The following is a 50,479-nucleotide window of genomic DNA, read 5'->3' as shown; positions in this document are numbered from 1 at the left end:
CTCCCCACCCTCCCCATAAGGGGGAGGGCTTAACCCGACCGCAGCGTCGAAACCCAAATCGGGCAAGACGGTTACGGCAAAGTTTCTCCCTCTTGTGGGGGAGATGGCCAGCAGGCCAGAGGGGGACTTGGTTTACGCAATCAAACGAGTCGTCTCGATCAGAAAATCTTCGAGAACTCGTCGATGTTCGATGCGTCGTAGACGAAGGGCAGAGCCATGGCGGCTTCGCCATTGTCGCCGACCTTGATCTTGCCCATGCGGCCGGCTTCGATTTCCGAGCCGGGAGCGCCATCGGTATCGCCCTTGACCAGGTGATAGGCGATCTGTGTGGCCGAGTAACCGAGGTCGATCGGGTTCCAGATCGCGAATTCCTTGGTGGCGCCCGACTTGATGGCACCGGCCATTTCAGACGGCAGACCGAGGCCCGTCACGAAGACGTCGCCGATCTTGCCCGCATCCTTGACGGCCTGCGAGGCTGCCAGAACGCCGACGGTCGTCGGGGCGACGATGACCTTGACATTAGCCTGCGAGGTTAGGAGACCATTGGCTTCGCGATAGCTCTTGTCGGCCAGGTCATCGCCGTAAACGGTGGTCACCAGGTTGAGGCCGGGGAAATCCTTCAGCTGCTTCTTCATTTCCTCGATCCAGATATTCTGGTTGGTCGAAGTCGTGGTGGCCGACAGGATGGCGAAATCGCCCTTGCCTTCCGGCAGATGGCTTGCGGCCAACTGCAGGCACATCTTGCCGATCAACTCGTTGGACGACGGGTTGAGATGCATGATGCGGCCTTCGGCGGCAACGCCGCTGTCCCAGGAGATGACCTTGATGCCGCGCTGTGCGGCCTTCTTCAATGCCGGCACGACGGCATCCGGATCATTGGCGGAAATGGCGATGGCATCGACGCCCTGGGCGATCAGCGAGTTGATCACTTCGATCTGGCCTTCGGCCGTGGTCGTCGTCGGACCGGTATAGATGATCTCGACGCCGCCGAGTTCCTTGGCAGCTTCCTCGGCGCCTTTGTTGGCGGCCTCGAAGAAGCCGTTGCCCAGCGACTTGACGACCAATGCGATCTTCATGTCGGCGGCTTCGGCTGCCGTCGTCATTGCGACAACGGCAAAGGCCACGCCCATGAGCAGTTTCTTGGATAGTTTCATTTCATCTTCCTCCCAAAGTTGATTGACAGTCTAACTCCCCCCGACAGTCGTCACTCTCTATGCGACCGAAGTGGTATCCTCCTTCTCGGCCGAAGCGATCGGCTTGACCGTTATGAGCTTAATACCGGCATCAGCGACCATGGCCGCTGCCTCCTCCGGAATCTTGTCGTCCGTGATGATCGTCGAGACATTGTCGAGCGGGCACAGGATCATGCTGGAGCGCTTCGAAAACTTGCTCGAGTCGACCATGATGATCAGCTCGTCGGCCTGGCGCATCAGCTTCTGCTCGCTCTGGATGACCAGGGCATCCGATTCCATGATCCCATGCGAACTGACGCCCTGCGCGCCGATGAAGATCCGTCGCGCATAGAAATTGCGGATGGCGTCGTTGTCGAAGGGCGACAGGATCAGGCTCTGGTCGCGATAGATCGCGCCGCCGGGAATACTGACCGTGCACTTGGAATGCTTGACGAGATGTTCGGCGATTGCAAAGGAATTGGTCATCACCTGCAGGCGCCGCGCCGACATGAAATGCACCATCTGGAACGTCGTCGTGCCGCCATTGATGATGATCGAATCGCCCTCTTCGCAGAGGTCGACCGCGCCGCGGGCAATTGCGCGCTTTTTATCGATATTGACGGATTCGGATACCCGAAACGGCCGGGCCGCCAGATTGCCGAGCTGCGGCGGATGCACCGCCTCCGCGCCGCCACGCACGCGTCGAAGCTTGCCCTGTACATGAAGGGACGCGATATCACGCCGGATCGTGGCTTCCGATGCCTCGGTCAGTTCAGCGATATCCTGCACCGTGATCACGGGCTTTTCCTGGATCGCGCTTAATATGATGCGATGGCGTTCACGTTCGTGCATGGGCTCCTCCTGATCGGGATTTAGGCGGATAACGATTATCCTGTCAATCAAAAACGATCAAAATAGTTTATGTTGCGCCGCAACATGCAAATTTATGATCGATTTTGATTGACAATAACGCTGCGCTTGCGCGATACCGTCCGCAGAAGGAGATGGGCCGCCACGTGGCTGTTCATGAATCGACACACCTGGGAGGAAAGCAATGACGGGCCAAACCCGCCTTCTCGAAAACCGTTGGGACGACGCTTACGCGGCCAAGCTCGATGAGCCGGCCAAGCTGTTGTACCGGTCCAATCTCTTGGGTGCCGACAAGCGCATCACCAATTACGGCGGCGGCAACACCTCGGCCAAGGTCATGGAAACCGATCCGCTGACCGGCGAAAAGGCCCGCGTCATGTGGGTCAAGGGCTCCGGAGGTGATGTCGGCACGATCAAGCTCGACGGTTTCGCCACCCTCTACATGGACAAGCTGGAAGCGCTGAAGGGCATCTACAAGGGCGTGGAAGACGAAGACCGCATGGTCGGCTTCCTGCCCCATTGCACCTTCAACCTCAACCCGCGCGCAGCCTCCATCGACACGCCGCTGCACGGCTTCGTGCCGTTCACCCATGTCGACCACATGCACCCCGACGCGATCATCGCGATCGCCGCCTCCAAGAACTCAAAAGAGCTGACCCAGCAGATCTTCGGCGACGATATCGGCTGGCTGCCCTGGCGCCGTCCGGGCTTCCAGCTCGGGCTCGATCTCGGCGCCTATGTCGCCGCCAACCCGAATTCCAAGGGCGTCGTGCTCGAAAGCCATGGCCTGTTCACCTGGGCCGACGATGCCAAGGATTGTTACCTGCTGACGCTCGACATCATCAACAAGGCGATCGAATGGTTTGCACAGCAGACCGAGGGCAAGACGATCTTCGGCGGCGCGGTTGCCAAGAGCCTGCCATCCGAAGAGCGTCGCGCCATCGCAGCCAGGCTGATGCCCGAAATCCGCGGCCGCATCGGCAAGGCGGAACGCAAGCTCGGCGATTTCGACGACCAGGATGCCGTGCTGGAATTCGTCAACTCGAAGGATCTGCACGCGCTCGGCGCGCTGGGCACCTCCTGCCCCGACCATTTCCTGCGCACCAAGATCCGGCCGCTGATCGTCGAGTTCGACCCGGCCAAGCCAGATGCCGATGCCGTCATTGCCGGCCTCGACAAGGCGCTGGAAGCCTACCGCGCCGATTACAAGCGTTACTACGACAGCTGCAAGCATGACAATTCCCCTGCCATGCGCGATCCCAATCCGGTCATCTTCCTGGTTCCGGGCGTCGGCATGCTGTCCTTTGCCAAGGACAAGGCGACCGCCCGCATTGCCGGCGAATTCTACGTCAACGCCATCAATGTCATGAAGGGCGCCTCGACGGTTTCGGAATATCAGGGCCTGCCCGAACAGGAAGCCTTCGATATCGAATACTGGTTGCTGGAAGAAGCCAAGTTGCAGCGCATGCCCAAGCCCAAGAGCCTGGCGGGCCGTGTCGCCTTCGTCACCGGCGGTGCCGGCGGCATCGGTCGCGCCACGGCGGAGCGCCTCGTCGCCGAAGGCGCCTGCGTGGTGCTGGCCGATATCGATGCGGAGACGCTGGGCGCGACCGTCGCCGATTTCGCCAAGCGCCACGGCGCCGATGCCGTTCGCGGCGTCACGCTGGACGTGACCAAGGAAGACGCTGTCATCTCGACCTTTGCCGAGGCCTGCATCGAGTTCGGCGGCGTCGACATTCTGGTCTCCAATGCCGGCATCGCCTCCTCCGCTCCGGTGGAAGACACGACGCTTGCCATGTGGAACAAGAATATCGATATCCTGGCCACCGGCTACTTCCTGGTGTCCCGCGAAGCCTTCCGGCTGTTCCGCCGCCAAGCGATCGGCGGCAACGTGGTCTTCGTGGCCTCGAAAAACGGCCTCGCCTCCTCGCCGAACGCGTCGGCCTATTGTACGGCGAAGGCCGCCGAAATCCATCTCGCCCGCTGCCTGGCGCTGGAAGGCGCTGAGGCCGGTATCCGCGTCAATACGGTCAATCCGGATGCGGTGCTGCGCGGCTCGAAAATCTGGAACGGCGAATGGCGCGAGCAGCGGGCAGCTTCTTCGAAGATCGAGGTGGACGACCTTGAGGAACATTACCGCAAGCGGTCGATGCTGAAACTCAATGTCCTGCCCGAGGACATTGCCGAAGCCATCTACTTCCTGGCGTCCGATGCGTCCGCCAAGTCGACCGGCAACATCATCAATGTCGATGCCGGCAACGCCCAGAGCTTCACGCGCTGACCAGAGCTCCCAAGCCCGCCACGGCGCAAATGCCGTGGCGGTGACCGCTACTTTCTCAGAATGACCCAGATGGCATGGATGATGCCGGGCAGATAGCCGCACAGCGTCAGCAGAATATTCAGCCAGAAATGCAGGCCTATGCCCACCTGAAGAAAGACGCCGACCGGCGGCAGGATGATGGCGAGCAAGATTCGTACGACGTCCATGAATACCTCTGACTAGAATGATCGAATTGAATGACAACGCGGAGCGGCCAAAATCGTTCGCGGACGGGAGGAAAAAACAATGACCGACAGCCAGATTTCGCCGGAACTCATCGGCACTGAAAACGACAAGCGCGCATCCGCCCTCAAATCCGATTACGCCGCCCTCGGTGAGAAACTCGCCCGCAGCCAGATCGATATCGAGGCGATCACGTCAAAGGTTGCTGACTTCTTCGTCGCCGTGCCCTCCTGGGGCGTCGGCACCGGCGGCACGCGCTTTGCCCGCTTTCCCGGTCTTGGCGAGCCGCGCAACATCTTCGACAAGCTCGATGATTGCTCCGTCATCAACGAACTGACGCGCGCGACGCCGACCGTTTCGCTGCATATCCCGTGGGACAAGGCTGATCCGAAGGATCTGAAGGCCAAGGGCGATGCCCTGGGCCTCGGCTTCGACGCGATGAATTCCAACACGTTTTCCGATGCCGCCGATCAGGCCCATTCCTATAAGTATGGCTCGCTGAGCCACGTGGATGCGGCAACCCGCGCCCAGGCGGTCGAGCACAATATCGAATGCATCGAACTCGGCGCGGCCCTTGGCTCCAAGGCCTTGACGGTCTGGGTCGGCGATGGCTCGAACTTCCCCGGCCAGAGTAATTTCACCAGGAGCTTTGAACGGTATCTCTCCGCCATGGGCGAGATCTACAAAAAGCTTCCCGAGGACTGGCGGATTTTCTCCGAGCACAAGATGTACGAGCCGGCCTTCTATTCGACGGTCGTGCAGGACTGGGGCACCAACTACCTGATTGCCCAGACCCTCGGACCCAAGGCATTCTGCCTCGTCGATCTCGGCCACCACGCACCGAACACCAATATCGAGATGATCGTGGCCCGCCTCATCCAGTTCGGCAAGCTCGGCGGCTTCCATTTCAACGATTCGAAATATGGCGACGACGACCTAGATGCCGGCGCGATCGAGCCCTACCGCCTGTTCCTGGTGTTCAACGAACTGGTCGATGCCGAATATCGCGGCGTCAAGGGCTTCCACCCCGCCCATATGATCGACCAGTCGCATAATGTGACCGATCCGATCGAGAGCCTGATTTCCAGCGCCAACGAAATCCGCCGCGCCTATGCCCAGGCACTGCTGGTCGATCGCACCGCCCTCGACGGCTTCCAGCAGGACAACGATGCGCTGATGGCATCCGAAACCCTGAAGCGTGCCTATCGCACCGATGTCGAGGCGATTCTTGCCGAAGCCCGACGCCGCACCGGCGGCGCTATCGACCCGGTCGCCACCTACCGGACCAGCGGCTATCGCACCAAGGTCGCCAGCCAACGCCCTGCTGTCAAAGGCGGCAGCGGCGGCATCGTGTGATCGCGCACAGTCCCACCACAGAGGCTGCGTCCGTTTTTAAAGTGCGGTTGCAGCCTGACACCGAAGCAGCATGCCGAACAGATCGCGGGGCTCGTCCGGATCGGCCAACAGGTCGAGTTCGGCGAAAAGGCCGGTTTCGGCAAGCTTGGTGCGCACATAACGCAGTGCCGAGAAATCCTCTGTCGCAAAGCCCACCGAATCAAACAGGGTGATCTGGCCTTGGTTCCGGCGGCCCGGAACCTGGCCCAGAATGACCTGCCACAGCTCGGTCACCGGATGATCCTGCGGCAGCTGCTGGATCTCCCCTTCGATGCGGGTCTGCGGCGGGTACTCGACGAAAATGTCGGAGCGCAGCAGGATATCCCGGTGCAGCTCCGTCTTGCCGGGGCAATCGCCTCCAACAGCGTTGATATGCACGCCGGGGCCGGCCATGTTGTCGGTCAGGATCGTCGCGCATTGCTTGTCGGCAGTTACGGTGGTGATGATATCCGCTCCCTCGACCGCCTCTTCCGCCGAGTTACAGGCGGTGATCGTGAAGCCGAGGCCTTCGAGATTGCGCCGGCATTTCTCGGTCGCGGCGGGGTCAAGATCGTAAAGCCGCAGGGTGTCGATGCCGAGCAGCGCCTTGAAGGCCAGCGCCTGGAATTCGCTCTGCGCGCCATTGCCGATGATCGCCATGGTCCGCGCATCCTTGCGCGCCAGATATTTGGCAGCAACCGCAGACGTCGCGGCGGTGCGCAATGCTGTCAGGATGGTCATTTCGCTGAGCAGCATCGGATAGCCGTTGCCGACATCGGCCAGCACGCCGAAAGCCGTCACCGTCTGGCGGCCTTCGCGCATGTTCTTCGGATGACCGTTGACATATTTGAAGCCGTAGAGCGTGCCGTCGCTGGTCGGCATCAACTCGATGACGCCTTCGGCCGAATGCGAGGCGATGCGCGGCGTCTTGTCGAAACTCTCCCAGCGGCGGAAATCCTCTTCGATCACCGCGGCAAGCTCGGTGAGGAAGGTGGTGACACCGACCTTCAACACCAGTTTCATCATGTGATCGACGCTGACGAAAGGCACGATATTGAGATTCTGTGTCGCTCCGGTCATTTGACGCTCCCTGAGAAATCGCGGGTCGGGCGATCCATGACCTGCCGACCCATCAGGCTGGCCGTCAGATCCGCCATCAAGGTGGCGGTGCGGCCGCGCTCGTCGAGAAATGGATTGAGCTCAACCAGATCAAGGCTGGAGACCAGGCCGCTGTCGTGCAGCATTTCCATCACCAGATGCGCTTCGCGGAATGTCGCGCCGCCCGGAACAGTGGTGCCGACCGCCGGCGCGATCGACGGATCGAGAAAGTCGACGTCGAAGCTGACATGCAGCAGGCCATTGGCTGCCTCGACCCGCGCCAGGAAATCCCGCAGCAGGACGGCAACGCCATGTTCGTCGATCATCCGCATATCATGCACGGTGATCCCGGTCGTCTTCAGCAATGTCCGCTCAGCGGGATCGACGCTGCGAATGCCGATCATGCAGATGTTACGTCCATCGACAGGATGGGAGAGCGGCGGATAATACCCTTGAAAATCCTCATGACCGGAGAAATAGGCGACCGGCGTGCCGTGCAGATTGCCGCTTTCGGTCGTTGCCAGCGTATGGAAATCGGTATGCGCATCGAGCCACAGGACGAACAGCGGTCGGCCCTCTTCCGCCGCGCGACGCGACAGGCCGGCAACCGTGCCGGCCGACAGCGCATGATCGCCGCCGAGGAAGATCGGCATGGCGTCGGCGCTCTCGCGATAGGCAACCTCACTTAAGCTCTCGATCCAGCCGATCGTCTCGGCCAGATGATGCACGGCCGCGTTGGGATGGCTCATATCCCGCAAAGGCGTGTGCGTGACATTGCCGATATCGGTCACCCGATGACCGAGCTCTTCCAGCGCCGTGCCGAGGCCGGCAATCCGCAGCGCACTTGGTCCCATCTCGCATCCGAGACGGCTCGCGCCAACCTGCAGAGGCACACCGATCAATTTGCAATGCATGGCCCGACATCTCCTGTTCAATCTAGGCTCGATTGGACCATGTCCGACTGGCGGAATGAACAGGACAGATTGGCAATTATCTTGAAATGACCTATCATTTCGGCAGATCAATTGCTCAAATTGGACAGTGAGGGATAATGACCGTGGACACGCTGGACGAAAAGCTGATCACCCTGCTCCGCCACAACGGTCGGCGCAGCATCTCCGATCTGGCAATTGAAACAGGCGCTTCGCGGGCAACGGTCCGCGCCCGGCTGGAACGTCTGGAAGCAAGCGGCACCATACTCGGCTATACCGTGATCCTGCGCGCCGACACGGTGGACCTGCCGGTGCGCGGCATCATGATGATCGAGATCGAGGGACACGTCACCGATCGGGTCATCCGCCTGCTGGGCGGATTCCCCGAGATCGCAGCGATCCATTCGACCAATGGCCGATGGGATCTGATCGTCGAACTGGGCACGGCGACGCTGACCGATTTCGATGCGGTCCTGCGCCGGGTCCGCTTGGTCCCAGGCATCACCGGCAGCGAGACGAGCCTGATCCTCTCGACACCACGCAGCACCCGCGCCCGTCTGGCGTGATGCGCTAAAGCGCGCCGGCCTTGGCGACCGTCTGCTCGATCGCCCCGAAGATGCTGTGACCGGCAGGATCCTTCATGGAAATGCGGATCACATCACCCACCGCGATGGATTGGCCTTCGCCGCTTGAGGCCAGTTCGACGATCGTCCCGGCGCTGAGCGGACGGGTGCGGGCTGCCTCAACAATGACATCCGCAAAACCGGTCGCAACGGCTGCGGCATTGGCCGCCACGACTGCCTTGCCGTTGATGCTCAGATTGAACGGCAGTTGCAGCGTGCCGTCCTTCCAGCTCTCGCCAAGTTCGTCGAGAGATACGGCAACTGGCGAATAGGACGGCGACAGCGCGGCCCCGTCGGCACTCAGATGATTGGCCAGCAGAACCAGCTGGATCGAAGCCAGCGCCTCGGCTTTCGTGGCCCCCATCGGCACATCGCCGAGAATGACGGCGACTTCCACGCCGGATGTCACCGTCGCTATATCGGCCGGGATCTCGATCGGGCTGCGCGGCGGCACCATGCTGTCGGAGGCAAGCTGCACCACCGCACCGGCAGAACGCTCCAGCCGCTGGAAGGCCCGCGGCAGCGGCGACGCCGCATCGTGTTCATGAAAGCGCAGGGTTGGCTGCGAACCGGTCTCGATGCCGATGGCAACCCGCGCCAGCCGCGGCCCGACATGGGCCCAATCGTCAAGTGCTGCCTGCAGCGAGCGGGCGATATGCCCGACCTCCGAGCAGCGGGTGAGATCCTTGGAAACCACGACGAGTTTGCCGTCGCGGGTGGAATCTTTCAGTGTGGCGAGCTTCATTGTCTTGGTGTTTCCCCGTTTCAGTCAGCAATGCACGGGGCCGTCTGACGCGACCCTTGCCCAGCATCCTACAAGGTTATGGCGGGCTGTCACTTGATTCCGCGCAAAGACGTTTACGGATAGATGACACCCTTGCGCAGGATGACATTGGCATAAAGCCGCGGCTCGCCGGTCTGTACGACCGTGTGGGCGGCGCGCACCCGCGGATAGAAATCAGGACCGAGCAACGGTATCACCGTGCGCTCCGGTTCGTGCCCGGCACAGCAGGCGATGATCTCGGAATGCACCGGCTCCAACCGGTCGCGCTCCGCTTTGAAGGTCGACCGGAAGATGGCATCCGGCACGAAATCGTCGATCGGCAGAACGGACAGGATGGCATTCAACACCGGGATCAATGGCACGCCATCCAGCCTGACAAGCCGCCTTGCATGCTCGAGCCCCGGATAATTGCCATCGACAATGGCGATTTCGTCCCCGTGGCCCATGGCCCGCAACGTGGCGAGCAATTCGGGGTTCAGGATGGGATCGATCCCTTTCAGCATTACGCAAGCTCCTTGAAAAGCACATTCTGGTCGAGAAGATAACGGGAAAACAGCGGCAGGCTGGCACCGCCAACCGATCGGGCCTGGCTGCCGACGGCACCTTCGACAATCTCCGGCATGACGACGCCCTGAAGGTCGAGTTGCTTGACGGCCGCCCGCGTGGCGACAACCACCCGCTCGCGCACCCAGGCCGGAAAGCCGCCATCGATGACGGCCGCCGAGAAATCGATCACCGAGGCGGAAGCGACGATCGCCTGGGCAAGGGCCGCCGCCGTATCCTGGATCCAGATTTCCAGCGGTTCGCCGAAATCGATCCAGTCCTCGGCGGAATACCACAGCGTTTCCGGATTGATGCCGTGCTCGCGCAGCAGGTTTTCCAGCACGAAGATCGAGGCGATTTTCAAAAGCTGCACGGTCTTGCCGTCGCGGCGCTGAACGGGAAGCGAGCCGACGGCGCCGGCCGTTCCCGTGCGGCCGGAAAACAGCGCGGAATTCAGGACGACGCCACCGCCGATGAACGAGCCGATGAAGAAATAGATGAAATCCGGATATTGCGGCCCGACGCCGAACACCAGTTCCGCCGCGCAGGCGCTGGTGGCGTCGTTCTGCAGAAACACCGGATAAGAGACCCGCGCTTCGATCTCCGCCTGTAGATCGACGCCCCGCCATTCGTTCATGTCCGATGGCGGCGCGCCGACTTCTTCGGCCCAGCTCCACAGCTCGAAAGGCGCGGCAATGCCGATGCCGGCGATCCTGGCGCGGTCTTGCGGTGTCAGCCGCCCCTCCAACTCGGCTATGCCTTCGGCAATGAAGGCCAGCAGAGGAGCCGGCATGGGATAGGGATAGGTGCGATGCACCTGCAGGCGGATGCGGCCGACAAAATCCATCAGCACCAGGTCGGCGCTACGCCGGCCGATCTTCACGCCGAAGGAATAGACGGCATCGGGATTGAGACGCATGGGTACCGAAGGCTGGCCGACCTTGCCGCGCACCGGCGTGCCGCGAATCAGCAGCCCCTCACTCTCCAGCGCGCGCATGATGACGGTCACCGTCTGGGCCGAAAGACCGCTGCGCCGTGCAATGTCAGCCTTCGACAGGCCGCTGTGCCGACGCACCAGCGACATAACAAGCCGTTCGTTATAAGCCCGCACACGGACCTGATTGGCGCCGCCGCTGGTCTCCAGAACAGCGCCCGGCGCTGCCTGTGCCGCTCCGGCTCTCTCCGACATTTCGGTCTCCTCCCAGATCATTGACTGCCGCCGCCTCGCCCGGCAGCACTCAACGACACGTTCCGTGGCACCTGTCCCAACAGGCACTCACGTATACGACTTCATTCAAGAGCCACATCTCCTGTAACCGAAGCATGCCACATTTAATTAATAATTCAATTCGATTTATTTATTGACAGGCATTTCATTTGGTGTTTCTTTCATAAGCGGAAGCAGCATTTGCCAGCGCAGGAGACGCTGTCGCGATCTGTAACCGGATGGTCCGAGGAGGGCGCATCCATTTTTTGTCCTTGGGAGGATTACATGAAGACCAATCTGATCACCGCCGCTCTCGGCGCGCTTGCGCTTGGCGTCGTTTTCACGTCGCCCGCTTCGGCCGCCGACGTATCCGCCTGCCTGATCACCAAAACCGACACCAATCCCTTCTTCGTCAAGATGAAGGAAGGCGCCACCGCCAAGGCCAAGGAACTCGGCGTGACGCTGAAGTCCTATGCCGGCAAGGTTGACGGCGACAGCGAAAGCCAGGTTGCCGCGATCGAGACCTGCATTGCCGATGGCGCCAAGGGTATCCTGCTCACCGCTTCCGACACCAAGGGCATCGTGCCGGCCGTTCAGAAGGCCCGCGACGCCGGCCTGCTGGTCATCGCCCTCGACACCCCGCTGGAGCCGATCGACGCTGCCGACCAGACCTTTGCCACCGACAACCTGCTTGCCGGCGAACTGATCGGCAAATGGGCCGCCGCCACCCTCGGCGACAAGGCCAAGGACGCCAAGATCGCCTTCCTGAACCTGACCCCGTCGCAGCCGTCGGTTGACGTCCTGCGCAACCAGGGCTTCATGAAGGGCTTCGGCATCGACGTCGCCGACATCAACAAGATCGGCGACGAGAGCGATCCGCGCATCGTCGGCCATGACGTCACCAACGGCAACGAGGAAGGCGGTCGCACCGCCATGGAAAACCTCCTGCAGAAGGACCCGACGGTCAACGTCGTGCACACCATCAATGAACCGGCTGCTGCCGGCGCCTATGAAGCGCTGAAGGCTGTCGGCCGCGAGAAGGACGTGCTGATCGTCTCCGTCGACGGCGGTTGCCCGGGCGTTCAGAACGTTGCCGAAGGCGTCATCGGCGCCACCTCGCAGCAGTATCCGCTGCTGATGGCCTCCATGGGCATCGAGGCGATCAAGAAATTCGCCGATAGCGGCGAAAAGCCGGCTGCCACCGAAGGCAAGAACTTCTTCGACACAGGCGTTGCCCTCGTAACAGACAAGCCGGCCGCCGGCGTCGAATCCATCGACACCAAGGCCGGCAAGGACAAGTGCTGGGGCTGATCCGCGAAGGGATCCCACGCTTGAAAGTCAAGGAAGGGCGGCCCGGCCGCCCTTCTCCCCAAGAGGGGACCATTGGAACGCTTTGCCCAGACTTGAGGTCGCACCGTCTGCGTACCGGTAATTCGCATGGAGCACGATCTCTGCATGCGGTATCATCGGACCGTGCGGGCCTTGGGAGAGGCCGTCGGGAGGAATAAAAATGAGCGAACCGCAATCCGCCACAAAACCCCATCATGACTACGAAAAAGTTCTGTCCGCGAGTTCGACGCAGGTCGCGTCTTTCGATACCCATGACAAGACGCCATTGCAACGCTTCCAGCATTTCCTGCATTCGAGCCCCGCGGCCGTACCGCTGATCGTGCTGGTGCTGTCGCTGGCCATTTTCGGGATCATCCTCGGCGGCAAGTTCTTCTCGGCCTTCACCCTCACGCTCATCCTGCAGCAGGTGGCGATCGTCGGCATTGTCGGCGCGGCCCAGACGCTGGTCATTCTGACCGCCGGCATCGACCTGTCGGTAGGGGCGATCATGGTGCTGTCATCGGTAGTGATGGGACAGTTCACCTTCCGCTACGGCCTGCCGCCCACTTTCGCGGTGCTCTGCGGCCTGGCTGTCGGCGCGGCCTGCGGTTTCATCAACGGCATTCTGGTTGCCCGCATGAAGCTGCCGCCCTTCATCGTCACGCTTGGCATGTGGCAGATCGTGCTGGCCTCCAACTTCCTCTATTCCGCCAACGAGACCATCCGTAGCCAGGACATCGAAAAGAGCGCGCCGATCCTGCAGTTCTTCGGCGAAAACCTGCGCCTCGGCGGCGCGGTCCTGACCTATGGCGTCATCTTCATGGTGCTGCTGGTGGCGCTTCTTTGGTACGTGCTCAACAACACGGCCTGGGGCCGCCATGTCTATGCGGTCGGCGACGACCCCGATGCAGCGGAACTGGCCGGCGTCAACGTCAAGCGCATGCTGATCTCCGTCTACACCCTGTCCGGTCTCATTTGTGCTCTCGCCGGCTGGGCGTTGATCGGCCGCATCGGATCGGTATCCCCGACGGCGGGCCAGTTCGCCAATATCGAATCCATCACGGCCGTGGTGATCGGCGGCATCTCGCTGTTCGGCGGCCGCGGCTCCATTCTCGGCATGATCTTCGGCGCCCTGATCGTCGGCGTCTTCTCGCTGGGGCTTCGCCTCATCGGCACCGACCCGCAATGGACCTATCTCTTGATCGGCGTGCTCATCATCAGCGCCGTCGCAATCGACCAGTGGATCAGAAAGGTAGCAGGCTGATGGCACACGAACCCATTCTCACCGCACGCGGTCTGGTCAAGCGTTACGGCCGGGTCACCGCTCTCGACAATGCCGATTTCGACCTCTATCCCGGCGAAATCCTCGCCGTGATCGGCGACAACGGCGCCGGCAAGTCGACCCTCATCAAGGCGATCTCCGGCGCGGTATCGCCCGACGAAGGCGAAATCCGCCTCGACGGCCAGCCGATCAACTTCCGCTCGCCAATCGAAGCACGCAAGGCCGGCATCGAGACCGTCTACCAGAACCTCGCATTGTCGCCGGCCCTGTCGATTGCCGACAACATGTTTCTCGGCCGCGAACTACGCAAGCCGGGCGTCATGGGCAGCTTGTTTCGCATGCTGGATCGTCCGGCGATGGAAATGATCGCCCGCGACAAGCTCTCTGAGCTTGGCCTGATGACCATCCAGAACATCAACCAGGCCGTGGAAACCCTGTCGGGCGGCCAGCGTCAGGGTGTCGCCGTGGCACGGGCCGCCGCCTTCGGGTCCAAGGTCATCATCCTTGATGAACCGACGGCCGCGCTCGGCGTCAAGGAAAGCCGCAAGGTTCTCGAACTGATCCTCGATGTACGCGCCCGAGGCATGCCGATCGTGCTGATTTCGCACAACATGCCGCACGTCTTCGAGGTGGCCGACCGCATCCATGTGCACCGGCTCGGCCGACGCCTCTGCGTCGTCAACCCGAAGGACTACACCATGTCCGACGCGGTCGCCTTCATGACCGGCGCCAAGGCTCCGCCGACGGAAGCGCTTGCCGCATGAGCATGACTGTTACCGGCATCGTCGACGAGATCATCCGACGTGCCGAAGGCAGGACACGCTTCATTCCCGGCATTGCCGGCCCTCCCGGGGCCGGCAAGTCGACGCTCGCCGATGCCCTGCGCGACGAATTGATCCGCCGCGGCGAACGGGCCGAAGTCCTGCCGATGGACGGCTTCCACATGAACAACGGCATTCTCGAAGAACGCGGCCTGTTGAAGCGCAAGGGCGCACCTGAAACCTTCGACGTGCGTGGCTTCATCGACATCCTCAAAGCGGTGAAAGCAGCCGACGAGGAGGTCCTGGTGCCCGTCTTCGACCGCTCACGAGAACTGGCGATTGCCTCGGCTCGCCCGGTTGCGCCCGACACCCGCTTCGTGCTGGTCGAAGGCAATTATCTGCTTCTGGATGAAGCGCCGTGGAACAGGTTGGACGGCATGTTCGACATGACGCTCTTCGTCGGCCCTTCCTATGAGGTGCTGGAAGACCGGCTGCGCCAGCGCTGGATCCATTATGGCCTGGATGAAGCCGGCATAGAGTGGAAACTCTACGGCAACGACCTGCCGAACGGCAGACGCATCATCGAGAATTCCCGCCCCGCCGATATCCGGCTTGATGTCTTCGACGTCTGACACTCCCCTCACGCGCCTTGCGGTGCATGCCACAGACCGTCATCGCCCTTGACCAGCATCGGCGTGGCAAACGTGCCACGCACCCGCTCCGGCCAATACGGCGCCGCCTCGGCCATCGCCTTGCGCCAGCGATCGGATTGCAGCATGGCCGCCCCCACCACCACCGGCTCTATCCCGGAAGATTGGAGCAGCGACAGCCCGGCCCGGATCGACGTGCCGCTTGAAATCACGTCATCAATCAGCGCCACCCGGCAGTCCTTCAGAAGCGGCAACATGCGCGGATCGACATAGAGCCGCTTCTGCTGCTCCGGCGTGGTGATCGACGACAGCGGCACCGACAATTCGTCGGAATACCAGAACTTTCGCGAGGTCCCGAGCGGCACGTAACGGCTGTGTCCAAGCTTCTGCGCCACCACCGACGCCAGCGTCAGCCCCAGCGTCGGCAGACCAACCACGACATCGGGGCGCAGCAGCGACAATTGCCCGGCGAGATCCTCTGCCAGCGCATCGAGCACGGTGAAACTGGCCTGGTTGACGATCAGCGAGGCCAGCGCATGCCGTCCATCGGAAAGCGGTCGGATCGGCAGCCGGATCTGCCGCCCGTCGGCTAGCGTTGCCGGAAAGAAGCTCGAATGCCCGCCGGCCGGATCGAAACTCGTCGGCGGATGAATCTCCTGCCAGAAATGATGGGGCTGCATGTCATCGTCCTTGATGGCCAGTCGCGCCGAGTGCGCCAAAACGCGCGCAGGCACAATGAAACGGTTCAAATCGCTCGGTTTTCCCTCTATACCAAGTGCCTGACGATTGTAACCTTTCTGAGCGCCCGAACGGGGCACAAGCGGCACTGGCCGAAGCTCATCTCTTCCACCGACGGGACACCGCAAATCCATGCAGATCAAGCCAGACATCGCCGCCGACCTTGCCTTCCTGACAGAACTTCGCCGCGATCTGCATCAGTATCCCGAGCTTGGTTTCGAGGAAGAGCGCACCAGCGCCATCGTCGCCAGACTGCTGGAGGAAGCCGGGATAGAGGTCACGCTCGGACTTGGCGGTACCGGCGTGGTCGGCACATTGCAGGTGGGCAACGGCACGCGAGCGATCGGCCTTCGCGCCGACATGGACGCGCTGGCCATGCCGGAACTGGCCGACCGGCCCTATAAATCAAAGATCGACGGCAAGATGCATGCCTGCGGCCATGACGGCCACACCACCCTGCTGATCGGCGCCGCGCGTCATCTGGCCCGGACCCGCAATTTTTCCGGCACCGTACATTTCATCTTCCAGCCGGCCGAAGAGGGCCGCGGCGGGGCGCGGCGCATGGTCGAGGACGGTCTATTTGAAAAATTCCCCTGCGACGCGGTCTATGGCCTGCACAATATGCCGGGACTGGACCCGGATGAGATCGCCGTGGTCGAAGGCTCGCAACTCGCCTCCTCCGACAGCTGGCGCATCACCTTCCGCGGCACCGGTACCCACGGTGCCAAGCCGCATCTCGGTAAGGATCCGATTACCGCGGCGGGTACATTCCTGTCCTCTTTGCAGACCATCGTCGGCCGTGTCGTCGATCCGCTGCAGCCCGCCGTCGTCAGCGCCTGTTCGGTCCAGGCCGGCAACCCGCAGGCCCTGAACGTCATTCCCGACACAGTCGAGATCGGCGGCACGGCACGCGCCTATTCGCCTGACGTTCGCGACCAGCTCGAAACGGAAATCGGCCGGCTGGCGAATGGTACCGCCGCCATGTACGGCATATCCGTGGACTACCAGTTCCAGCGCCGTATTCCGCCCGTCGTCAACGACGCCGGTGCCACAGGCCGGGCGCTTGCCGCCGCCCGGTCCGTCTTCGGCAAAAAAGTCCGCACCACCTTCCCGCCCTCGACGGCCGGCGATGACTTTTCGTTTTTCGCCGGAGAGGCGCCGGGCTGTTATGTCTGGCTCGGCAATGGTCCGGCCGTGGACGGCGCTCTGCATCACAACACAGCCTATGATTTCAACGACGCGGCCATCGGCCCCGGCGTCAGCTTCTGGAGCACGCTGGTCGAACAGGAACTCGCTCTCGCCTGACCCGCCCGGCCGATTACCTCAGGCATCGGCCAAAACAGGGCTTTCCAGCAGCCGGCCGGTGCCGACATCGGCGATGCCGCGGTCGGTCTGGTGCGGACCGGCATTGCAGGCAAGCGTCGCCCCGAAGCAGGCCTTGAACACCAGATAGGGTGGCTGCCATTCGACGATCCGGTCCATGGCCGAACGGACGGCCGCGAAATCGCGCGCCACATGCTCAAGCGGCGCGTCCGACACCAGGCCGGACAGCGGCAGAGGCAGGATCGCATCGATCCAACGGTTGGAGACCACCGCCATGCCGCCGCCCGCCGCGATCACCGCATTGGCGGCAATCGCCATGTCTTCCGGGTCGCTTCCGAACACCGTGAGGTTGTGGCTGTCATGGGACACAGTGGTGGCAAAGGCGCCGCGCCATTTGCCCCAGTTTTCCAGGAACCCGACCCGCGGCCGGCTATCGCCACGCCCGTGGCGATGGGCAACCGCGATCAGCACCGTGCCGTCCGGGGGCACCACGAAACCGTCTTCCACTTTTGCCCGCCGCTCGCCCCACTCGGTGAACCGCGGCCGGTTGATGGTGGCGATCCGGACGGATTTTCCATTCGAGGCAACCCGGAAATCATCGGCCGTCAGTGGCTCGATCTTCATCGACTGGGTGAGACCGGAATGGTCGACGGCTGCAGGCGCGTGAAGCAGCCGGCCGTTGCGTGCCGAGGGAACGCCATTGGCGATCACCAGCCGCGCCTGCAGATCTGTCAGATCGTCGAAAACGACGATATCGGCCCTTCGACCGGCAGCGATCAAGCCGAGATCGGCGCGTCCAAGCCGCTGAGCGGCATTCAGCGTCGCGGCCCGAAGCGCCCATTCCGGCTTCAGGCCATAGCGCACCAGCCGGCGCACCACATCATCGAGCCCGCCGCCCTGCAGGAGATCGTCGGGAAACACATCGTCCGTGCAGAGCGTTATCGTTTGCGGCAGATGGCCGAGTCGGTTGAGTTCTTCGACGAATTCCGGCAGCAGATGATCGTGCGAGCCGCGCAACTCGATCGTCAGGCCCGCCCTGAGCTTGGCCATCAGGTCGTCGCCGGATACCAGCTCATGATCGGAACTGACGCCCGCCGCCATGAAGGCTGCGAGATCGCCACCCCTCAGGCCGCGCGCGTGGCCGCAGATCAATTTATCCGACGCGAGCCCCGCCTGGACGATGGCGCTCATGCGCGGATCGCCATCGATCACGCCGCGCATGTTCATCACCTCAGCCACGCCGCCGACCTCCGGCCATGTGAGCAGATCGGCAATCACCGCCGCGTCGAAATCGGCACCGTTCAGTTCCAGTCCCGGTGCCGACGGCACGCAGGAGGGTGCCAGCAGGATCATCCTGAGGGGCAGCGCTCGAGAAGCCTCGGCCGCATAGCGAACGCCCGCCACCCCATGCACATTGCCGAACTCGTGCGGATCCCAGACGATGGTGGTCACGCCGCGCGGCAGCACCGCCTTGGCGTAATTTTCGGGCGTCACCATCGAGCTTTCGACATGCATATGCGTATCGATCAGACCCGGCGTCACGAAGCCACCTTCCGCATCGATGGTCTCGACGGCATCTGCCCGAGCAGCCGGCGCATGAACGCTGGCAATCAGCGGTCCGACCAGGCCGATATCGGCAGCCCGAAGCTCGCCCGTCACCATGTCGACAAGCGTGCCGTTGACGATCAGCCGATCAAACGGCGCCGCACCTCGGGCGGCGGTAACGGCGCGCGTGCGCAGATCCGCATCGTTGAGATCGGCGGGCTCTCTCATTGCTTGTGAGGTCACTTGGCCGCCTCCCATTGCAAGGCGCCAAGCACGATCGCCTTGATGGCCGCGGCATCGCAATCGGCCACGAATTCCGCATTGAACGTACCATGCGACGCCCGTGTTTCGACGACGGTGCGGCCGCGGGTGAGGCCGCTGCCGCATTCCATGTCGATGCGGGCCGGCTGCACGGTGACGAGATCGCCCCGCACGAAGGCGGCGGCGGCGGCCGGATCGTAAAGCGCCATGGCCGGACGGCCGCGGCTGGTGGCGATGTCGATGAAACCCGCCAGCATATCGGCGATCAGCGCCGCATTCCGTCCGCCGGCATTGCGGATCGGCGTAACCTCGTCCGGCGACGCCAGCACCTTGCGGCAGAAATCGAGATCGACCATGCGCAGCGGCAGGCCATGAGCTAGTACGATGGCGACGGCCTCGGGATCGGCCAAAGCGTTGAACTCGGCCGATGCGGTGTGGTTGCCGCGGGTCAATCCGCCCCCCATCCAGGTCAGATCGTCGATGCGCGCTGCCAAGTCCGGCCGGGCCAAGGCCAGGGCCGCGATATTGGACAGCGGACCGAGCGCCAGGATGCGGCGCGGCGACGCGGTGGTTTCCAGCCAGGCACAGAGTGCTGCAAACGCATTGCCAGTCGGCAGAGCATCCGCCTCGGGCAAGGTCAGGCCGGTCGTCGGGATGCCGGTATCTCCAAGGATTTCCTGTGCCGTCTCCAAAGCGCCCATGACCGGCCTTGTCCGTCCCGCATGGACCGGAAAGCGCCAGTCAAAGGCCTTTGCGGCACCGGCCGTATTGCGCAGCACCTGATCCAGCGGCGTATTGCCGAACACCAGCGATGCACCGTCGATCTCGAGACCCGCATGCATCACCACCAGAATGGCGGCAATGTCATCGAATCCCATATCCGTATCGATCCAGACACCCATGATCGTTCACCCGAACCGTTTCAAAGGAGCAGCGCTCTCGACCGGCAGGTCGAAGGCCACCTCGGCGCCCAGCGCGTGAGCCGGACTTGCTGCATCCACTTCCGCCTTGATCACGCCCAGCGCTGTCTCCAGCACATACTCGCGCGTGCCCCCGGCAAACGACACGCCGCGCACGACCCCCGTCAGAGGCCCAGCCCCCAAGGGGATCGTACGCGGACGCCAGGCAAGTCCCGCCGCCACGGGCAGCTTGCCTGAAAGGGTAATCTCGCCACCGGCCGTGACCAGATTGCCGTTGTGGATGGCGAAGATGTTTTCGAACCCGACAAAGTCTGCAACGAAGCTCGACACCGGGTGGTTATAGATGTCCTCCGGCGTGCCGATCTGCTTGATGGCGCCGCCCTTCATCACCACGATCCGGTCGGCAAGCGCGAGCGCTTCCACCTGGTCATGGGTGACGAAGATCATCGTCACACCGCTTTCCTTCTGCACGCGCTGCAATTCGGTGCGCATTTCAAGGCGTAAGCGCGCATCGAGATTGGAGAGCGGCTCGTCGAGCAGCAGCACTTTCGGCTCCATGACCATGGAACGGGCCAGCGCCACGCGCTGCTGCTGGCCGCCGGAAAGCTCCGGCGTCTTGCGATCTGCAAAGGCGGAAAGGCCCACCGACTTGAGGCCGGCCGTAACCTTTGCCTCCAGTTCGGCGCCGCGCATGCCCTTCAGCTTCAGGCCGAAGGCGACATTCTCGAACACCGAGAGATGCGGAAACAGCGCATAGGACTGGAACACCAGACCGACGGCCCGCTTGTTGGCCGGCACGCGGGTGATATCCACGCCATCGAGACGGATCCGGCCGCCGACCGGGGTCATCAGCCCGGCGATCGAGCGCATCGTGGTGGTCTTGCCGCAACCCGAAGGGCCGAGCAGCGCCAGCAATTCGCCCTTGCGGATCTCAAGGTCAAGATCCCGAACGGCGACCGTATTGCCATAGGCGAGCGACAGCTTGTCGAGCGTGAGGAAGGATGTGTCAGACATAACGGGAGAACCCCAGAAAACGTTCGGCCGCAAAAACGATGCCGATGGACAGGAAGGCGAGCAGCGACGACAGGGCCGCGACCGAAGGATCGAAGACGATCTCCATATAGCCGATCATGTCGATCGGCAGCGTGCGCACGCCGGGACCGGACAGGAACAGCGAGACCGGCACCTGGTTGAAGCTCGTGACGAAGCCGAGAATGAAGGCCGACAGGATACCGCCGCGAATGTTGGGCAGCACCACCCGGAAGAAGGCGCCAAGCCGCGACGAACCGAGCAGCACCGCTGCTTCTTCGATGTCCAAACGCAGGTTGTTGAGGCTGGCCGAAACCACCCGCACAGCATAGGGCAGAACCAGAGCAGTATGGGCGAGAAACAGCGCCAGCGTGATCGACAGGCCGATCGGCACGACGAAGTAACGCAACAGCGCCAGGCCGACGATGATTCCCGGCACGATGATCGGCGCCGAGACGATGGTCCGCACCGTTTCGGCAAACGGCAGCTTGTAGCGCGACATGGCATAGGCGGCCGGAATGCCGAGGACGAGCGCCGCAAACGTGCCGCCGATTGCCAAAAACATCGACATCACGAAGCTTTCGCGAAAGCTCTCGACGGTGAAGACCTTCAGGATCCACTTGAACGAAAAGCCCTGCGGCGGGAAGGCCAGCGTATCACCCGCCGAAAACGACGCGGCGACGATGATCAGGAACGGCCCGATCAGGAAGACAAGCACCAGAGCGAGCGTGATGGGTGCAAACAGTCTCTGGATCATGTCTTATTCCTCGCCGTTGCGATGCGCTTCAGGAGAATGTTGGCGGCAAAGCTCATGACGATCAGGATGAAGGCGATGACGCTGGCCGAGACGAAATTATTGGCGACCGTGACCTGCTGGTAGAGCAGGGTTTCGAGCATCAGCACCTTGGAGCCGCCCAAAATGGCGGGCGTGATATAGGCGGTCATCGACCCGGTGAAGACCAGCGTTCCGCCGACCACCAGGCCTTCCCTGGTGAGCGGCAGGATCACTTTCCAGAACACCTGGAACCAGTTTGCCCCAAGCACCCGGGCCGCCGGCACCGCATCTCTAGGCAAATTTTCGAGCGCGCTGACCAGCGAGATGATCATCAGCGGCAGGAAAAGCTGCAGCAGGCCGATAAACACGGCGGTCTCGGTAAACAGGATGCGGAACGGCTCGTCGCTCAAGCCCACCGCCATCAGCGCCTGGTTGACGATGCCGGTGCGCCCTAAAATGACGATCCAGGCATAGGTGCGGGCGACAGGCGAAATCATCAGCGGCAGAACGACCAGTCCGATCATCCGGCCCTTGGTGCCAGACGGCAGGCTGACAATGGCATAGGCCGCTGCATAGCCGATCACGGCAGCGACAACGGTCACCATGGCGCCAAGCCGCAGGGTGCGCAGGAACACCGTGCGGTTCAGCGGTTCGGAGAAGAAATTCCCATAGGCCGAGAGCGTCCAGCTATCGGCCGAGCTGAACCCTTCCGACAGCAGCAGGATGACCGGCACAAGGAACACTACCCCGGCAAAAATCGCCGCCGGCAGGGCAAGCGCCAGAGCTTCGGCCCGGTTGTTGAACATAGGATCTCGTCCTTGATGAACGGTTTGCAATGATCAGTCGGGGCGCGGCGGCGAGCCGAAGTCCGCCCGCCGCGCCCCTTGCCTTGGGAGGCATTCTTATGGCCAGAAATTACTGGCCGACCTTGGCGTTCCATTCAGACAACCAGGCATCGCGGTTATCGAGGGCGACGGCCGACGGGATGAGCTTCAGGCTCTTGGCGGTCTCTTCGCCATAGGTGATGTTGTTGGCGACCTCTTCGGAGACCTTCACATCCTTGTTGGCCGGGCTGTCGATCAGCTTTTCGGCCAGCTTGGTCTGGATCTCGGTCGACAGCCAGAAATCCATGAATTCGAGCGCCAGATCCTGGTTCTTCGAACCCTTGGTGACGACCATGACATTCATGCCGCCGGTCTGGCCTTCCTTGGGCGTGGCCCAGCCGAGCGGCAGGTCGAGCTTGGTGAAGGGCGCCCAGGAGAAGCGGCCAATCGGCGCCGCCCAGATTTCTTCCTGCTGCATGAGCTGAACGAGCTGCGACGACTTCACATAGAAGGTGACGATATCATCCTTCTTGGCGCCGACGGCTTCGATCGCACCCTTGAGATCCGGCGTATCGGTGCCGAGCGCCTGGCCCAGCATGTAGAGCGCCGGCGGACCCTGGTTGGTCGTGACATTCGGGAAGGCGACATGGCCGGCATATTCCGGCTTCAACAGATCAGCCCAGGATTCGATCTTCATCTTGTCTGTGCGGTAGACGATGGACGTTGCGTAGAAGGTGTAGCCGACGCTCATGCCGTCGCCGTTCGGATCCTTGGCGATATCGTAGAGCTTGTCGAAATTGCTGAGCTTGGACGTGTCGATCGTCTCGATCAGACCGCCGCGCGCCGCCGAAAGTGCATCGGCCATCGAAACGACCGCCATGTCGATAACCGGGCTTGCCTTGTTCGCCTCGATCTTGGCCAGCCGCTCGACGCTGTTACCGGTCTCGACCACCAGCTTGCAGCCGCATTTGGCTTCGAAGGGATCGTAGACGATTTCCTTGAACTCGTCCTGCGCAAAGGCATAGACGGAAATGGTCAGGGTCTTTTCCTGGGCCTGCGCAGCGCCCATCGTCAGCATCAGCGCGGTGGCCGAGGCCAGCATGGTCTTGGTCATATGCGTTCTCCTTTGGTCGGTTTTCTTGGGTCTTCACGGAAAAAAATCTTGAGCGAGGCGGATGTCTGGCGGACGACCAGCTCCATCGGCACGCTGGTCCGGTCGGCGGCGACCACCGTGCCCGTCGTTGTCCTCGGTGTGTCACCGCCACTGCCGGCATCCGCTTCGATCACCCGCACAAGGGCGGCAATGGCGATCTCGGCGATGGCCGCCATGTCCATGCGCACGGTGGTCAGGCTTGGTGTGACGACCGACGACCAGACGAGATCGTCGAAACCGGTCACGCTGACATCACCGGGAACCGAGACGCCGGCACTCTGCAATTCCGTGAGCGCCCGCAGCGCATGCAGATCGGAAACGGCGGCAAAGGCGGTAAACCCCTCGTCGACCTTGGCCTTGAGCCCGAGCAGACAACTCTTGCCGTGCCGCTGCTCATGCGTTTCGATCCACAGCACCTCCGCCTGACCGCCTTCCGGCAGCCGCGATTTCATGCCGCCGATGCGGTCGTTCTGAACGTTGGACGCTGAATTGTTGCCGATCAGCAGGAGCTTTCGATGGCCCAGCGATACGAGGTGCTCGGCCACCACCTGCCCGCCCTGCCAGTGATCGGCGGAAACCGTATTGCCCGGCGTCGAGGGACTGTCGATCACCGCGACCGGACAACCGATATCGGCAATCCGGGTGCCGCGGCGCGGCACGATGACGATGCCGTCGACACCCCGTTCAATCAGGCGATTGATCGCCTCCGTCTGCATCGACACGCTGCCGCGCGAGTCGGCAATCAGCACGCCATAGCCGGCGCTGGTCGCCGCGAACTCGATCGCCTGGGCGATCTGTGGGAAGAGCGGATTGGCGATATCAGGCAGAACCAGACCCAGCACGCCGCTGCGCCCGGTCCTGAGCGCCCGCCCGGCAAGACTGGGCGTATAGTCCAACTCGGCGGCCTTGGCGCGCACCCGCTCAATCAGTTCGGCCGATACCCGTCCCTTGCCCGATAGCGCATTGGACACGGTCGCGACAGAGACGCCGAGCGCCTTCGCGATATTGCCCAGGTTGGCTCCCGGCCGTTGGATCGCCATGTCTGGCTGCTCCACATGATTAAACGATTAATCATCGATAACGAAGGATATACTCCCTGTCAACCGGCAGCGTGGCAGGTTCAGGACGCCCAACACCGAACAGCCGAAATCACTCACGGCAATAGAGGCGAGTACAGAGCCCAGGCACTACCCCTGCAAGAATCTGGCTTCCTGAAAAAACTAAAAGTTGACATTCCGGGCATTGCCGCCTATCTATGCTTTGTCGATATTTGCTTGTTTGACTTTTGTTATTGCGCGATGACAACGCGCCCTGGACGAACTTCCCCTTCAAAAATCGAGACTATCAACCCGCGCACAACCGTGCGCCGGTTCTGCAATCGCTATGAAAGGGTTCGTTATGACCACTGGCACAGTTAAATGGTTCAATTCCACCAAGGGCTTCGGCTTCATTCAGCCTGACAACGGCGGCGCGGACGTATTCGTCCACATCTCTGCTGTTGAACGTGCTGGCATGCGCGAAATCGTCGAAGGCCAGAAGATCGGCTATGAGATGGAACGCGACAACAAGTCGGGCAAAATGTCCGCTTGCCAGCTCCAGGCTGCCTAATCAGTCTTGTGTTCTCCGGTGACCACGGATGTACTGGCATCGTCGAGGGCATAAGCACCATCAGAGGGCCAGGCAAAATGCCTGGCCTTTTCTTTATCGGTCAATCGCTTCCCGGCGACCAACACTCAGGATACCGGATTTGACAGACACCCCCAGCAAAGCCCGAGAGCATGCCGAGTCGGCCTTCGGAAAGACCCAGTCCCAGTTTCTGGCCCGCAGCCGCATCGTCTCGGAGCAGGACGCCGTCGTGCAGGCCCGCGACGAAAAAACTATCCGTCTGCGCGAATTGCGTATGGCCAAGGAAGCCATCGATCTGGCCTCCGTCCCTTCGACACCCGTCGCCAAACGCGCTGCAAAGCGTTAATCTGGATAGACGGTCAAATAAACGGCCGGCTTTGCGCGAGCTGAAGCTTAGCCCGTTTGACTTCTACTCTTCCAAAATGTCCAAAGCGGAACCAAAGATTTGAAAAATACGAGAGACAATGGCCTGTCCGATCGTCGCCAGGCGGCAATCGAGGCAAAGAAGTCCCTTCTTGAGGGCTTCCGGGCGGCCAAGGAAGCAAATGCACCGGCACTCCAGGCAAAGCTTGCCGAGCGCGCGGCCATATCGACAGCGCGCGAAGAGCGCCGAGCCGAGCGCGAACGCGCCAAGGCCGAGGAACATCAGCGCGCGCTGGCCGAGGCCGCAGCCCGGACCGAAGCGGCCGATGCCGAAGCACGGGCAGAAGCCGAGCAGCGCGAAGCTGCCGACAAGGAGCGCATCTCGCGCGTTATCGAAGATGAAGCGGCCCGCAAGGCCGAGCGCGACCGGCGTTATGCCAGCCGCAAGGCCCGCAAGGGCTGACTTGTACACAGCCAAATGTGTGCCATTGCGACCAACGGCCTGTCCGCCGTCGGTCGCAACCATCCCAGAATAAGACAGATCCCGCCTGACGGCAAACCATGCTCGCGGCTGAGGCAGCGCCTCGCCACGCTCATTTCGGCTCGGTCGACGCTGCCATATCGCCCCATGTCGTTGCAATCGACATTGAATACCTTATGGCCCTGCTCGACATCGAGATCAGATCGCCCGCAATTCGAGGTTTGGGTAACGTCTCCCGTATGCTGCGCCCCTATTGCGACATCTCGGACAGTACCCCGGCCCTCGCGCCTGATCGGCAATGACGCAACCTCGGCTATGCCGAGCGCCCCGGCATGCGGCAGACGTAGCCGAGGCACGAAATCCTCAGCACCTCTTCATGATTTCTTAACCTTCGAAGACGTCTCGACGCTGCCACGGGGTGTTCCGACTGTCGCTAAAGGCTAATTTAGCATGATTGGAGCATGAGCCGCAGGGGGGCTCTAATTCGGAGGATCTCCCCATGAAACTCGCAAGACTGTCGATCGGCATTCTTCTTGTCGGCCTGGCCGTCTTTGTCATCGTCGGCGAACAGCTAGCAGGTACGAGCGCCAATGCCTTTCTGAATGCGCGCCTTTCGACGATCCGCGCCCCGATCGCCGGTCGCGTCTCCCTCGACACGCCTGTTCTGGGCATAAGAGTTCGCAAAGGCCAGGAACTTGGCCAGTTGAACGACCCCCTCGTCGACAATGCCGTGGTCAGCGCTTTGCTGGGTGAACGAGCAAAGGTCGACACCGAAGTGACAAGGCTGCAAACTGCCCTGACGGCCGTGAGAGAGGCCATTGCCCGCCTCAATGACCGAGCCCTGCTCTACCATGACCATCGCTTGCGGCAACTCAGAGCGGAACTTGGTGCATTCAACGCTGCGCAGCAGGTGGCGCAGGCACAGTTGGCGCTCAACCGCCAGACGCTGACGAGAATTTCCAGGCTGTCATCAACTGGCATCGAAACCACCAGCGCGTTGGAACAGGCCCAGTCCCAGGTCGAGATTGCCGAGCGCGAAGTGGAAAAAGCAAAGGCTCAGTCGTCCGCCCTTCAAATCGGCCTGGAAGCTGGACACCGCGGCGTCTTTCTCGGTGATGGCTACAACGACGCCCCGTATTCGGAGCAGCGCATCAGCGAACTCCGCTGGCAGGAAGACGAAATGGCCGCCAGCCTGACCGCCCAAACGGCCATCCGGGACGTACTCAGCCGCCGCATCGATGCCGAACGCCTTCGCGTCAACCGGTTGACCCATAGCGCCCTGACATCGACTGTCAACGGCATTCTGTGGAGCCTGCAGACAGCCGATGGCGAAACCGTGCAGCGTGGCGAGAATCTCATCCAATTGGTGGACTGCGATTCCATGATCGTGACGCTCAGCGTCACCGAGCGAACCTACAACACCCTGCGCCTTGGGCAATCGGCCAGCTTCCGCCCAACCGGCACATCTACGATTTTCGACGGCGCGGTCATTCGCCTGGCAGGCTCAGGCGCGGCCACGATCTACGACAATCTGGCTGTCGCCCCCAGCCCGCAGCATCTTGAGCGGTATGACGTTGCGATTTCGGTTCCCGCTCTCCTGAGCGACAACCGTTTGCGCTGCGCCATTGGCAGGACCGGCCGCGTGTTTTTTGAAGCTCGACCGCTGGACTGGCTGCGGGATCTCTGGCGCTAGTCATGTTCCAGCTGTATCCAAGCGAATTGCAGTTGAGTTTCGCTATGCTCGCCATGGCATTCGGTGCCTCGCTGGTCGCGTCCCTGATCCTCAAATCGGACAACGTTCTCCATCGCTCCGCTCTCTTCACGATCGCCATTCTGCTTGCCATGCGATATCTCGCCTGGCGGGCGACGGAAACGCTTGCCCCCCTCGGCTTCACATGGAACTGCTTTTTCAGCTGGACCTTCTTTCTGCTCGAGGCGGCCTCGCTGATCTCGTCTTTCAGCGCATTCGTCATCCTGATGCGCCGCAAGGACCGAAGCCCGGAGGCAACCGCCAACAGGGGCTGGTGGCAGCCGGAGCCAGCACCAAGCGTTGCGGTTCTGATCGCAACCTATAACGAGGAACGGGGCGTGCTGGCACGCACGATTGCCGGTGCCAAGGCGCTCGACCATGACAGGCTGAAGGTCTATGTGCTGGATGACGGTCGGCGCGATTGGCTCCGCGACTTCTGCTCCGATCAGAAGGTCATCTACATGCGCCGCCCCGACAACAAAGGCTCAAAGGCTGGAAACATCAACCATGCGCTGGAACGGCTGCGAGAATCCGACGCGCCGCCGGACTTTATCGCCGTGCTGGACGCGGATTTCGTACCACACCGCAATTTCCTGAGCAGGTGCCTGGCCCTGTTCCATGAACAGAGCGTCGGCCTGGTGCAGACCCCGCAACATTTCTTCAATCCGGACCCGATCCAGCACAATCTCGGCCTCAGCAGATCCTATCCAGACGAACAGCGCTTTTTCTTCGACCACCTGCAGCCAAGCCGCGACGGCTGGGGCATGGCTTTCTGCTGCGGCACCTCCTCGGTCGTGCGATGGCAGGCGGTCTGCGATGTCGGCGGCTTCCCGATACAAAGCGTCACGGAGGATTTCCTGCTGACGCTGACGCTTGAGGAAAAGGGCTGGCACACGGTCTATCTCAACGAGCCATTGACCGAAGGCCTCGCGCCTGAGGGATTGAAGGAATATGTGACGCAGCGGTCCCGGTGGTGTCTGGGACTGATGCAGATCGCCCGCAGTGGACACGGGCCTTTATCGAAAGCCAAGCTTCGCCTGCGAGACCGCTGGAGCGTCATCGACAGCATGCTGTACTGGATGACGAGTTATCCATTCCGGCTGGCCGCCCTCGTCTACCCTCTGTTCTATTGGTATCTGGACATCACCGCCGTCTACGCCACGGTGCCGGAGGTCATCGCCTATTTCGGCGTCTATTTCATCTGGACGCTTTTTGTCCTGAACTTCATCTCCGGTGGCCTCGTCATCCCGATTGTCAACGATGTCAGCAAGTTGCTGTGTGCCGTCCCCATCATACGGGCAACCTGGTCGGGCCTATTGAGCCCTGCCAACCATGCGTTCAGCGTAACGGCAAAAGGTGGGGACCGGACTAGGGTCATCGTTCAATGGCGGCTGATGTGGCCCTTCTTGGTTCTCCTTGTGCTGACGGTCGCCGGCATGTTCCTCGGGATTGTCTTCGACAGCTTTGCCTTCAACGACGCCGGAGACGGAAAGATCGTGGTGCTGTTCTGGAGCATCTACAATGTCGCGACGCTCCTGGTAACCGTGATGGTCTGCATCGAGATGCCGCGTGTCGAGACCCATCTCGATGATCGCCCCCAGAGGTCGTTGATGCGCATCGACGACGGGCTGCACAGGGTTTGGGTCACGGAACTGACTCAGGAATCCGCCCGCGTGCGCGGCGTCACGCTGCAGACCGGATCGGCGGTCCTGATCGCCTTGCGCGGCATTGGCGACATATCGGCATTCGTTATCGAGACGACGCCGGACGGAGGAAGGCTTTCGCTGGAAACCACCGAGGTCCAGTATGAGGCCCTGCTACGCAAACTCTACGCCGAGGGCAATGCTCCCGGCGTGACCCGGACGCGGATCAGCGCCATCATCCACGATCTTCTGGTCGGGTCCCGCTCATCCTGAAGGGTCGCGGTCGCCAGACTGGTTGTGCCGATGCAACCGGCTCTGCAGCCGCGCCAAGGCGCCGCTGAGTGCCCGCAATTCGCTGGTCCTGGTCGGCTCATAGGGATAGACGTCGATGCCGTCGGCGATCTTCCTGGCGTTGCGCGACAAGGTGCTGATCGGCCGGATGAAGAACTGAATGAAGATCAGCGTCATCAGAATCAGCATGACGCCAAAACTGACCAGATAGAATATCATGCGTTCGGAGAAATTCTCCTGCGGCGCGAGGAAAGCTTCGGCCGGTATGCGCGCCACAAGGCTCCACCCGAAAGAGGGAAGCTCCCGGTAACCGACCTCGGGAACCGTGGCGCTGAAATACATCCGTCCGTCCGGCCAGCGTTCAAGATAGCTGGCAGCCGCACCCGTCCGTGCGGCCCGCATGCTGGGAATGTCGAGACTGCCATGGTGGGCATCGTCCGAGGCGATGACGACCGTTCCGTTCTCGTTGACAAGATAGACATCGATGTCGAGCGCGTCTGCGATATCCTTGATATAGGAAGCCGCCCAGTCGGCATTCAAATGCAGGCCGAGAACCCCCCGGATCTCGCCGTTGCCATCCCGCACGGGCATTGCCAGATCCAGGAATCGTGGCAGCGAGTCCTTTGACGAACCCAGTTTCTCGGCCAGCAGAACGGCGTCGTGAACGTCTCCCGCATAGGGGCCCTCCAGCCCCTCCTGAAACCACGGCCTGGACGAAACGTCTGCCCCGACCAGAAGATTGCCGGAGGCCGCCAGGATCGTACCGTCAACATTGGCGTAGCCACCCCAGGAAATCTGGCTACCGTCGCCAACGATCGTATCGAGTGTCATGGCAATCGCCGCGGCGTCGTGATCACCGATGACACCGGACAGATGCCGCAAGCGGCTCCACTGCTCGAATAGGGCATGGGCAAAGGCCGTCTGAACGCCCTCGGCTCTCGTGCCGATGGCCGAAATCATAACGTCGCGCTGATAGCTGTCGAATCTCTCCCGCATCAGCACGAAAAACAGCACGCCAACCACAACGGCGCTCGCCGCCACGAAGACGAAGGTAACCGTAATCAGTGTCGGAGCCGTGCGACGGTGTTTCTTTCGCGCCATAAAGCCTCCCGTGCCGGACGCTATCCATCCTGTCGGGGACATAGCGTCCGGCACAGTCGAATCAAGGCGCTGGAATGCAGGTTCCGCCATCTCGCCGTTGCAGTCTGTTGGGCGAGATCCACCCGATGAGGACCAAAAGCGACGCCGCCATGCAATCAGAAGCGATGGATGCGCAGGCCCAGAACCTTCTCCGACACGACCACAACAACGATTGTCAGCGCCACCGACAATGTCGAGACGGCCGCGGCCTCCGGCGTGAAATTGGTGCGCAGGTAGTCGTAGAGCTGGATCGGCAGGGTCGAGGTGCCGACACTCTTCAGCATGAACGAGATGGTGAAGATGTCGAAGGAGATGATGAAGGCGAACAGGCAGCCGCCGATCACTCCGGGCTTGATCAAGGGCAGCATGATGCGGCGAAAGCGCGTGAAGGGGCCGGCGCCAAGGCTCCGCGCCGCCATGCTCCATGCCGGATCGTAGGATTCCAGCGACGTCGTTACGTTGATGAAGACGAAGGGCAGCGTGATCAGCACATGGCCGACCAGCATCGCGAATGGCGTCTGGGTGCCGATGCCGATGGTATAGACGAAGAACAGCAGCGAAATCGCGGTGAGCACTTCCGGCAGCAGCAGCGGCGCCAGCATGGCGATGCGCACGGTTTCCTTGAGCCTTCCCGCATGCTGCACGAAATAGATGGCCGCCATGGTCCCGATGACGCCGGAAACAACCGTCGAAACCGCAGCGACCCACAGAGACGTCCGGATGGCGCGCAGGAACACTTCGTTCTGGAAGAACACGCCATACCAGCGCAACGACAGGCCCTGCGGCGGAAAGGTCAGGAAAGAACCGGCATTGAACGAGGCGCCGACGACAACCAAAATGGGCGCTAGCAGGAAGGCATAGATGATCAGGCAATAGACAGTGAAAAAGCCCCGAGACATCAGTTCGCCTTCCATTTCATGCGGGTTGCGAAGGTAAAGACGATCACGATCAGCCCGCCGGTCACCGCCAGGGATAAGGCAAGAGCCGAGCCGAACGGCCATTGGAACGTGTCGACCAGCGCATCGACCGTGGCGACCGCCATGGTCTTGACCTTGGAGCCGCCAATCAGCGACGGCGTCACATAGGCGCTGAGCGACAGGACGAAGACAAGGATACAGCCGGCCTGAATGCCGGGCATGGCAAGCGGCAGCACGATGCGCCGGAAAGCCGTGGCGCGCTGCGCGCCGAGCGATCGGGCGGCGGCCTCCAGCGACGGATCGATACCCTGGATGGCGCTCATGATCGGCAGGATCATGAAGGGCAGGAAGACATGCACCAGGGCGATCACGATGCCGAGCGAATTGTACATCAGTCCCACCGGCCGGTCGACGATCCCGAGGCTCAGCAGCGAGCGGTTGATGATGCCGTTATTGCCGAGCAAGATGGTCCAGCCATAGCTGCGGATGACGATGCCGACCAGCAGCGGCGACAGCACGACGCCATAGGCAAGGCCGCGAAACCGCGTGCCGCCGCGCGCCAGCTGCCAGGCAACGGGAAAGCCGAGCAGCAGGCAGAGCACCGTCGTCACGAAGCCGATCGCCAGCGTGTTGAAGGTCTGCTGCAGATAGAACGTATCCGACAGGAAGCGGATATAGTTGAGGAGCGTGAACCCCTCCCCGTAAGGCGTACCCTGCCCCGGCGTCCGAAAACTCATGACGACGATCGTTGCATAAGGCAGCACGATGAAGGCGAACAGCAGGATGGCCGCCGGCAGGATCAGCAAATGTGGCGCAAGCCGGGCCAGACGCGGCGACATCATGCCCGTTTCTCCACTGGCCAGAAGCGGTCCGCCGGAGCATGGATACGGACCATGGCGCCATCATCGAACCGGTGGCGCGGAAATGTCTGCACGTCAATCTCGTGGCCGCTGGCAAGTCGCAGCCGGTAATCGACCAGGCTGCCGGAATAGTAGCTGGATAGAACCGTCGCCGGAATGCCGGGCCCTTCGCCAGCGGCCGCAGCAATCTCGACCGCCTCGGGACGCAGGGCCAGCGTCAACATGCTTCCTTCGGCAAGCGAACCACCCGCCGGAATCTCCAGTTCACCGAATTCGGTCGCCACCGCCACGTGACCGGCACCGGCGCTGTGCAGCACACGGGCCTCGATCAGGTTGACCTGGCCGACGAATTTCGCCACTTCCGTGCTGGCAGGACGCTCGTAAATGTCCGAAGGGCTGCCGATCTGGGCGATCGTACCGCCGAACATCACTACGACGCGATCCGACATGGTCATCGCTTCGGCCTGGTCATGGGTGACATAGACCGTAGTGATGCCGACCCGACGCTGGATATCGCGGATAAAGATCCGCATTTCCTCGCGCAGCTTGGCATCGAGATTGGCCAGCGGTTCGTCGAGCAGCAGAATCTTCGGCTCGATCACCAGGGCGCGGGCCAGTGCCACCCGCTGCTGCTGGCCGCCGGACAGCTGGCGCGGATAGCGGTCGGCATAATCGGTCAACTGCACCATGTCGAGCACGCGGGCGATCCGCTCCTGCATCGCCGCCTTCGGCACCTTGCGCATCTCAAGCCCGAAGGCGAGATTGCCGGCAACCGTCATATGCGGAAAGAGGGCGTAGTTCTGAAAGACCATGCCGATGTCGCGCCGTTCGGCCGGCACATGCACGACGTCGTTGCCGTCGAAACGGATGGCTCCGCCCGAAACCTCCTCGAAGCCGGCAATCATCTTCAGCGTCGTGGTCTTGCCGCATCCCGACGGACCGAGCAGCGAAATGAACTCGCCCTCGCGGATCAGGATCGAGATTCCATCGACGGCCCGCGATGCACCGTAGTCCTTGGTCAGCGCTTCGATGCTAACCTCTGTCATATCGCTCAACTTTCCACTTGAATGCCGGATGACCAAAAGGCCTTTGCCCTGCACGAACCCCACCGGAGACGAAGGACCAGGCCGGCGTTGGGACGGCCGGCCTGGCCTGCGGACGCGGCTGGACCCTCATGGTCCGGCGCCCCGCCCTGCACGTGATATCACTTGACGGTCTTTGCCCAGGTCTCGGCAAATGCGCCCTGCTTCTCGTTCATGAAGCCCCAGTCCCAGGTCAGGATCTTGTCCATCTCAGGGCCTGAGATCGGCACGTCGGCCTTCAGATCGTCCGGCACGATGACCTTGGAATTGGTCGGCGAAACGAAGAATTCCTTCATCAGCAGGGTCTGGGTTTCCGGCGCCAGCATGAAGTTGGCATATTCGTAGGCCAGTTCCTTTTCCGGCGCATGGGCCAGGATGTTCAGCGTCTGGTCGAACATCAGCATGCCTTCTTCCGGAATGATGATGTCGATCGGCAGGCCCTGCTTGCGCAGGCGCGCCACCTCGCCGAAATCGAACGGGGCGACGATGAATTCGCCGGCGGCAATGCCCGTCGACAGATTGAAATCCGCCTGGATGACCGACCCGAGCTTCTCGAGCGCGGCAAAGCCGGCATCGATATCGTACTGGTCCTTGCCGAAGATCTTGGAGAACAGCATCAGTTCCATCTTGCCGGCGGTATTGGCAAAATTATAAAGGCCGATGCGACCCTGGAATTCCGGATTGTCCCAGAGGTCTTTCCAGCTCTTCGGCGGCGTCTTGACGAGATCGGTGCGATAGGCAAGGCCGATCGGCGAGACCATGGCGACGGCGCCCCAATCGTCAGTCTTCTTGGCTAGCGGATAGAGATCCGCATAATGCGGCAGCTTCGTCAGGTCGAGCTTTTCGAAAAAGCCTTCCTTGCGCAGGCTGGAGGCAAAGGCCTCGTTGGTCATCACAAAGGAATAGGGCGGCTTTTCCACGCCGGCGGCGCGCAGATTGGCGCTCCAGACGCGGCCGTTGCCGGCATCGAGCGTTACCGCCGCACCGCTCTTCTCGCTGAAGGACGGCACCAGCGATGTGCGCCAAAACTGTTCCCAGGCGCCGCCCAGCGTCGGCACCACCAGCGTCTTCTGCTGCGCCCCGGCCGGTAAGCCGAAGAACGAAGCCCCGGCCAAGGCGCCCATGCCTGCCAGTGTCTGCCGTCTCGTCAAAATCGTCATTGTCGTTCCCCTTTTTTTCAACATGTCGGTATGCGGTCGGCGGTACCCGGCAGGCCTAGTCTTTTCTGAAGGCCTGCCGGGTCTTGAGAGCAATGTAATCGCCATAGGTGATCGGCTCGTATTTGGCCTGCTGGCCACCGCTGCAGAACGGTTCAAGGCAGCGGATTACCGTGTCGGCGCTCGGATTGAGGAAGAACGGGATGGACTGGCGCCGGGCGCTGCCCTTCGCCTCACCCGGCGGGTTGGCGACGCGATGCGGCGTCGAGACCCATTCGTCATTGGTCCAGCGCATGAAGGCATCGCCGATATTGACGACATAGGCGCCTTCGATATTCGGAGCGTCGAGCCACTCGCCCGACCGCCTCTGCACCTGCAGCCCGCCCGGCGATGCTTCCGAGCGCAAGATCGTCATGAAGCCATAGTCGGTGTGCACGCCGGCGCGCATCTGCCCCGGCAGCGGCGTCTCCTCCTGCTCGGGATAATTGATGACCCTGAGTGCCGAGAGATGGCCTTCGAACGACGGCTCGAAATAATCCGCCGGCAAACCGATCGCCGCGCAGAAGGTCCGCCGCAAGTGCCCCGCAAGGCGCTCCATCTCGACGAAATAGTCGTGGAATGCCTGCTCAAGGCCTGCCGGCTCGTCCGGCCATTGATCCCCCTTGAGGCGCGGGCCGAAATTCAGGCTTTCCTTGTAGTCGCCGGGTGTCTTGATGCCGAGCGTTGCCGCCAGCGCCTCATCTGCTATCGGCGAAAAGGCCATGCCGCCGTCGATGCCGGTGCCGCGACCTTGGCCGACCTTCCAGCTCTGCGGCCGATCGAAAAAGGCGCGGGCCAGATCGTAGAGGCGTGCAGTCACCGCCGGCGGCACGCCATGGCCCGTCACGAGGAAGAAACCGGTATCGCGTGCAGCAAGCTCGATCTGCCGGACCACCTGCGCAGCCTGGGGACCACCGGCCACGAAAGGGGCAACGTCGATGACCGGAATGCACTCGGCGTCTGTCGTAGATCCGCGTATGTCATGCATCGTCAAAACCCCATTCCGCACAATGGCCGATCACGGCCGCTTACTCTTCCTATAAACAGATGTTGACAAAAACATCTGTTGTTGTCCATATCCAAAACAGAGCAATTTTTGAAAAGCGTGATCAGCCGCCGATGGACCATCTGGGAGAACAGGAACAGGCCGTATTGGACATGGTGAAGGCCAATCCCTTTGCCGGTCAGCAGGAAATCGCCACCATGCTGGGGCTGGCCCGCTCCACGGTCGCCGCCCACATCGTGCAACTGATCCAGAAAGGTTACATTCTGGGACGTGGTTATGTGCTGCCTGCCGCGCGTCGTGCCGTCTGCATGGGCGGCGCCGTGCTCGACCGCAAATACCGGGCCATCGAGACCCTGAAACCCGGCACGTCCAATCCGGCCGAGGGCTTTCGCAGCCCGGGCGGTGTGGCCCGCAATGTCGCTGAAAACCTCGCCCTTCTCGGCACCGAAACCAGTTTCGTCTCGATTGTCGGCAATGACGAGCCCGGCCGGGAAATCCTGCGCCACATGCGCGAGCGCGGCATCGATGTCACGCAGACCCAGGTCAGCGATAGCGGCCGGACCGCCGAATATGCGGCCATCCTCGACCCGTCCGGTGAATTGCAGATGGGCCTTGCCGACATGGCGATTTTCGACGAGTTCGGCCCGGCTATCCTTGATCGCGTCTGGCCGCATCTCGCAGCCGCGACCTGGATTTTTGTAGACTGCAATCTGCCGGCCGACACCATCGCCGCGCTGATTGCCCGCAAGCACGGAGCCCGCTTCCGCATTGCCATCGATGCCGTCTCGACGCCGAAGGTGCAGCGCCTGCCGCGCGACCTGACCGGCATCGATCTGATCTTCATGAATTTGACCGAAGCCAACGCTTTCCTCGGCCGAAGCGGCGAGGCCGACATCGACAATGCGCGCGCCGCCGCCCTTGGCCTTCAACAGGCCGGCGCGACACAGGCCGTGGTCTCGATGGGACCGCATGGCATTGCGGTTGCAGGCAGCGATGCGACCGTCGTGCTCCCTGCGGTCAAGGCCCATCCCGTTGACATGACCGGGGCCGGCGACGCGATGATTGCCGCCACCCTGCACCGGCTGATCGAAGGCGACGGCGTGATCGACGCCGCGCGCATAGGCTCTCTTCTGGCCGCCCTCACCACCGAAAGCCCGACCAGTGTCCACCATGCGCTGTCCGCGCATTTCCTCGAAACCAATCTCTACCGCCTGGACGCCTGACGGCGCCGGCCCTGACCGAATGGAACGACTGCTCTCATGACCCTGCTGAAGCCTGACCTGAGCCCCGAAGTAGCCGACGCCCTGCGCCATGGACAACCTGTCGTGGCGCTCGAATCGACGATCATCACCCATGGCATGCCCTATCCCGCCAACCTGGAAACGGCCCTGGCGGTCGAGGAAACCGTGCGCGCCAATGGCGCGGTGCCTGCCACCATTGCACTGATCGACGGCCGGCTTTGCGCCGGTCTTCAAGCCGATCGGCTTGGCGCACTTGCCAAGGCAGATACGGTGGTCAAGGCGTCCGGACGGGACCTGGCCGCCGTGATGGCGCGCGGCGGCTCGGCCGGCACCACGGTTTCGGCGACCATGCGTATTGCAGAACTGGCCGGCATCGACATCTTTGCGACCGGCGGCATCGGCGGCGTTCACCGCGGCGCCGAGCAGAGCTTCGACATTTCCGCCGACCTGACCGAACTGGGGCAGACCGGTACGGCCGTGATCTGCGCTGGCGTCAAGTCGATCCTCGATATCGCCAAGACGCTGGAGTTTCTGGAAACCCAGCGCGTGCCGGTGATCGCCTATGGCACGGATGACTTTCCCGCCTTCTTCACCCGCAAGAGCGGTTCCAAGGCCGACCATCGTCTCGACACGGCCGCCGATATCGCCAAGGCCATTGATCTGCATGGCCAACTCGGCTCCGGCAGCGGCGTCCTGATCGCCAATCCGATCCCCGAGGAGCACGCGCTGGCACCTGACTTCATCGACGCGACGATTGCCGATGCGATTGCCGAAGCCGCCAGCCGCGGCATTCAGGGCAAGGCCGTCACGCCCTTCCTGCTCGCCCGCATCAACGAATTGTCCGGCGGCAAAAGCCTGATCGCCAATATCGCCCTGGTCAAGAACAACGCTGCCCTTGCCGCCCGCATCGCCGTCGAACTGGCGGCCCTTAAGGCCCAAGGCGCGGCGCAGAAATGAAGAGACCGAACCACCGGCAATGCGAGATCCGCTCGCCGGCCAGCAGAGGACACCGGCATGACTGAAACAATCGAATTCGAGACGATCCTGTTCGACAAGGACCCGATCGACAAGTTCGCGACCATCATTATCAACCGGCCCGACAAGCTCAACGCCATGAACAAGACGGTGGTACGCGAAATCGACAAGGCGGTTGCCTTGGGCGTCGCCGATCCGGATATCAATGCCCTGATCATCACCGGCGCCGGCCGCGCTTTTTCGGCCGGCTACGACCTGCAGGGCGCCGACTATGACGTCGACATAGAATTCTGGCACGACGACATGAGCGAGAACGCCCAGTCCTTGCTCAATATCTGGAAGGCGCCGATCCCGGTCATCGCTGCGGTCAACGGCTATGCGCTGGCCGGCGCGCTTGAGTTGGTGATGAGCTGCGACCTGGCGATTGCCGCCGACAACGCCAAGTTCGGTGAACCGGAAGTCCGCCACAATTCCGGGCCGCCGTCGCTGTTCATGCCCTGGTTGCTGGCGACGCGCGACGTGCGCTGGCTGATGTATACCGGCGACGTCATTGACGCCGAAGAAGCGCTGCGCATGCATTTGATCAACAGGATCGTTCCGGCCGACCAGTTGAAGGAAAAGTCGGAGAACCTGGCGCGCAAGCTGGCCCGCATGCCGGTGCCGGCGATCAAATTCGCAAAATCCTCGATCAACAACCAGCAGCTTGCCGCCGGCCTGATGCCGTCCTTCGAATTCAACGTTCATTCGATCGCCGCCCTGCACGTCAGCACCAAGGGGCGCGAATGGATGGCCAATCTCGGCAAAATGAGCCTGAAGGAGTATCTCGAAGTTCGCGACGCCCCCTTCAAGGGTCTCGATTGAGAGAGCAGTCGCTTCCGACTTCGGGAGCAACGACATCCGGCGGTGATGACTGGTCTGTTGCACCGCCGGCCTCCTCTCAAGCACCGAGTCGGCGCAGCTGCGGGGCTGGACGTTGTGCTGCGAGCACACCAAGCCGCTCCGTCAGCAGCGCAAAGAAGGCCTCGTCGTCGACATCCCGAATGAACAGCGCATTGGCAGCCCGCCCGCTGACGCCCCACCAGTCCACCACTGTCATGCCCTTGGTCAGCTCGGATTCGGTCTCGATCTCGACATTGCAATGACGCCCGCCATAGATCTCGGGTCTCAGCAGATAGGCAATCACGTTGGGATCATGCAGCGGACCGCCGTCAGTGCCGTATTTCTGTTCGTCGAAGCGCTCGAAATAGTCGAGCCAGCCGGCTGCAACCGTGCCGAAATCGCCGCCCAGCGCCCGGATACGCTCGACGCGCGTCCGCGTGGTGCGCACCTTATGGGTCACGTCGAGCGGCATCATGACGATCGGCACGCCCGAGGCGAAGACCACGGTTGCCGCCTGCGGATCGACGAAGATGTTGAACTCAGCCGCCGGCGTGATGTTGCCGCCCTCGAACAGGCCGCCGCCCATCAGCACGATCTGCTTGATGCGCGCGGCAATCTCCGGCGCCTTGGTCAGTGCCTTGCCGATATTCGTCAACGGCCCGAGCGGGCAGAGCGTGACGGTTCCGGCCTCTTCGCGCAGCAGGGTCTCGATGATGAATTCGACCGCGTGCTGGTCCTGCAGCGGCATGATCGGATCGGGCAGATCGGCGCCGTCAAGGCCGGTCGCGCCATGCACGTGCTCGGCGGTCACCAGCTGGATCGCCATCGGCTGGGCGCTACCGGCATAAACAGGGATGTCGCTTCGGCCGGCGAGTTCGCAGATCTGCCGGGCATTCTTCTGGGTCAGCGCCAGCGGCACATTGCCGGCAACGGCGGTGATGCCGAGCACATCGAGCTCCGGGCTGGCAAGCGCCAGCAGGATGGCAAAGGCGTCGTCCTGCCCCGGATCGGTGTCGATGATGATCTTGTCTGCCATGACTTTTTTCCGGTACCTACTCGATTGACATCGTCTACTGTTCTGCGAACCCTCAGGCCGAACGTTCCAGCGCCGGGCTCGCCCGCCAGAGATCCAGCAGCTCGGCCCTGCGCGCCTCGTAACGCGCCGCATTGGCCAGCTTCACCGGGCCGAAACCGCGCACCATGTCTGGAAGACTCGCTAGATCAAATGCTCGGGACAGATCACCCGGCGTCAGCGATGCGGCTATATCGGCGATCATCCGCTCGTATTCCGCGATCAACCGGCGCTCCAGACGGCGCTCTTCGGTCCGGCCGAACGGATCGAGCCGCGTGCCCCGTAGCCGCTTGAACCGCGCCAGAACGCCGAACACCGGGCGGATCCATTCCCCGAAAGCCAGTTTCGCCGGATGACCCGTCCGGGCGTCGATCTTGCGCGACAGCAGCGGCGGTGCCAGGTGATGCCGGATCTTGAATGGCCCCTCGAACTGCTCGTGCAGCGCCTGTACAAAGGCCGGATCACGGTGCAGCCGCGCCACTTCGTATTCGTCCTTGTAGGCCATCAGCTTGAAGGCATTGCGCGCCACCGCCTCGGCAAGGACACCGGTGCCGCCCGCCTTGACCTCGGCGCGCTGCATCAGTTCGACCAATTGGCGATACCGCCCGGCATAGGCGCCATCCTGATAATCGGTCAGGAAAGCGGCCCTCCGCTCGACCAGCGCATCGAGGCTTTCTGCAACAGGCTCATGGCCGGCGGAAAGGCCGGCCTGGCGCAAAACACTCTCCGGTTCGAGTGCCGACTTGCGGCCCCAGCCGAAGGCGGCGCGGTTCATTGCCATGCCGGTTCCGTTAAGTTCGATGGCCCGATCGATGGCATCCAGGCTGATCGGCACAAGACCGCGCTGCCAGGCATGGCCGAGCAGGAACATATTAGCCGAGATCGCATCGCCGAACAGCGCCGTTCCCGCCCGTGTGGCAGGGACCAGAGCCAAGTCTTCCGCACCGGTCGCCTTGCGCAGCGCCCTGAGTGTCGCTTCCTGCTTGAGGTCGATGGCGGTATTCTGGACAAAAGCTGCCGTCGGCGCGAAATGGTCGTCGACCACGACATGGCTGCGGCCCGGCACCATGGTCGAAAGCACATTGCGCGCCGCTGCCACCACGACATCGAACCCCAGGACGAGGTCGCTTTCGCCAAGCCCGATGCGCACCGTGTTGAGTGCCTCCGGCCGGCGCGCGAGTCTCAGATGGGACACGACAGCGCCATTCTTCTGGGCAAGACCGGTCTGGTCCAGCGTCAGCACGGCAAGCCCGTCAATATGGGCCGCCATCGACAGGACGGCGCTGACGGTAATGACGCCTGTGCCCCCGATGCCGGCCAGCAACATATTGTACGGACGCTCAAGATCGGCTTCGATCACCGGCAGCGGCAGATCGGTAAAATCCTGGCTGCGCGCCCGGCCGGCCGGCTTGCGGATCGCGCCACCCTCGACGGTGACGAAACTCGGACAGAACCCCTTGATGCACGAAAGGTCGGTGTTGCAGCTCGACTGATTGATCTGCCGCTTGCGGCCGAATTCGGTTTCCTTCGGCTCGATCGAGATGCAGTTGGAGACAGCGGAACAGTCGCCGCAGCCCTCGCAGACCAGATCGTTGATGAAGGCGCGCTTTGGCGAAACCGGAAAGGCGCCCCGTTTGCGTCTCCGGCGCTTTTCCGCGGCGCAGACCTGGTCGTAGATCAGCAGGGTCACACCAGATAGATCACGAAGCTCGCGCTGCACGGCGTCCAGTTCGTCGCGATGGTTGATGGTCACGCCGCGCGGCAGGCGGCCGATCCAGATCTCGGGGTTTTCCGCAACGACGGCCACCCGCGCCGCCCCTTCCGCCAGAACCTGGTCGACGACCGCCGGCACGCTCAACTCGCCGTCATGGCGCTGCCCGCCGGTCATCGCCACCGCGTCGTTGAACAGGATCTTGTAGGTCGCGTTGACCTTGGCGGCGATGGCCGCGCGAATGGCCAGAAGACCGGAATGAAAATAGGTGCCGTCCCCCATGTTGACGAAGATGTGCTTCTCGTCGGTGAACGGCGACATGCCGATCCAGGCCCCGCCCTCGCCACCCATCTGGGTGAAGGTCGAGGTATTTCGGTCTTCGGCGCCGATCACCATCATGTGGCAGCCGATGCCGGTTGAGGCACGACTGCCCTCCGGCAGGCGCGTCGATACGCTGTGCGGACAGCCCGAGCAGAAATAGGGATCGCGCTTCAGGGCCGGAGTGTCGGTGAGTGCGGAACCGGCGACCGCTTCGATCTGCCGTGCCCTCTCCAACAGCAAGGCGTCCGCATCGCCAAGCCGGGACACGATGGCCCGGGCAACGGCCATGGCGGAAATCTCGCCGATCGAGGACAACAGGGGTGCGCCGCCATCGCCCGTCTTGCCGAACACCCGTGGCCGCCGATCGGCAGGCAGGTTGAACAGCAGCGACTTGATCTGCTCTTCGATAACAGGCCGCTTTTCCTCGACCACCAGCAACTCGTCGACGCGCGATGCGAAGGCCGTGATGCCCTCCGGCTCAAGCGGCCAGGTGAGGCCCACCTTGTAGAGAGTAATACCAAGTTCGGCGGCCCGACGCTGGTCGATGCCGAGCGCAGCCAGCGCGCCGAGCAGGTCGAGCCAAGATTTTCCGGTCGACACGATGCCCAGACGACAGCGGCCTTCGCCCCACATCCCACGGTCGATGCCGTTGGCACGGGCAAAGGCTTTCACCGCCTCGATCTTGCGCTCCAGCCGCTGCTCCATGGCATGCGGCCCGTCGGGCCAGCGCAGCGACAGATCGGTGCCATGGCCGTCCGTAGGCAGGACAATACGCGGCAAGGCAGGGTCGATCTCGACGGTTGCCGAGCATTCGACGATTTCCGTCTGGCATTTGAAGCCAACCCAGGCGCCGGAATAACGGCTCATCGCCCAGCCCAGGAGACCGTAGTCGATATATTCGCCGACACCGGCCGGCGACAGCAGCGGCACCATGGCCGAGATCAGATTGTGCTCGCTCTGGTGCGGCAGCGTCGAGGAGGCCGCGCCATGGTCGTCGCCGACCAGCAACAGCACGCCGCCCGTCGGGCTGGTGCCTGCCGCATTGGCATGGCGGATGACATCCATGCTGCGATCGACGCCCGGACCCTTGCCGTACCACATGGCAAAGACGCCGTCGTAACGGGCGCCTTTGAACAGGTTCGTCTGCTGCGTTCCCCAGACTGCCGTGGCCGCGATGTCCTCATTCAGCCCTGGTTGGAACTTTACATGGCTTGCCTCAAGATATTTGCGGGCGCTTGCCATTTCCCGGTCGAAGCCGGCCAGCGGCGAGCCGCGATAGCCCGAGACATAGCCGGCGGTGTTCAATCCGGCGGCAAGGTCGCGACTGCGCTGGATCATCGGCAGGCGCACCAGCGCCTGGGTACCGGACACCAGAATGCGGCCCTTTTCCAGCCGGTAGCGGTCGTCGAGCCGGATGCCTTCGTCTATGGCATGGCTTGCAACGATCCACGAAGAGGAAAGGGGAGCAGTCATGAGCGGTCAGGCCTCCCCGGCCAGCCCCGGCGCCATGTCGAAGACACGGCCCGGATTGAGAATGGACTTCGGATCGAAGACGTGTTTCAGCCGGCGCATGGTTGCGATCTCCGCCGGCGACCGCACCAGCGGCAGCCATCTCTTCTTGTCGAGGCCGATGCCGTGTTCGGCCGACACCGCCCCGCCGCAATGCGCTACCGCGTCGAAAACTGCATCCGCCACGGCATCATGGGCATGGCTCTGCACCATGTAATGCAGGTTGCCGTCGCCCAGGTGACCGAAGACGTACGGTTTTGCGGCAGGATCGACACGGACAACCCGATCGTCTGCATCCGACAGGAAGGCGCCAATGCCATGGGCCGGTGCGCTGACGTCGAAGCCGATCATGTGGTCCATGCTGAAGATGAAGGCGCTGCAGGCCTCGCGCAGTGCCCAGAGGCCCCGATAGTCGCGGGGCGATTGCGAGACGATTACGTCCTCCACCAGCCCGGCTTCGCAGGCCGCCATCAGCGCCGCAGCGAACCGGTCGCCGTCGCGAGCCTCGTCCTGGCCCTGGATTTCGGTGAGCACATACAGGCCGGCGCCGACCGGCACCGGCGGCGCAGCGAAACCACCGGCAACGACGCCTTCGTAGACAACCGGGAAAATGACCTCAAAAGCAGACAGCAGCGAACCGAGTTCCTGCCGCAACGCTGCCAGCAGCGCCTGTGCGGCGGCAAGCGACGGCACGGCGCAAAACGCATTGGCCTGCGAGACCGGCAAGGGATGCAGTTTCAGGCAGGCGCGCGTCACGACGCCGAGCGTGCCTTCCGTTCCGATGAACAGCTGGTTGAGATCGTAGCCGGAATTGTCCTTGGGCAGCCCTTTCAGAGATGTCAGCACCGCGCCATCGGCCAGCACGGCTTCGAGCCCCAGCACCTGAGCCCGGAACATGCCGTAGCGCAGCACCCGGATGCCGCCGGCATTGGTCGCCACATTTCCGCCGATCGTGCAGGAACCCCGCGCGCCGATATCGACGCCGAAGAAAAGGCCCGCCGCTTCCGCGGCCTCCTGGACAGACTGCAATGTGGCGCCAGCACCGACGGTTATCGTCGCGGCGTCCGTGTCGACCGGCTCCAGTGCCGTCATGCGTTCCAGCGACAGCGCGAGTTCGCCAGGTTGCGGGCGTGCGCCGCCGGCAAGACCCGTGCGGCCGCCCTGCAGCACCAGTGGCTGGTGGAATTCGTTGCATGTGGAGAGGATGAGGGAGACATCGGCCGTATTGCGCGGCCGCAGGACGGCATGGGGAACGGCGCCGACTTCGTCCGTCGCGTCACTGCTATAGGCAGCACCCACCATGTCGCCGACAAGGATCGCACCCTTGTCCAGACGACCGGCAAGAGCCGAAAGAAGCGCGGTCATCCGCCCTCCCGAATCCGCGCACGACTGCCCAGCAGCCGGGTTCATACCCGTCCCGACATTCATGTAATCCTGTTCCCCTGAAGTCTTATGAGGCCATGGTTATCCAGGTTTCGATATTTGTCAAACCTATATTTAAAAGTGGTGGCAATCCGTTTTCAGTCGTGGCATGCTTCGGTCTATCGCGGGGGAAGGAAGCCTAAATGATCCTGAAATATGATGAGGTTGTCCGTTCGGGCATTGCCAAGCAGGTCTCCGACAACATCCGTTCAGCCATCATGGATGGCCGGCTGAAGGTTGAGGAACGCCTGCCCAGCGAAGAGGACCTTGCCCGCAGTTTCGGCATTTCGCGGCCGACCGTTCGCGAGGCCTTGAAGCGGCTGGCCGCCCAGAACCTGATCCATTCCAAGCGCGGACCGACCGGTGGCAATTTCGTCAAGCGCCCTGATCCCGAGGGCCTGTCCAAGGCGATCACCGGTGCCGCGACCCTGCTGGTCGGCATTGGCGCTTTCGACATCGACGAGATCATCGTTGCCCGGCTGGAAACGGAAACCATCTGCTGCCGGCTGGCATCCGACAATCGTACCGAGGCTGACCTCGCCGCGATGGAAGAGGAAATCCGCGTTCAGAGTTCAGAGGCGTTGACCGACGAGGATTTCTGCGCCTCCGACGTGCGCTTCCACCGTGCCCTGGTCGATTCCACCGCCAACGGCCCGTTGAAGCTGATGATGTATACCGTCATCGAGGCCTTCATTCCGATCACCAACATGATCGTCTTCCGGGTGCGCGAACGGCGGCAGGTCGTCGCCTTCCACCAGGAAATTCTCGATGCCGTGCGCGCCCGCGACGTCGCAAGGGCAACGGCTGCCCTAGCCTCGCTGCTGCGTTACATCAGCGATTCCTATGTCGCAGCCGTCGCGGCCCGCGAAAGCCGCGCCGCAAGCGCCGCCATCACCACCGCCTGACGAGGTAAGAGACGCAGCCGCAAAGCGTCCGTCACAACAGGAGCCAAGCGAAAGACATGACCGAGACCTTCACCGCGATCGTTATCGATGCCGTCGACGGCAAACCGAAGGCCGGATTCCGGCAATTGTCGCAGGCCGACCTGCCGGACCACGATGTGCTGGTGGAAATCGCCTTCTCGACCCTCAATTACAAGGATGGCCTGGCGGTCTCCGGCAAGGGACGGATCGCCCGGCGCATGCCGCTGGTGGCCGGCGTCGATCTGGCGGGAACCGTTGTCGAATCCCGATCACCAGACTGGAAGCCGGGCGACCGGGTTGTCGTCAACGGCTTCGGCCTGTCTGAAACCGAATGGGGCGGCTATAGCCGTTTCCAGCGCCTGAAGGCGGAATGGCTGATGCGCCTGCCGGAGGCCTTCTCCTTCGAAGAAGCCATGGCGATCGGCACCGCCGGCTACACGGCGGCCCTTTGCGTCGATGCACTGGAAAGCTGGGGCTCGATCAAGCCGCAGGGACCGGAAGTGCTGGTGACCGGTGCAGCCGGTGGCGTCGGCTCGGTCGCCGTCAGCCTGCTCTCGGCGAAGGGTTACCGCGTCACGGCATCGACCGGCCGGCCGGAAACCCATGATTACCTCGCCTCGCTCGGCGCCACCGGCTTTGTCGAGCGCGCATCGCTGTCCGAAAAAGGCAGCCCCTTGCAGAAGGAGCGCTGGGCGGGTGCAGTCGACAGCGTCGGCTCAACCACGCTGGCCAATGTGCTGGCGCAGACCGTCTATGGCGGCGCGGTTGCCGCCTGCGGCCTGGCCGGCGGCGCCGATCTGCCAGCAACGGTGATGCCGCATATCCTGCGGGGTGTCGCACTTCTCGGCGTCGATTCCGTGATGGCACCGATGGCCAAGCGTGAACGCGCCTGGCAGATCCTGGCCGACCATCTCGACCGCGCCCATCTGAAGGCGCTGACGACGGTAGAACCCATGTCGAAACTGCCGGAACTGGCGGACGCCATCGTCGCGGGCCAGATCCGCGGCCGCGTCGTCATCGACGTCAACCGCTAAAGACCAGGCAAGGCTGCTCTTTTGCCGGAAGCAATCTTCGGTTCGCATGAACGGCCGTCAGCCAGATAAGCCTGGCGGCCGCCAAACGTCTCCCCGCCTTCCCATCAAATTCCTACCTTACCGCACTTGCGAAAGGATCCGTGGATTTTGCGTTGACTCCGTCGGCGAAGCTCTGTCTATTTGTATAGTCAATTAACGGCCGGGATCCCATTCATCGGCCGAATAAACGGGAACAGCGCCCGCTCGCGGGATTGAACGGTAAACTGGAGACATCACCATGCACAAGCGACTTTTCTTGAAGGCAGCCCTTGGCGCCGCTCTTCTATTCGGTGCGACCCTGTCGGCCCATGCCGAAGACGCGCTGGCGCGCATCAAGGCGGCCGGCACCATGAAAGTGGGTACTGAGACCGCGTTTGCCCCCTTCGACTTCATCGATGCCGGCACCCATGCCGGCCTGAACGTCGATCTCTTTGCTGAAATCGGCAAGGAACTCGGCGTTTCCATCGAGTGGATCGCCCTGCCCTGGGAAGGCGTCTTCCCGGGCCTGGAAGCCGGCAAGTTCGACATGGTCGCCGGCCCGGCCACCATCACCAAGGCCCGCATGGAGCGCTACCGCTTCACGCCGCCGATCGCCGAAGCAACGGTTGCCGTTCTGAAGAAGGCTGGCGACACCTCGATCAGCAAACCGGAAGACATTGCCGGCAAGGCAATCGGCGTCGGCAAGGCCACGTCGCAGCTCGCCCAGCTGACCGAATACTCGGCCACCCTGTCGGCCAAGGTCGACATCCGCGAATATCCGGCCTTCACCGAATCCTATGCCGACCTCGCAGCCGGCCGTATCGCCGGTGTCGCCAACTCGCTGCCCAATATCGCATTCGTGGCCAGCCAGCGTCCCGACACGTTTGAAGTCGTGCTGCCGCCCTTCGGCAAGAAGGCCTATTTCGGCTTCATCGGCACGAAGGATGCCGACCATGCCAGCCTGATGGATGCCATCGACGCAGCCCTCCTGAAGATGAAGGGCGATGGCCGCCTGGCCGAAGCCCAGAAGAAGTGGTTCGGCGCAAGCTTCGACACGCCGGACGCGGTCACCGATCCGTCGTTCTGAGCACCGACATCCCCGATCTTGGCTGCGCGCACGGTTGATGCGCGCAGCCCGTTCCCCCTGATGAAGACCGCGCCGGTGTCCATGGGACCCCAAGCCGACGGAACGTTGACCGATGTCTTTCAAACTGTTTGAACTTCTTGTCCAGGCCTCGATCTACACGGTAGCGATCAGTTTCGTATCGATCCTGATCGGCTTTGCCATTGCGATTGCTTTGTCCGGAGCCATGCTGTCGAAAAGCCGGCTCTTCTCTTTGCCGGCAAACCTGTTCGTCAGCTTCTTCCGCGGCGTGCCCCTGCTGGTCCAACTGCTGCTGATCTACAATCTTCTGCCGGTCATCGGCATCAACGTGCCGAGCATCGTCGCCGCCATTGTCGGCCTGTCGCTCTGCACCGCCGCCTATCAGGCGGAAAACCTGCGCGGCGGCTTTGCCAGCGTGCCGCATGGCTATATCGAATCCGCCGAAATGCTCGGCCTGACGCCCGGCCAGGCCTTCATGCGCATCAAGGTGCCGATCGCGCTGAGGCTAACCTTTCCGGCCCTTGTCAACGAAGCGATCCTCATCTTGAAGGCATCCTCGCTGATGTCGGTGGTGGGCATCGTCGAGCTCACCCGCATGGCGCAGGATCTGGCCGGCAGCACCTTCAAGCCGCTTGAGATCTTTGCCGCTGCCGGTTTCCTCTATCTGGTCATCAATTTCGTCGTGGCCCGCACCGGCGGGCTGATCGAGCGCTCGCTTCCAGGAGTGCCGCGATGATCTTCGATATCAATGTCATCATTGAGAAACTGCCCGAGATCCTAAGCGGCCTCGGCGTCACCATCGCCCTGTGGATTGCAGGCACGATCGGCTCGGTCATCCTCGGCTTCCTCGTTGCCACAGCCCGCAAATACGGCGGCAGGCCGGTCAACCTGGCGCTCGGCGTGGTGGTCGAGATCCTGCGCGGCACACCCTTCCTGATCCAGATCTTCCTGCTCTATTACGGCGGCCCCTTTATCGGCCTGGCGCTCGATCCCCTGCCTTGCGGCCTGCTCGGCCTGCTGGTCTATGGAGCGGCCTATTACAGCGAGATCTTCCGGGCCGGCTTTGCCGCGGTTCCCGCCGGCCATATCGAGGCGGCGGAATGCCTCGGGCTGACGAGGGTGCAGATCATCCGCCGCATCCTCCTGCCGGAAATGGCGCTTCTCGTGCTGCCGCCTTCCGTCAATATGTCGGTGATCCTGATGAAGGAAACCGCCATCCTGTCGATCATCACCGTGCCGGAACTGACGCTCACCGTCAGCGCCATCGGTTCGCAGCAATATGCCTTCCTGGAATCGATCTTCCTGCTCGCCATCATCTATTGGGTTCTCGTGGAAATCACCGGCCGCCTCGGCCGGCTTGCCGAAACCCGCCTGTCACGCCTGAGGTTTTCCCCGACATGACCCTACCTGCGATCGCCGTCAGCAAACTCGTCAAACGGTTCGGCACCAGCACCGTTCTGGACGACATCAATCTGGACATTCCCGATGGCAAGGTTTCCTGCCTGATCGGCCCCTCGGGCTCCGGCAAGTCAACGCTTCTGCGCTGCCTGGCCTTTCTGGAGGAAACCAGCGAAGGCATGATCACCGTTCATGGCGAAGCACTCGGCTTTTACGAAAACGCCAAAGGTGGCCGCGAGCGCCTGCCGATGGCCCAGATCCGCAGCGTTCGGTCTCAGATCGGCATGGTCTTTCAACAGTTCAATCTCTGGCCGCACATGACGGCGCTCGGCAATGTCTCGGAAGCGCTGAAGACCGTGCACAAATTGGCCAAGCGCGACGCCGAGGAACGTGCCATGGCACAGCTGAAAAAGGTCGGCCTTGAAAATCGCGCCGGCCATTATCCGGCGCAACTGTCAGGCGGCCAGCAGCAGCGCGTGGCGATTGCCCGGGCGCTGGCCCTGCAGCCGAAGATCATGCTGTTCGACGAGCCGACATCGGCGCTTGACCCGGAACTGACCGGCGAAGTGCTGAACGTCATGCGCGATCTGGCCGCAGAAGGCATGACCATGGTGGTCGTCAGCCACGAGATCGGCTTTGCCGCCACCGTCGGCCAGCAGATCAGCTTCCTGGATCATGGCAAGCTGCTGTTTACCGGCCCCCCATCGGAGGTTTTTGCAAAACCGCGCCATCCGCGCCTCGAACAGTTTCTCGACACCTATCTCGATCGCGGAGCCTCGATGCTGGTATGACTGCGCCACGGCCCATGGAGATTGGCGAA

At 62.3% G+C, this 50,479-nt stretch carries 48 protein-coding genes (1 of these 48 running past the window's edge); 23 read left to right on the top strand and 25 right to left on the bottom strand.

The genetic code is table 11. From position 1 onward, the window contains the following. Positions 1–158: 158 nt before the first annotated feature. Together rhaS and HFC70_RS14790 are read right to left on the bottom strand one after the other, a co-directional pair. Complete coding sequence (rhaS, locus tag HFC70_RS14795; RefSeq protein WP_168474015.1) at positions 159–1,154, bottom strand: rhamnose ABC transporter substrate-binding protein; 996 nt, start codon at positions 1,152–1,154, stop codon at positions 159–161. A 57-nt stretch (positions 1,155–1,211) separates the two neighbouring features. Next, the gene (locus HFC70_RS14790; RefSeq protein WP_168474014.1) at positions 1,212–2,024 is read right to left on the bottom strand and encodes a DeoR/GlpR family DNA-binding transcription regulator; all 813 of its coding nucleotides are present in this window, start codon (positions 2,022–2,024) and stop codon (positions 1,212–1,214) included. A gap of 202 nt (positions 2,025–2,226) precedes the next feature. On the opposite strand from HFC70_RS14790, the gene HFC70_RS14785 reads away from it, so the two are divergent. Then, complete coding sequence (locus HFC70_RS14785; protein ID WP_168474013.1) at positions 2,227–4,323, top strand: bifunctional rhamnulose-1-phosphate aldolase/short-chain dehydrogenase; 2,097 nt, start codon at positions 2,227–2,229, stop codon at positions 4,321–4,323. Between the two features lie 47 nt (positions 4,324–4,370). Here the strand turns inward: HFC70_RS14785 and HFC70_RS14780 are convergent, their stop codons facing one another. Beyond that, positions 4,371–4,529 (bottom strand): YqaE/Pmp3 family membrane protein, encoded by a 159-nt coding sequence (locus HFC70_RS14780; RefSeq protein ID WP_168474012.1) that lies wholly within the window; start codon positions 4,527–4,529, stop codon positions 4,371–4,373. 79 nt (positions 4,530–4,608) lie between these two features. On the opposite strand from HFC70_RS14780, the gene rhaI reads away from it, so the two are divergent. Beyond that, the gene (rhaI, locus tag HFC70_RS14775; protein WP_168474011.1) at positions 4,609–5,901 is read left to right on the top strand and encodes an L-rhamnose catabolism isomerase; all 1,293 of its coding nucleotides are present in this window, start codon (positions 4,609–4,611) and stop codon (positions 5,899–5,901) included. 36 nt (positions 5,902–5,937) lie between these two features. On the opposite strand, the gene HFC70_RS14770 is transcribed toward rhaI, so the two are convergent. Both HFC70_RS14770 and rocF read right to left on the bottom strand, forming a co-directional pair. Then, positions 5,938–6,999 carry an ornithine cyclodeaminase gene (locus tag HFC70_RS14770; RefSeq protein ID WP_168474010.1) on the bottom strand — a complete coding sequence of 354 codons (1,062 nt, stop codon included), beginning with the start codon at positions 6,997–6,999 and terminating at the stop codon, positions 5,938–5,940. Continuing rightward, positions 6,996–7,931 (bottom strand): arginase, encoded by a 936-nt coding sequence (gene rocF / locus HFC70_RS14765; protein WP_168474009.1) that lies wholly within the window; start codon positions 7,929–7,931, stop codon positions 6,996–6,998. Before rocF ends, HFC70_RS14770 begins: the two co-directional genes overlap by 4 nt. Before the next feature lie 143 nt (positions 7,932–8,074). Between rocF and HFC70_RS14760 the strand changes: the two genes are divergently transcribed. Then, on the top strand, positions 8,075–8,515 hold the full coding sequence (locus HFC70_RS14760; protein WP_168474008.1) for an Lrp/AsnC family transcriptional regulator: 441 nt from the start codon (positions 8,075–8,077) through the stop codon (positions 8,513–8,515). 4 nt (positions 8,516–8,519) lie between these two features. On the opposite strand, the gene HFC70_RS14755 is transcribed toward HFC70_RS14760, so the two are convergent. The 3 genes from HFC70_RS14755 to HFC70_RS14745 all read right to left on the bottom strand — a co-directional run bounded on the left by HFC70_RS14755 (position 8,520) and on the right by HFC70_RS14745 (position 11,088). Continuing rightward, positions 8,520–9,317 carry a fumarylacetoacetate hydrolase family protein gene (locus HFC70_RS14755; protein WP_168474007.1) on the bottom strand — a complete coding sequence of 266 codons (798 nt, stop codon included), beginning with the start codon at positions 9,315–9,317 and terminating at the stop codon, positions 8,520–8,522. Between the two features lie 113 nt (positions 9,318–9,430). Continuing rightward, positions 9,431–9,859, bottom strand: a complete 429-nt coding sequence (locus HFC70_RS14750) for an RbsD/FucU family protein (RefSeq protein WP_168474006.1) — start codon at positions 9,857–9,859, stop codon at positions 9,431–9,433. Next, positions 9,859–11,088 (bottom strand): ROK family transcriptional regulator, encoded by a 1,230-nt coding sequence (locus HFC70_RS14745; protein WP_168474005.1) that lies wholly within the window; start codon positions 11,086–11,088, stop codon positions 9,859–9,861. Before HFC70_RS14745 ends, HFC70_RS14750 begins: the two co-directional genes overlap by 1 nt. Before the next feature lie 303 nt (positions 11,089–11,391). On the opposite strand from HFC70_RS14745, the gene HFC70_RS14740 reads away from it, so the two are divergent. The 4 genes from HFC70_RS14740 to HFC70_RS14725 all read left to right on the top strand — a co-directional run bounded on the left by HFC70_RS14740 (position 11,392) and on the right by HFC70_RS14725 (position 15,110). Further along, entirely contained in the window at positions 11,392–12,417 is a 1,026-nt protein-coding gene (locus tag HFC70_RS14740; protein ID WP_168474004.1) for a sugar ABC transporter substrate-binding protein, read from the top strand. Positions 12,418–12,616: 199 nt separating this feature from the next. Further along, positions 12,617–13,699, top strand: coding sequence for an ABC transporter permease (locus HFC70_RS14735; RefSeq protein ID WP_168474003.1), 1,083 nt, complete (start codon positions 12,617–12,619; stop codon positions 13,697–13,699). Further along, positions 13,699–14,481 carry an ATP-binding cassette domain-containing protein gene (locus HFC70_RS14730; RefSeq protein WP_168474002.1) on the top strand — a complete coding sequence of 261 codons (783 nt, stop codon included), beginning with the start codon at positions 13,699–13,701 and terminating at the stop codon, positions 14,479–14,481. Before HFC70_RS14735 ends, HFC70_RS14730 begins: the two co-directional genes overlap by 1 nt. Further along, on the top strand, positions 14,478–15,110 hold the full coding sequence (locus tag HFC70_RS14725; RefSeq protein ID WP_168474001.1) for a nucleoside triphosphate hydrolase: 633 nt from the start codon (positions 14,478–14,480) through the stop codon (positions 15,108–15,110). The genes HFC70_RS14730 and HFC70_RS14725 overlap by 4 nt, the downstream gene beginning before the upstream one ends. Positions 15,111–15,118: 8 nt before the next feature. Here HFC70_RS14725 and HFC70_RS14720 read toward each other — a convergent pair whose 3' ends face one another. Beyond that, complete coding sequence (locus HFC70_RS14720; RefSeq protein WP_168474000.1) at positions 15,119–15,808, bottom strand: phosphoribosyltransferase; 690 nt, start codon at positions 15,806–15,808, stop codon at positions 15,119–15,121. A 190-nt stretch (positions 15,809–15,998) separates the two neighbouring features. Here HFC70_RS14720 and HFC70_RS14715 point away from each other — a divergent pair, with 190 nt between their 5' ends. Continuing rightward, positions 15,999–17,171 carry a M20 aminoacylase family protein gene (locus HFC70_RS14715; RefSeq protein WP_168473999.1) on the top strand — a complete coding sequence of 391 codons (1,173 nt, stop codon included), beginning with the start codon at positions 15,999–16,001 and terminating at the stop codon, positions 17,169–17,171. Between the two features lie 18 nt (positions 17,172–17,189). Here HFC70_RS14715 and HFC70_RS14710 read toward each other — a convergent pair whose 3' ends face one another. The 7 genes from HFC70_RS14710 to HFC70_RS14680 form a co-directional block, all read right to left on the bottom strand. After that, the gene (locus HFC70_RS14710; RefSeq protein ID WP_168473998.1) at positions 17,190–18,977 is read right to left on the bottom strand and encodes an adenine deaminase; all 1,788 of its coding nucleotides are present in this window, start codon (positions 18,975–18,977) and stop codon (positions 17,190–17,192) included. Continuing rightward, positions 18,974–19,897: a nucleoside hydrolase gene (locus HFC70_RS14705; protein ID WP_168473997.1), complete on the bottom strand. Its 924-nt coding sequence runs from the start codon at positions 19,895–19,897 to the stop codon at positions 18,974–18,976. Before HFC70_RS14705 ends, HFC70_RS14710 begins: the two co-directional genes overlap by 4 nt. A gap of 6 nt (positions 19,898–19,903) precedes the next feature. Continuing rightward, positions 19,904–20,929: an ABC transporter ATP-binding protein gene (locus HFC70_RS14700; RefSeq protein ID WP_168473996.1), complete on the bottom strand. Its 1,026-nt coding sequence runs from the start codon at positions 20,927–20,929 to the stop codon at positions 19,904–19,906. Further along, positions 20,922–21,701, bottom strand: coding sequence for an ABC transporter permease (locus tag HFC70_RS14695; protein WP_168473995.1), 780 nt, complete (start codon positions 21,699–21,701; stop codon positions 20,922–20,924). Before HFC70_RS14695 ends, HFC70_RS14700 begins: the two co-directional genes overlap by 8 nt. After that, a complete protein-coding gene (locus tag HFC70_RS14690; RefSeq protein ID WP_168473994.1) occupies positions 21,698–22,525 on the bottom strand; it encodes an ABC transporter permease in 828 nt (275 codons plus the stop codon). The genes HFC70_RS14695 and HFC70_RS14690 overlap by 4 nt, the downstream gene beginning before the upstream one ends. A 109-nt stretch (positions 22,526–22,634) precedes the next feature. Beyond that, on the bottom strand, positions 22,635–23,657 hold the full coding sequence (locus HFC70_RS14685) for a PotD/PotF family extracellular solute-binding protein (protein WP_168473993.1): 1,023 nt from the start codon (positions 23,655–23,657) through the stop codon (positions 22,635–22,637). After that, entirely contained in the window at positions 23,654–24,736 is a 1,083-nt protein-coding gene (locus HFC70_RS14680) for a LacI family DNA-binding transcriptional regulator (RefSeq protein ID WP_168473992.1), read from the bottom strand. The genes HFC70_RS14685 and HFC70_RS14680 overlap by 4 nt, the downstream gene beginning before the upstream one ends. A gap of 343 nt (positions 24,737–25,079) precedes the next feature. Here HFC70_RS14680 and HFC70_RS14675 point away from each other — a divergent pair, with 343 nt between their 5' ends. The 5 genes from HFC70_RS14675 to HFC70_RS14655 all read left to right on the top strand — a co-directional run bounded on the left by HFC70_RS14675 (position 25,080) and on the right by HFC70_RS14655 (position 29,832). After that, positions 25,080–25,304, top strand: a complete 225-nt coding sequence (locus tag HFC70_RS14675) for a cold-shock protein (protein WP_284739504.1) — start codon at positions 25,080–25,082, stop codon at positions 25,302–25,304. Between the two features lie 139 nt (positions 25,305–25,443). Then, positions 25,444–25,668 carry a hypothetical protein gene (locus tag HFC70_RS14670; protein WP_168473991.1) on the top strand — a complete coding sequence of 75 codons (225 nt, stop codon included), beginning with the start codon at positions 25,444–25,446 and terminating at the stop codon, positions 25,666–25,668. Between the two features lie 99 nt (positions 25,669–25,767). Beyond that, positions 25,768–26,148: a DUF6481 family protein gene (locus HFC70_RS14665; protein ID WP_168473990.1), complete on the top strand. Its 381-nt coding sequence runs from the start codon at positions 25,768–25,770 to the stop codon at positions 26,146–26,148. A 517-nt stretch (positions 26,149–26,665) separates the two neighbouring features. Continuing rightward, complete coding sequence (locus HFC70_RS14660) at positions 26,666–27,859, top strand: HlyD family secretion protein (protein ID WP_168473989.1); 1,194 nt, start codon at positions 26,666–26,668, stop codon at positions 27,857–27,859. Positions 27,860–27,861: 2 nt separating this feature from the next. After that, positions 27,862–29,832 (top strand): glycosyltransferase, encoded by a 1,971-nt coding sequence (locus tag HFC70_RS14655; protein ID WP_168473988.1) that lies wholly within the window; start codon positions 27,862–27,864, stop codon positions 29,830–29,832. Here HFC70_RS14655 and HFC70_RS14650 read toward each other — a convergent pair. The 6 genes from HFC70_RS14650 to HFC70_RS14625 form a co-directional block, all read right to left on the bottom strand. Further along, positions 29,824–30,951 carry a cache and HAMP domain-containing protein gene (locus tag HFC70_RS14650; protein WP_168473987.1) on the bottom strand — a complete coding sequence of 376 codons (1,128 nt, stop codon included), beginning with the start codon at positions 30,949–30,951 and terminating at the stop codon, positions 29,824–29,826. The two genes, HFC70_RS14655 and HFC70_RS14650, sit on opposite strands and share 9 nt — an antisense overlap. Positions 30,952–31,106: 155 nt before the next feature. Continuing rightward, on the bottom strand, positions 31,107–31,904 hold the full coding sequence (locus HFC70_RS14645) for an ABC transporter permease (protein WP_168473986.1): 798 nt from the start codon (positions 31,902–31,904) through the stop codon (positions 31,107–31,109). Then, entirely contained in the window at positions 31,889–32,749 is an 861-nt protein-coding gene (locus HFC70_RS14640; RefSeq protein WP_246735797.1) for an ABC transporter permease, read from the bottom strand. Before HFC70_RS14640 ends, HFC70_RS14645 begins: the two co-directional genes overlap by 16 nt. Beyond that, the gene (locus HFC70_RS14635) at positions 32,746–33,813 is read right to left on the bottom strand and encodes an ABC transporter ATP-binding protein (RefSeq protein WP_168473985.1); all 1,068 of its coding nucleotides are present in this window, start codon (positions 33,811–33,813) and stop codon (positions 32,746–32,748) included. Before HFC70_RS14635 ends, HFC70_RS14640 begins: the two co-directional genes overlap by 4 nt. Before the next feature lie 158 nt (positions 33,814–33,971). Further along, positions 33,972–35,009, bottom strand: coding sequence for a PotD/PotF family extracellular solute-binding protein (locus tag HFC70_RS14630; protein WP_168473984.1), 1,038 nt, complete (start codon positions 35,007–35,009; stop codon positions 33,972–33,974). 55 nt (positions 35,010–35,064) lie between these two features. Beyond that, positions 35,065–36,033: an isopenicillin N synthase family oxygenase gene (locus HFC70_RS14625; RefSeq protein ID WP_168473983.1), complete on the bottom strand. Its 969-nt coding sequence runs from the start codon at positions 36,031–36,033 to the stop codon at positions 35,065–35,067. 131 nt (positions 36,034–36,164) lie between these two features. Here HFC70_RS14625 and HFC70_RS14620 point away from each other — a divergent pair, with 131 nt between their 5' ends. From HFC70_RS14620 to HFC70_RS14610, 3 genes are read left to right on the top strand one after another with little or no spacing between them, the layout of a single operon-like run. Continuing rightward, on the top strand, positions 36,165–37,274 hold the full coding sequence (locus tag HFC70_RS14620; protein WP_168473982.1) for a carbohydrate kinase: 1,110 nt from the start codon (positions 36,165–36,167) through the stop codon (positions 37,272–37,274). A 36-nt stretch (positions 37,275–37,310) separates the two neighbouring features. Further along, complete coding sequence (locus HFC70_RS14615; protein ID WP_168473981.1) at positions 37,311–38,249, top strand: pseudouridine-5'-phosphate glycosidase; 939 nt, start codon at positions 37,311–37,313, stop codon at positions 38,247–38,249. Positions 38,250–38,306: 57 nt separating this feature from the next. Continuing rightward, positions 38,307–39,128: an enoyl-CoA hydratase/isomerase family protein gene (locus HFC70_RS14610; protein WP_168473980.1), complete on the top strand. Its 822-nt coding sequence runs from the start codon at positions 38,307–38,309 to the stop codon at positions 39,126–39,128. A gap of 76 nt (positions 39,129–39,204) precedes the next feature. On the opposite strand, the gene HFC70_RS14605 is transcribed toward HFC70_RS14610, so the two are convergent. Genes HFC70_RS14605 through HFC70_RS14595 form a run of 3 tightly spaced genes read right to left on the bottom strand, consistent with a single transcriptional unit; the run spans position 39,205 to position 45,124 of the window. Further along, positions 39,205–40,182: a nucleoside hydrolase gene (locus tag HFC70_RS14605; protein ID WP_168473979.1), complete on the bottom strand. Its 978-nt coding sequence runs from the start codon at positions 40,180–40,182 to the stop codon at positions 39,205–39,207. A gap of 52 nt (positions 40,183–40,234) precedes the next feature. Further along, the gene (locus HFC70_RS14600; protein ID WP_168473978.1) at positions 40,235–43,723 is read right to left on the bottom strand and encodes an indolepyruvate ferredoxin oxidoreductase family protein; all 3,489 of its coding nucleotides are present in this window, start codon (positions 43,721–43,723) and stop codon (positions 40,235–40,237) included. A 6-nt stretch (positions 43,724–43,729) separates the two neighbouring features. Beyond that, the gene (locus HFC70_RS14595) at positions 43,730–45,124 is read right to left on the bottom strand and encodes an FAD-binding oxidoreductase (protein WP_246735796.1); all 1,395 of its coding nucleotides are present in this window, start codon (positions 45,122–45,124) and stop codon (positions 43,730–43,732) included. Positions 45,125–45,324: 200 nt separating this feature from the next. Here HFC70_RS14595 and HFC70_RS14590 point away from each other — a divergent pair, with 200 nt between their 5' ends. The 7 genes from HFC70_RS14590 to hutC all read left to right on the top strand — a co-directional run. Then, on the top strand, positions 45,325–46,086 hold the full coding sequence (locus HFC70_RS14590; RefSeq protein ID WP_168473977.1) for a FadR/GntR family transcriptional regulator: 762 nt from the start codon (positions 45,325–45,327) through the stop codon (positions 46,084–46,086). 56 nt (positions 46,087–46,142) lie between these two features. Further along, the gene (locus HFC70_RS14585; RefSeq protein ID WP_168473976.1) at positions 46,143–47,138 is read left to right on the top strand and encodes an MDR family oxidoreductase; all 996 of its coding nucleotides are present in this window, start codon (positions 46,143–46,145) and stop codon (positions 47,136–47,138) included. Positions 47,139–47,415: 277 nt separating this feature from the next. Then, on the top strand, positions 47,416–48,243 hold the full coding sequence (locus HFC70_RS14580) for a transporter substrate-binding domain-containing protein (protein WP_168473975.1): 828 nt from the start codon (positions 47,416–47,418) through the stop codon (positions 48,241–48,243). A gap of 112 nt (positions 48,244–48,355) precedes the next feature. Further along, complete coding sequence (locus HFC70_RS14575; RefSeq protein WP_168473974.1) at positions 48,356–48,997, top strand: amino acid ABC transporter permease; 642 nt, start codon at positions 48,356–48,358, stop codon at positions 48,995–48,997. After that, on the top strand, positions 48,994–49,662 hold the full coding sequence (locus tag HFC70_RS14570) for an amino acid ABC transporter permease (RefSeq protein WP_168473973.1): 669 nt from the start codon (positions 48,994–48,996) through the stop codon (positions 49,660–49,662). The genes HFC70_RS14575 and HFC70_RS14570 overlap by 4 nt, the downstream gene beginning before the upstream one ends. After that, positions 49,659–50,450: an amino acid ABC transporter ATP-binding protein gene (locus HFC70_RS14565; RefSeq protein WP_168473972.1), complete on the top strand. Its 792-nt coding sequence runs from the start codon at positions 49,659–49,661 to the stop codon at positions 50,448–50,450. Before HFC70_RS14570 ends, HFC70_RS14565 begins: the two co-directional genes overlap by 4 nt. After that, positions 50,447–50,479, top strand: partial view of a histidine utilization repressor gene (gene hutC / locus HFC70_RS14560; protein WP_246735795.1) — the beginning only. The gene runs 720 nt beyond the window's last position; the window shows 33 of its 753 coding nt (coding positions 1–33); its start codon is at positions 50,447–50,449; its stop codon lies beyond the right edge, outside the window. The genes HFC70_RS14565 and hutC overlap by 4 nt, the downstream gene beginning before the upstream one ends.

Origin of the sequence: Agrobacterium sp. a22-2, assembly GCF_012276985.1 — a bacterium.
Taxonomy (GTDB): domain Bacteria; phylum Pseudomonadota; class Alphaproteobacteria; order Rhizobiales; family Rhizobiaceae; genus Allorhizobium.
The sequence above is the reverse complement of the archived record's forward strand: the minus strand, read 5'-3'. Positions and strand labels throughout refer to the sequence as shown.

What these genes read in the sequence shown, in the direction of transcription:
- rhaS (WP_168474015.1), bottom strand. Translation starts at nt 1,154, where the DNA reads ATGAAACTATCCAAGAAACTGCTCATGGGCGTGGCCTTTGCCGTTGTC.
- HFC70_RS14790 (WP_168474014.1), bottom strand. Translation starts at nt 2,024, where the DNA reads ATGCACGAACGTGAACGCCATCGCATCATATTAAGCGCGATCCAGGAA.
- HFC70_RS14785 (WP_168474013.1), top strand. Translation starts at nt 2,227, where the DNA reads ATGACGGGCCAAACCCGCCTTCTCGAAAACCGTTGGGACGACGCTTAC.
- HFC70_RS14780 (WP_168474012.1), bottom strand. Translation starts at nt 4,529, where the DNA reads ATGGACGTCGTACGAATCTTGCTCGCCATCATCCTGCCGCCGGTCGGC.
- rhaI (WP_168474011.1), top strand. Translation starts at nt 4,609, where the DNA reads ATGACCGACAGCCAGATTTCGCCGGAACTCATCGGCACTGAAAACGAC.
- HFC70_RS14770 (WP_168474010.1), bottom strand. Translation starts at nt 6,999, where the DNA reads ATGACCGGAGCGACACAGAATCTCAATATCGTGCCTTTCGTCAGCGTC.
- rocF (WP_168474009.1), bottom strand. Translation starts at nt 7,931, where the DNA reads ATGCATTGCAAATTGATCGGTGTGCCTCTGCAGGTTGGCGCGAGCCGT.
- HFC70_RS14755 (WP_168474007.1), bottom strand. Translation starts at nt 9,317, where the DNA reads ATGAAGCTCGCCACACTGAAAGATTCCACCCGCGACGGCAAACTCGTC.
- HFC70_RS14750 (WP_168474006.1), bottom strand. Translation starts at nt 9,859, where the DNA reads ATGCTGAAAGGGATCGATCCCATCCTGAACCCCGAATTGCTCGCCACG.
- HFC70_RS14745 (WP_168474005.1), bottom strand. Translation starts at nt 11,088, where the DNA reads ATGTCGGAGAGAGCCGGAGCGGCACAGGCAGCGCCGGGCGCTGTTCTG.
- HFC70_RS14740 (WP_168474004.1), top strand. Translation starts at nt 11,392, where the DNA reads ATGAAGACCAATCTGATCACCGCCGCTCTCGGCGCGCTTGCGCTTGGC.
- HFC70_RS14735 (WP_168474003.1), top strand. Translation starts at nt 12,617, where the DNA reads ATGAGCGAACCGCAATCCGCCACAAAACCCCATCATGACTACGAAAAA.
- HFC70_RS14730 (WP_168474002.1), top strand. Translation starts at nt 13,699, where the DNA reads ATGGCACACGAACCCATTCTCACCGCACGCGGTCTGGTCAAGCGTTAC.
- HFC70_RS14725 (WP_168474001.1), top strand. Translation starts at nt 14,478, where the DNA reads ATGAGCATGACTGTTACCGGCATCGTCGACGAGATCATCCGACGTGCC.
- HFC70_RS14720 (WP_168474000.1), bottom strand. Translation starts at nt 15,808, where the DNA reads ATGCAGCCCCATCATTTCTGGCAGGAGATTCATCCGCCGACGAGTTTC.
- HFC70_RS14715 (WP_168473999.1), top strand. Translation starts at nt 15,999, where the DNA reads ATGCAGATCAAGCCAGACATCGCCGCCGACCTTGCCTTCCTGACAGAA.
- HFC70_RS14705 (WP_168473997.1), bottom strand. Translation starts at nt 19,897, where the DNA reads ATGGGTGTCTGGATCGATACGGATATGGGATTCGATGACATTGCCGCC.
- HFC70_RS14700 (WP_168473996.1), bottom strand. Translation starts at nt 20,929, where the DNA reads ATGTCTGACACATCCTTCCTCACGCTCGACAAGCTGTCGCTCGCCTAT.
- HFC70_RS14695 (WP_168473995.1), bottom strand. Translation starts at nt 21,701, where the DNA reads ATGATCCAGAGACTGTTTGCACCCATCACGCTCGCTCTGGTGCTTGTC.
- HFC70_RS14690 (WP_168473994.1), bottom strand. Translation starts at nt 22,525, where the DNA reads ATGTTCAACAACCGGGCCGAAGCTCTGGCGCTTGCCCTGCCGGCGGCG.
- HFC70_RS14685 (WP_168473993.1), bottom strand. Translation starts at nt 23,657, where the DNA reads ATGACCAAGACCATGCTGGCCTCGGCCACCGCGCTGATGCTGACGATG.
- HFC70_RS14680 (WP_168473992.1), bottom strand. Translation starts at nt 24,736, where the DNA reads ATGGCGATCCAACGGCCGGGAGCCAACCTGGGCAATATCGCGAAGGCG.
- HFC70_RS14675 (WP_284739504.1), top strand. Translation starts at nt 25,080, where the DNA reads ATGAAAGGGTTCGTTATGACCACTGGCACAGTTAAATGGTTCAATTCC.
- HFC70_RS14660 (WP_168473989.1), top strand. Translation starts at nt 26,666, where the DNA reads ATGAAACTCGCAAGACTGTCGATCGGCATTCTTCTTGTCGGCCTGGCC.
- HFC70_RS14655 (WP_168473988.1), top strand. Translation starts at nt 27,862, where the DNA reads ATGTTCCAGCTGTATCCAAGCGAATTGCAGTTGAGTTTCGCTATGCTC.
- HFC70_RS14650 (WP_168473987.1), bottom strand. Translation starts at nt 30,951, where the DNA reads ATGGCGCGAAAGAAACACCGTCGCACGGCTCCGACACTGATTACGGTT.
- HFC70_RS14645 (WP_168473986.1), bottom strand. Translation starts at nt 31,904, where the DNA reads ATGGAAGGCGAACTGATGTCTCGGGGCTTTTTCACTGTCTATTGCCTG.
- HFC70_RS14640 (WP_246735797.1), bottom strand. Translation starts at nt 32,749, where the DNA reads ATGATGTCGCCGCGTCTGGCCCGGCTTGCGCCACATTTGCTGATCCTG.
- HFC70_RS14635 (WP_168473985.1), bottom strand. Translation starts at nt 33,813, where the DNA reads ATGACAGAGGTTAGCATCGAAGCGCTGACCAAGGACTACGGTGCATCG.
- HFC70_RS14630 (WP_168473984.1), bottom strand. Translation starts at nt 35,009, where the DNA reads ATGACGATTTTGACGAGACGGCAGACACTGGCAGGCATGGGCGCCTTG.
- HFC70_RS14625 (WP_168473983.1), bottom strand. Translation starts at nt 36,033, where the DNA reads ATGCATGACATACGCGGATCTACGACAGACGCCGAGTGCATTCCGGTC.
- HFC70_RS14620 (WP_168473982.1), top strand. Translation starts at nt 36,165, where the DNA reads ATGGACCATCTGGGAGAACAGGAACAGGCCGTATTGGACATGGTGAAG.
- HFC70_RS14615 (WP_168473981.1), top strand. Translation starts at nt 37,311, where the DNA reads ATGACCCTGCTGAAGCCTGACCTGAGCCCCGAAGTAGCCGACGCCCTG.
- HFC70_RS14610 (WP_168473980.1), top strand. Translation starts at nt 38,307, where the DNA reads ATGACTGAAACAATCGAATTCGAGACGATCCTGTTCGACAAGGACCCG.
- HFC70_RS14605 (WP_168473979.1), bottom strand. Translation starts at nt 40,182, where the DNA reads ATGGCAGACAAGATCATCATCGACACCGATCCGGGGCAGGACGACGCC.
- HFC70_RS14600 (WP_168473978.1), bottom strand. Translation starts at nt 43,723, where the DNA reads ATGACTGCTCCCCTTTCCTCTTCGTGGATCGTTGCAAGCCATGCCATA.
- HFC70_RS14595 (WP_246735796.1), bottom strand. Translation starts at nt 45,124, where the DNA reads ATGACCGCGCTTCTTTCGGCTCTTGCCGGTCGTCTGGACAAGGGTGCG.
- HFC70_RS14590 (WP_168473977.1), top strand. Translation starts at nt 45,325, where the DNA reads ATGATCCTGAAATATGATGAGGTTGTCCGTTCGGGCATTGCCAAGCAG.
- HFC70_RS14585 (WP_168473976.1), top strand. Translation starts at nt 46,143, where the DNA reads ATGACCGAGACCTTCACCGCGATCGTTATCGATGCCGTCGACGGCAAA.
- HFC70_RS14580 (WP_168473975.1), top strand. Translation starts at nt 47,416, where the DNA reads ATGCACAAGCGACTTTTCTTGAAGGCAGCCCTTGGCGCCGCTCTTCTA.
- HFC70_RS14575 (WP_168473974.1), top strand. Translation starts at nt 48,356, where the DNA reads ATGTCTTTCAAACTGTTTGAACTTCTTGTCCAGGCCTCGATCTACACG.
- HFC70_RS14570 (WP_168473973.1), top strand. Translation starts at nt 48,994, where the DNA reads ATGATCTTCGATATCAATGTCATCATTGAGAAACTGCCCGAGATCCTA.
- HFC70_RS14565 (WP_168473972.1), top strand. Translation starts at nt 49,659, where the DNA reads ATGACCCTACCTGCGATCGCCGTCAGCAAACTCGTCAAACGGTTCGGC.